General features: G+C 45.7%; 46 protein-coding genes and 1 pseudogene. 25 read left to right on the forward strand and 22 right to left on the reverse strand.

Translation table 11 applies throughout. The annotated features are described in order from the left end of the window. Positions 1-132: 132 nt before the first annotated feature. From QUB56_RS14345 to QUB56_RS14375, 7 genes are all read left to right on the forward strand, one after another. On the forward strand, positions 133-648 hold the full coding sequence (locus QUB56_RS14345; protein WP_332955952.1) for an isoprenylcysteine carboxylmethyltransferase family protein: 516 nt from the start codon (positions 133-135) through the stop codon (positions 646-648). A 60-nt stretch (positions 649-708) separates the two neighbouring features. Continuing rightward, complete coding sequence (locus tag QUB56_RS14350; protein WP_332955954.1) at positions 709-2,145, forward strand: hypothetical protein; 1,437 nt, start codon at positions 709-711, stop codon at positions 2,143-2,145. Between the two features lie 495 nt (positions 2,146-2,640). Next, entirely contained in the window at positions 2,641-4,224 is a 1,584-nt protein-coding gene (locus QUB56_RS14355) for a chloride channel protein (RefSeq protein ID WP_332955957.1), read from the forward strand. Between the two features lie 61 nt (positions 4,225-4,285). Next, a complete protein-coding gene (locus QUB56_RS14360) occupies positions 4,286-5,185 on the forward strand; it encodes an Rpn family recombination-promoting nuclease/putative transposase (protein ID WP_332955958.1) in 900 nt (299 codons plus the stop codon). Between the two features lie 58 nt (positions 5,186-5,243). After that, entirely contained in the window at positions 5,244-5,843 is a 600-nt protein-coding gene (locus QUB56_RS14365; RefSeq protein WP_332955959.1) for an HAD family hydrolase, read from the forward strand. A gap of 158 nt (positions 5,844-6,001) precedes the next feature. Continuing rightward, complete coding sequence (locus QUB56_RS14370; RefSeq protein WP_332955960.1) at positions 6,002-6,481, forward strand: J domain-containing protein; 480 nt, start codon at positions 6,002-6,004, stop codon at positions 6,479-6,481. Between the two features lie 118 nt (positions 6,482-6,599). Then, positions 6,600-6,872, forward strand: a complete 273-nt coding sequence (locus tag QUB56_RS14375) for a DUF3143 domain-containing protein (RefSeq protein ID WP_332955961.1) — start codon at positions 6,600-6,602, stop codon at positions 6,870-6,872. A 320-nt stretch (positions 6,873-7,192) separates the two neighbouring features. On the opposite strand, the gene QUB56_RS14380 is transcribed toward QUB56_RS14375, so the two are convergent. The 3 genes from QUB56_RS14380 to lysA all read right to left on the reverse strand — a co-directional run bounded on the left by QUB56_RS14380 (position 7,193) and on the right by lysA (position 10,502). Then, positions 7,193-7,939 (reverse strand): isoprenyl transferase, encoded by a 747-nt coding sequence (locus tag QUB56_RS14380; protein ID WP_332955962.1) that lies wholly within the window; start codon positions 7,937-7,939, stop codon positions 7,193-7,195. Between the two features lie 20 nt (positions 7,940-7,959). Beyond that, on the reverse strand, positions 7,960-8,853 hold the full coding sequence (gene cdaA / locus QUB56_RS14385) for a diadenylate cyclase CdaA (RefSeq protein WP_332955963.1): 894 nt from the start codon (positions 8,851-8,853) through the stop codon (positions 7,960-7,962). 215 nt (positions 8,854-9,068) lie between these two features. Continuing rightward, a complete protein-coding gene (gene lysA, locus QUB56_RS14390) occupies positions 9,069-10,502 on the reverse strand; it encodes a diaminopimelate decarboxylase (protein ID WP_332955964.1) in 1,434 nt (477 codons plus the stop codon). A 185-nt stretch (positions 10,503-10,687) separates the two neighbouring features. On the opposite strand from lysA, the gene rimI reads away from it, so the two are divergent. From rimI to QUB56_RS37215, 5 genes are all read left to right on the forward strand, one after another. Next, complete coding sequence (gene rimI, locus QUB56_RS14395; protein ID WP_332955965.1) at positions 10,688-11,365, forward strand: ribosomal protein S18-alanine N-acetyltransferase; 678 nt, start codon at positions 10,688-10,690, stop codon at positions 11,363-11,365. Between the two features lie 203 nt (positions 11,366-11,568). After that, complete coding sequence (locus QUB56_RS14400; protein WP_332955966.1) at positions 11,569-11,760, forward strand: hypothetical protein; 192 nt, start codon at positions 11,569-11,571, stop codon at positions 11,758-11,760. Positions 11,761-11,834: 74 nt separating this feature from the next. Next, positions 11,835-12,140, forward strand: coding sequence for a helix-turn-helix domain-containing protein (locus QUB56_RS37205; RefSeq protein WP_445243344.1), 306 nt, complete (start codon positions 11,835-11,837; stop codon positions 12,138-12,140). 16 nt (positions 12,141-12,156) lie between these two features. Beyond that, entirely contained in the window at positions 12,157-12,609 is a 453-nt protein-coding gene (locus tag QUB56_RS37210; RefSeq protein ID WP_445243345.1) for an RNA-guided endonuclease InsQ/TnpB family protein, read from the forward strand. A gap of 4 nt (positions 12,610-12,613) precedes the next feature. Further along, positions 12,614-13,003 (forward strand): RNA-guided endonuclease InsQ/TnpB family protein, encoded by a 390-nt coding sequence (locus tag QUB56_RS37215; RefSeq protein ID WP_445243348.1) that lies wholly within the window; start codon positions 12,614-12,616, stop codon positions 13,001-13,003. A 195-nt stretch (positions 13,004-13,198) separates the two neighbouring features. On the opposite strand, the gene QUB56_RS14410 is transcribed toward QUB56_RS37215, so the two are convergent. After that, positions 13,199-13,741, reverse strand: a complete 543-nt coding sequence (locus tag QUB56_RS14410; protein ID WP_332955967.1) for a transposase — start codon at positions 13,739-13,741, stop codon at positions 13,199-13,201. Continuing rightward, entirely contained in the window at positions 13,738-14,046 is a 309-nt protein-coding gene (locus QUB56_RS37220) for a transposase (RefSeq protein WP_445243346.1), read from the reverse strand. The genes QUB56_RS14410 and QUB56_RS37220 overlap by 4 nt, the downstream gene beginning before the upstream one ends. A gap of 352 nt (positions 14,047-14,398) precedes the next feature. Here QUB56_RS37220 and QUB56_RS14415 point away from each other — a divergent pair, with 352 nt between their 5' ends. After that, entirely contained in the window at positions 14,399-14,581 is a 183-nt protein-coding gene (locus QUB56_RS14415; RefSeq protein WP_332955968.1) for a hypothetical protein, read from the forward strand. A 35-nt stretch (positions 14,582-14,616) separates the two neighbouring features. Beyond that, positions 14,617-16,332: a hypothetical protein gene (locus tag QUB56_RS14420; RefSeq protein WP_332955969.1), complete on the forward strand. Its 1,716-nt coding sequence runs from the start codon at positions 14,617-14,619 to the stop codon at positions 16,330-16,332. Positions 16,333-17,122: 790 nt separating this feature from the next. Here QUB56_RS14420 and QUB56_RS14425 read toward each other — a convergent pair. The 6 genes from QUB56_RS14425 to QUB56_RS14450 form a co-directional block, all read right to left on the reverse strand. Continuing rightward, complete coding sequence (locus QUB56_RS14425; RefSeq protein ID WP_332955971.1) at positions 17,123-17,620, reverse strand: hypothetical protein; 498 nt, start codon at positions 17,618-17,620, stop codon at positions 17,123-17,125. Continuing rightward, positions 17,610-18,449, reverse strand: coding sequence for a nucleoside hydrolase (locus QUB56_RS14430; RefSeq protein WP_332955972.1), 840 nt, complete (start codon positions 18,447-18,449; stop codon positions 17,610-17,612). Before QUB56_RS14430 ends, QUB56_RS14425 begins: the two co-directional genes overlap by 11 nt. A 72-nt stretch (positions 18,450-18,521) precedes the next feature. Next, positions 18,522-19,577 (reverse strand): nucleoside hydrolase, encoded by a 1,056-nt coding sequence (locus tag QUB56_RS14435; RefSeq protein ID WP_332955973.1) that lies wholly within the window; start codon positions 19,575-19,577, stop codon positions 18,522-18,524. Positions 19,578-19,694: 117 nt separating this feature from the next. After that, positions 19,695-21,167: a bifunctional UDP-sugar hydrolase/5'-nucleotidase gene (locus QUB56_RS14440; RefSeq protein ID WP_332955974.1), complete on the reverse strand. Its 1,473-nt coding sequence runs from the start codon at positions 21,165-21,167 to the stop codon at positions 19,695-19,697. A 174-nt stretch (positions 21,168-21,341) separates the two neighbouring features. Next, complete coding sequence (locus QUB56_RS14445; RefSeq protein ID WP_332955975.1) at positions 21,342-21,929, reverse strand: EF-hand domain-containing protein; 588 nt, start codon at positions 21,927-21,929, stop codon at positions 21,342-21,344. Between the two features lie 117 nt (positions 21,930-22,046). After that, positions 22,047-26,909, reverse strand: coding sequence for an nSTAND1 domain-containing NTPase (locus tag QUB56_RS14450; RefSeq protein ID WP_332955977.1), 4,863 nt, complete (start codon positions 26,907-26,909; stop codon positions 22,047-22,049). A 979-nt stretch (positions 26,910-27,888) separates the two neighbouring features. Between QUB56_RS14450 and QUB56_RS37225 the strand changes: the two are divergent. Continuing rightward, a pseudogene (locus tag QUB56_RS37225) lies at positions 27,889-28,041 on the forward strand (DesA/ISL3 alpha bundle tail domain-containing protein); the annotation flags it as partial. A gap of 423 nt (positions 28,042-28,464) precedes the next feature. On the opposite strand, the gene QUB56_RS14455 reads toward QUB56_RS37225, so the two are convergent. The 5 genes from QUB56_RS14455 to QUB56_RS14475 all read right to left on the reverse strand — a co-directional run bounded on the left by QUB56_RS14455 (position 28,465) and on the right by QUB56_RS14475 (position 34,553). Continuing rightward, the gene (locus QUB56_RS14455) at positions 28,465-29,952 is read right to left on the reverse strand and encodes a hypothetical protein (RefSeq protein WP_332955978.1); all 1,488 of its coding nucleotides are present in this window, start codon (positions 29,950-29,952) and stop codon (positions 28,465-28,467) included. Between the two features lie 580 nt (positions 29,953-30,532). Beyond that, positions 30,533-30,763: a hypothetical protein gene (locus QUB56_RS14460; protein ID WP_332955980.1), complete on the reverse strand. Its 231-nt coding sequence runs from the start codon at positions 30,761-30,763 to the stop codon at positions 30,533-30,535. A 285-nt stretch (positions 30,764-31,048) separates the two neighbouring features. Continuing rightward, positions 31,049-31,225: a hypothetical protein gene (locus QUB56_RS14465; RefSeq protein WP_332955981.1), complete on the reverse strand. Its 177-nt coding sequence runs from the start codon at positions 31,223-31,225 to the stop codon at positions 31,049-31,051. A 211-nt stretch (positions 31,226-31,436) separates the two neighbouring features. Beyond that, positions 31,437-34,187, reverse strand: coding sequence for a diguanylate cyclase (locus tag QUB56_RS14470; RefSeq protein WP_332955983.1), 2,751 nt, complete (start codon positions 34,185-34,187; stop codon positions 31,437-31,439). A gap of 219 nt (positions 34,188-34,406) precedes the next feature. Continuing rightward, on the reverse strand, positions 34,407-34,553 hold the full coding sequence (locus QUB56_RS14475) for a hypothetical protein (RefSeq protein ID WP_332955985.1): 147 nt from the start codon (positions 34,551-34,553) through the stop codon (positions 34,407-34,409). Between the two features lie 243 nt (positions 34,554-34,796). On the opposite strand from QUB56_RS14475, the gene QUB56_RS14480 reads away from it, so the two are divergent. From QUB56_RS14480 to QUB56_RS14505, 6 genes are all read left to right on the forward strand, one after another. Then, complete coding sequence (locus tag QUB56_RS14480) at positions 34,797-35,480, forward strand: class I SAM-dependent methyltransferase (protein WP_332955986.1); 684 nt, start codon at positions 34,797-34,799, stop codon at positions 35,478-35,480. Positions 35,481-35,805: 325 nt separating this feature from the next. After that, on the forward strand, positions 35,806-36,351 hold the full coding sequence (locus tag QUB56_RS14485; RefSeq protein WP_332955987.1) for an RNA 2'-phosphotransferase: 546 nt from the start codon (positions 35,806-35,808) through the stop codon (positions 36,349-36,351). Between the two features lie 71 nt (positions 36,352-36,422). After that, positions 36,423-37,631, forward strand: a complete 1,209-nt coding sequence (locus tag QUB56_RS14490; RefSeq protein WP_332955988.1) for an AAA family ATPase — start codon at positions 36,423-36,425, stop codon at positions 37,629-37,631. A gap of 95 nt (positions 37,632-37,726) precedes the next feature. Beyond that, positions 37,727-37,849, forward strand: a complete 123-nt coding sequence (locus QUB56_RS14495; protein ID WP_332955989.1) for a hypothetical protein — start codon at positions 37,727-37,729, stop codon at positions 37,847-37,849. A 373-nt stretch (positions 37,850-38,222) separates the two neighbouring features. After that, positions 38,223-40,433, forward strand: coding sequence for a PAS domain S-box protein (locus QUB56_RS14500; protein WP_332955990.1), 2,211 nt, complete (start codon positions 38,223-38,225; stop codon positions 40,431-40,433). A 378-nt stretch (positions 40,434-40,811) separates the two neighbouring features. Continuing rightward, positions 40,812-41,105, forward strand: coding sequence for a TIGR03792 family protein (locus QUB56_RS14505; protein WP_332955992.1), 294 nt, complete (start codon positions 40,812-40,814; stop codon positions 41,103-41,105). A gap of 129 nt (positions 41,106-41,234) precedes the next feature. Here the strand turns inward: QUB56_RS14505 and QUB56_RS14510 are convergent, their stop codons facing one another. The 3 genes from QUB56_RS14510 to QUB56_RS14520 all read right to left on the reverse strand — a co-directional run bounded on the left by QUB56_RS14510 (position 41,235) and on the right by QUB56_RS14520 (position 45,205). Further along, the gene (locus tag QUB56_RS14510; RefSeq protein ID WP_332955993.1) at positions 41,235-41,477 is read right to left on the reverse strand and encodes a hypothetical protein; all 243 of its coding nucleotides are present in this window, start codon (positions 41,475-41,477) and stop codon (positions 41,235-41,237) included. 204 nt (positions 41,478-41,681) lie between these two features. Further along, a complete protein-coding gene (locus QUB56_RS14515) occupies positions 41,682-44,831 on the reverse strand; it encodes a helicase-related protein (protein WP_332955994.1) in 3,150 nt (1,049 codons plus the stop codon). 62 nt (positions 44,832-44,893) lie between these two features. Next, positions 44,894-45,205 (reverse strand): hypothetical protein, encoded by a 312-nt coding sequence (locus QUB56_RS14520; RefSeq protein WP_332955995.1) that lies wholly within the window; start codon positions 45,203-45,205, stop codon positions 44,894-44,896. A gap of 224 nt (positions 45,206-45,429) precedes the next feature. Between QUB56_RS14520 and QUB56_RS14525 the strand changes: the two genes are divergently transcribed. Then, positions 45,430-46,803 carry an ATP-binding protein gene (locus QUB56_RS14525; RefSeq protein WP_332955996.1) on the forward strand — a complete coding sequence of 458 codons (1,374 nt, stop codon included), beginning with the start codon at positions 45,430-45,432 and terminating at the stop codon, positions 46,801-46,803. Between the two features lie 121 nt (positions 46,804-46,924). Here QUB56_RS14525 and QUB56_RS14530 read toward each other — a convergent pair whose 3' ends face one another. Then, a complete protein-coding gene (locus QUB56_RS14530; protein ID WP_332955997.1) occupies positions 46,925-47,059 on the reverse strand; it encodes a hypothetical protein in 135 nt (44 codons plus the stop codon). Between the two features lie 453 nt (positions 47,060-47,512). On the opposite strand from QUB56_RS14530, the gene QUB56_RS14535 reads away from it, so the two are divergent. Beyond that, a complete protein-coding gene (locus QUB56_RS14535) occupies positions 47,513-48,349 on the forward strand; it encodes a hypothetical protein (protein ID WP_332955998.1) in 837 nt (278 codons plus the stop codon). A gap of 265 nt (positions 48,350-48,614) precedes the next feature. Next, the gene (locus QUB56_RS14540; protein ID WP_332955999.1) at positions 48,615-50,717 is read left to right on the forward strand and encodes a M3 family metallopeptidase; all 2,103 of its coding nucleotides are present in this window, start codon (positions 48,615-48,617) and stop codon (positions 50,715-50,717) included. A 570-nt stretch (positions 50,718-51,287) separates the two neighbouring features. On the opposite strand, the gene QUB56_RS14545 is transcribed toward QUB56_RS14540, so the two are convergent. Beyond that, the gene (locus QUB56_RS14545; RefSeq protein ID WP_332956001.1) at positions 51,288-53,846 is read right to left on the reverse strand and encodes a substrate-binding domain-containing protein; all 2,559 of its coding nucleotides are present in this window, start codon (positions 53,844-53,846) and stop codon (positions 51,288-51,290) included. Between QUB56_RS14545 and QUB56_RS14550 the strand changes: the two genes are divergently transcribed. Next, a complete protein-coding gene (locus QUB56_RS14550; RefSeq protein ID WP_332956002.1) occupies positions 53,836-54,243 on the forward strand; it encodes a hypothetical protein in 408 nt (135 codons plus the stop codon). The genes QUB56_RS14545 and QUB56_RS14550 overlap by 11 nt on opposite strands. A gap of 184 nt (positions 54,244-54,427) precedes the next feature. Here QUB56_RS14550 and QUB56_RS14555 read toward each other — a convergent pair. Continuing rightward, a partial coding sequence (locus QUB56_RS14555) for a hypothetical protein (RefSeq protein WP_332956003.1) occupies positions 54,428-55,173 on the reverse strand: 746 nt, incomplete at its 5' end.

The following is a 55,173-nucleotide window of genomic DNA, read 5'->3' on the forward strand; positions in this document are numbered from 1 at the left end:
CCTTCTTCCTTTTCTTCCTTCTTCCTTCTTCCTTCTTCCTTATTCCTTCTTCCTTCTCCCTCCTTCCTTCTTCCTTTTCTTCCTTCTTCCTTCTTCCTTCTTCCTCCTTCCTTCTTCCTTCTTTGTCTTACTATGAAAATCTTAACTGACTGGGGCTTCACCCGCGAAGGCTGGCGCAATAACAGCCGCGGCGAATATTTAGTTTTGCTTCAAGGAGCATTGCTCGCAGGATTTGCAATCTTACCAGTTTATCAACTGCCAGGATTAAAAATTGAATCACCTCAATTACTTGCTCTTACTTGGAGTGTAGCAAGTATTCTCGGCTTAGGCGGATTAATTTTAATCATCAAAGGATTGATAGACTTAGGAAAAAACCTCACACCTTTACCCTATCCCATAGAAAACGGAGAATTAGTCCAAACAGGCATTTACGGAATAGTGCGGCATCCATTATACAGTGGCTTAATTTTAGCCGCCCTCGGCTGGACAATTTTTCAAATGAGCATATCCCACTTAATAGCCAGCGCCATATTAATAATATTTTTCGAGATCAAAGCCAACCGAGAAGAAGCCTGGTTAACAAAAAAATATCCAGACTATTCAGAATACAGCCAGCGAGTCAAAAAGCTAATTCCCGGAATCTATTAACAGATCTCCTCTGCATCTGCGTTAATCCGTGTTAATCAGCTTCAATCTGCGGTAAAAAAAATGAATTGTCCCAAAAAAATACAAATTAAACTCCTAGCATTAATACTATTTTTATGCTTATCACAGCAATTAACAGCGTGCAGCTTAGTCACAAAACCATTTCAACTTCCAGTCTCAGCCAAACAAGAACCCTGGCCAATTCAAACAGGCCTTCGAGCAGCCATCGTCCGCTCCAAGATACCAACAGTCAACCGCATAGTTTTAGTACCAGACGAAGCCACATTCTTAACAGCAATCCAAAAATGGAATCTCAAAGGAAACTGGCCTATTCTCATTGAAGACAAAAAATATGCGCCCATGTTTTTGCAGCGCTTTAAAGCCGAAGAAATAGTCCGTTTGCCAAGCATCAAACAGCAACTGCCAAAAGGTAAAAAACTCCAAGAATTAATGCTGAAGGCCTCAGCAACAGCCTGGAATGCCACGGATACTCAAACCTTAAAAGCAAAATGGACCCAACTCGGTTGGGAACCCCCAGGAGTAGTAATCACATCAGAAAACGACCCCGCCCGCTCAGCAGCAGTTGCCTTAGCAGCGGCTCACGGTCAACCTTTAGTATTTGTAGAAGGCAACTTCGGAAAACCCAACCAGACCCTCAATAACACACAGTGGGAAAATCTGCAAAGAGCAATTACAAAAGCCGTCGAATCTACCGGATTTTTTTATTCTCAACTCGCAGACCCGATCGACACAATAACCATTGTACGCGAACTAGCAGTAAAATATCAATCCCCTCAAAAGAAAGACGAACAATTAGCTGTTACCGACGGTTTGGGACGGCACTTCAACGGCGAACGCTGGGCGGTTGTAGGCTGGATTTTCGGCTCGGAGGTGCGATCGATCTATCAAGCCATGTGTGCCATATTTCTAGACAGCCAAACAGCGATGCTTTATGACAGTTACCCCAAGGAAGGAAATTGGGCAAAATATGAAATGGAGGAAGCAGCTAGCGGACTAAAAACTATAGGTTTGAATGTCGATTTAGTGCAGCAACCAGAATCGAGCCTAAAAAAGTGGCGGAGTTTAGCCTCAAAACCGTGGGCATTTGACTTAATATTAATGAATTCCAAAGGCTATCCAACATCATTCCAAGTCGGCAACGGCGACGCTTCTGTTGAAGACCTACCAAAACTTCAATTTCCCACAGCAATCCACATGATTCACAGTTGGTCAGCCTCAGATCCAGAGGACACAAACACCGTTAGCGGAAGGTGGTTAGTAAATGGTGCTTACGCCTATGTCGGCAGCGTCAACGAACCTTTTTTATCGGCTTTTATTCCACCTAAATTAATGATCGATCGCCTGAAGCGAGGATCACCATTTTTAATAGCAGCACGCCAGCTAGAATCCCCTCCCTGGAAAGTCGCCACCATCGGCGATCCGCTAATGTCGATCGCCAAACCCAGACAAAGGATTCCGCCCACTCAACAACCGCTATAGGATGATTTTAAATTTTATATCTAAGATTGCTGTTTTTAATAGATAAGATTGGAAGCATTCGCTATCCAATCTTGAAATACATCTGCGTTCCGAAGCGTTGCTCTGCGGTTTCCCTATCAATCAAAAGTTGATGCAATCAGTCTAAGGCAAAATATCGAATCGCTAATCATTTAATCAGAATGTTTGTTTCACTAATTTCTCCCCAATCTACAGCTCATTGATCCGCTTAGGCGATCGCCCTAAGTGCCAAAACTATAAATATAGTTAATTAGGACGATCGCGCGAGTGTATCTAAGTTTGAATGTAAGTGAGTATACAATCACGCCAAATCCGCCGGTTCTCAGAATCCGTCATTCCACCCCAGCCGCCCGCCCCAAAAATCCGCCCTAAAATACCGCTTAATTAACTTGTCAATTCCCCTAAAATAACACAAAATTAAAATAAGAAATAAAATGTAATATTTATCTAACTTCTCACAGAAGAATTAACCGCTAAATGAGAGCCACCCCTCCTGTGGATCTGTCGCCAACCGGCCCAACCGCAGCAACTCCCCAAGCCTCCCGCCTAAGCCCGCTGTTCACCCGCCTGCACCCAAGCCCAGAAACCCTCCTGCTCATCCTTTCCCTAGTAATCGGGGGAGTTACGGGTGCAGGGGTCGTCACCTTTCACTACCTGATCAACTTCATCCACAGCGTGATGCTGCAAGACTTCATGGGGGCGATCGCCTCCAAAGGCTCTTGGACCCTAGCCTGCATTCCCACCCTCGGCGGAGTCATCATCGGGCTGATGCGCTGGCGATTTCGGGACTTTGGCCCGAATATGTCTTCCTTAATTGCAGCCACCCGCGGGCTGCAAGAACTCTCCCCCCTCAAACCCATCACCAAAATGATGGCAGCCTCAGTTTCCCTAGGCACCGGCGCCTCCCTGGGCCCGGAAGCCCCCAGCGTGGAAATCGGTGCTAATTTTGGAATGCTGCTGGCTCAAGTTTTGCAGCTCTCGCCAGAACGGCAGCGCTTGCTCTTGGGCGCCGGAGCTGCTGCTGGTTTATCTGCCGGGTTTAACTCTCCCATCGCCGGAGTGTTCTTTGCCTTAGAAGTCGTGCTCGGCAGCACCTTCGCCACTTCCTCAGTCAGCGTTGTCTTGCTCTCGGCCGTAGTTTCGGCGCTCATCGCTCAAATCTGCTTGGGAGCTCAGCCTGCCTTTTCTTTGCCGATCTACGATGTCCGCAGCCCCCTAGAACTGCCTCTGTACATGGGATTGGGGGTTTTGGCGAGCGGAGTGTCTCTAGCCTACACAGAAGCAATTCAATTAGCCGAGGGCTGTTTTCAAGGAAAAGTCCGAGGATTTGCTTGGCTCGGACGACTGCCCCGGCCGCTTCACCCGATCGTCGGCGGGGCCGCAGTCGGCTTAGTCGCCCTGCAATTGCCTCAAATTTTGGGTGTGGGCTACGAAACAGTCCAAGCAATGCTCCAAGATGTTAAATTTTCCTTGCCTTTGCTGCTGCAGCTGCTGTTTGTCAAACTGGCGATGACAGCAATCAGCCTCGGCAGCGGTTTAGTGGGCGGCATCTTTGCTCCGGCGATGTTTTTGGGAGCTTCCCTGGGTTCGGCTTACGGCCTGTTTTTGGAAATGCTGCCGGCAATGAGCGATCGAGTCGCCGGCCCTGCCGCCTACGCAATGGTGGGAATGGCCGCCGTCCTCGCCGGCAGCGCCAGAGCACCGCTGACAGCCATCCTATTGATGTTTGAATTAACCCGCGATTACCGGATTGTCTTGCCTTTGATGGCAGCAGTCGGATTGAGCGTTTGGCTGGTGGAGTGTGTCAACCGCCGATCGACAGCCCACAGCCTCAACCTTCAGCAAATGGGCGTAGACGTGGCTGTCAATACACCGATCAAAGCCAGAGAACAGTTGCAAGATTGGGAAGATGTTCTGGGCGATCGCATCGTCACAGAACTGATTTCGTGCCAAATTCCCATGGATGAGGAACACAGGGACGATGAGCCCGTGCTGGCGATCGCTAAGGCACATTTGCCGGAAAATGTCAAACCATTACCTGAAACAAAATCAGCAGTTTGACCCGGATCCAATCCCTTGGTTCGTCACAAAACCCATAACCTCAAAGCTAAATCTGACAACCATGATATTTATCAACCCGAAAACCGATTACGCCTTCAAAAAAATTTTCGGTTCCTCAGAAAGCAAAGAGATTCTAATTAGCTTTCTCAACGCTCTAATTTATGAAGGCAATCCCACGATTGAAGACTTAGAAATTATCAACCCGAATCTGCCGCCCAAACTAGAAGGCTTAAAAGATAGTTATCTGGATGTGAAAGCAAAACTCAGCGATGGCACTTTAGTAATTATTGAAATGCAAGTGCTCAACGTCCAGTCTTTTGGCAAGCGAGTTTTGTACAATGCAGCGAAGACTTACGCTTTTCAATTGGAAGCAGCCCAAGGATATCGAATGCTGAAGCCAGTAATTGCTCTGACAATTACTGATTTTGAAATGTTTCCTAACAGCCCAGAATTTATTTCCAGATTTGTGTTCAAAGAAGTCAAAACAAATTTGACTTATCCCGAAAATGAGCTGGATTTAGTGTTTGTAGAGCTGCCCAAGTTTACCAAAGAACAGGAGGAACTTGAAACTTTAGCAGACAAATGGATTTATTTTATGAAAAATGCGAGAATTCTGACATCGGTTCCAGAAACAATGGATAGCATACCAGAAATACATCAAGCTTTTAATATTGCTAATCAAGCCAGTTTGAGCCGAGAGGAAGTGGAAGATTTGGACAGAAGAGAACAGTTTATTTATGACCAACAGGGAGCAATTATTAAGGCTGTTCAGGACGGCATAGAACAAGGCATAGAACAAGGCATAGAACAAGGCATAGAACAAGGCATAGAACAAGGAAAGCGACAAGAGAAGTTGGCGATCGCCAGACAATTAATTTCACAGCTAGATAATGCAATGATTAGTCAAGTTACAGGGCTTAGCCTTGAGGACGTGCAAAATTTGCGCTCGGGCGATTCATAGTTGAAAGTAATTGGGTACAGGGAGTAGATCGAGACATAGCGATGAACGATTTTTGATTGTGGATTCTATAAAAAAACTATTGATCCTCGATATTGATGAAACTTTAATTTATGCTGCCGAAGCATCTCTACCTCGGCAAGCTGACTTTTTAGTGGGGCAATATCACATTTACAAACGACCGTTTCTTAATGTATTTTTGAAAAATTGCCTAGACTGGTTTGAGGTGGCAGTTTGGACATCTTCTACGGCGTCTTATGCGATCGCAATTGTCTCAGCCGTCTTTGAAAATCCTAAAAGTTTATCGTTTGTGTGGGCAAGCGAGCGCTGCACAGTTGCTTACGATCTTGAATGCTTGGAATATTACAATCGCAAAAATATAAAAAAGGTCAAGCGCAAAGGGTATCGTCTAGAGTCAATCATTGCAGTGGATGATACACCTCAAAAGTGGGAGCACAGCTATGGCAATCTGGTGCGAGTAAACCCCTTTGAGGGGGAGGAGACGGATGATGAATTGAAGTATTTGCTGCTTTACTTGGATACACTCAGATATGAAGAAAATATCCGCAGTGTCGAGAAAAGATTCTGGCGACATCAGCTTACCCGATCCCTCGGTGAGTCAGATATGTCCAACACTTCGTCAAGTCGCACAACTAATTGATGAAGCCGACGGCTTGAATATCTTGGTGCTGAGTTTGAGGTTACTTGCCGTCGCCTTACGCCCACCCTCAACCCCTCGACATCGCAGACAGTGGCGCTAGCCTCAAATCTGCTCTAAAATAATCAAAAATTATCAACAACAAGCCCAGAGGCGCTGAGGTGACTCCTAACGAGGGAACGGCAAACAGCAAAAGTCAGAAAATACCCGGCAAAACCCCCTTGGGTTCTAGCTACTACGGCTTGTTAGGGCTGCATCCTTCCGCATCGCCGCTCGAAATTCGGCGATCGTATCGGGAACTGAGCAAACTCTACCATCCCGATACCACCGATCTGCCGCCCTCCGTCGCCACCGCCAAATTTCAGCAGCTTAACAACGCCTACGCCACCCTCAGCAACCCAGAACGCCGCCTAGCCTACGACCTAAAAATAGGCTATTCTCGCCTGAACGTGATTCAGTCGCCCCCAGGCTTCAATACTCCGGTTTCGGGCTCGGGCAAAAAAACTTCCAACTCCGCTTACCTAGACCCCACGGATCGACCTCTTTCCCCCGGAGAAATGTTCGCCCTGTTTATCATGGGAGCTAGTTTAATCGGATGTTTGGTACTGGCGATCGCGATCGGCTTAATTCGCGGCAATTAAAGCCTCAAATCCCAAATCCCCAATCCTCAATCCTCAATCCCAAATCCCAAATCCCAAATCCCAAATCCTTAATCCCAAATCCCCAATCTAAAATCTAAAATCTAAAATCTAAAATCCCATGACTCTTCCTTCCGCTGACACTCCTTTGTACAACCATCCGCTGCCGTCCATCGAGCAGTGGCTAATCAGCCGTGGCTGCCAGCAAGACCGGCGAGAACTCCACTGCTGGCAGATCGATCGACCTACCTGGAAAGCAGAACTATCCCTCGATATCGACCAACTCACCATCCGTTACATCCATGCTGGAGCCGACGGCGAAGATATTCAGCGAGCCTTCAAATACTCCCTCTCGCGTCAGGACATTGAAGCTGCCGTTTTCTCCGGCCCCTAATTTGATTTGAGATTTAAGATTTGAGATTTGAGATTTTTACTCCAATCTAAACTCTCAAATCCTTATGTTGAGCAGGAGAGAATTGAAAGTGGTATGAGATTTTAGATTGGGAATCCAGGTGAGAATCAGGAGCACCCAGCCTGCCAGCATTGACAGGGGAGTTCGAGGGTCCGGCTTGCTGTATTGTGCTGTGCGGGACGCTCTCGGGTAGTAAAAACGTTTTTTACTTTCATGGAGATCCTCCCTCAGAATCGACACCTACTTGGAAACAGAAAAATCAACCAAAAAATCTCAAATCTAAAATCCCAAATCCCAAATCGTTACACTTTGCCAAATCGGCGGCTGCGCTGCTGATAATCAGATAAAGCGCGGTGAAACTCCGATCGATCAAAATCCGGCCACAGCGTCTGAGTAATGTAAATTTCCGAATAAGCCATTTGCCATAGCAGAAAATTGCTCAACCGCATTTCCCCGCTCGTCCGGATCAGCAAATCCGGGTCACAAATATCAGCAGTATACAAATAGCGTTTAAATAAAACCTCATCAATCTCCTCCGGCTGCAACTTGCCCTCTTGCACCTGAGTGGCGATCGCCCGACAAGCTTGTACAATCTCCTGACGCCCTCCGTAATTCGTCGCCACCGTAAACAAAATCCCCTGATTGTGCTGAGTTGCCGTCACAGAACGCTCGATTTCCGCCTGCAAAGACTTCGGCAAAGCTTGCAAATTCCCCATAAATTGAATTTGCACGTCCTCGTCCACCATCTCCCGCAATTCTTGCCGCAGCTTACCCTCAAACAAACTCATTAAAAAATCCACCTCCCCGGCCGGCCGGCCCCAATTCTCCGTCGAAAAAGCATAGGCGGTTAAAGCTGGAATCCCCCAATCTTTGCAGCAGCGCAGCAGTTCCTTCAGAGTGCTAGCTCCTCGGCGGTGTCCCGCAATCCGCGGCAACCCCTTCTTCTTAGCCCAGCGCCCGTTCCCATCCATAATCACTGCTATGTGCTTAGGCAGTAGTTCTTGTTGCAGATCCTCCGGCAACTTTTCCAAGCAAATTCCTTGACTCATGGTTTCTCCCGATTACCCGACTAACGGCGCAGTATCCGTTTTAACAGCGTCACTCCCTTCAATCCTATCTGGCGTCCGAGATTGCCGATCGGAATTGGAGCCACAGCTCTTTCTCCGTCCGACGGAAACAGCTTTGCTTCCAGCAATTCCTTAAGTTTGCTGCTAGTCAAAGGTCGATTTAAAGTTCCCATCTGCGCCAGAGAAATAGAACCCGTTTCCTCCGACACCACCACGCACACGCAAGCTTGTACCCGTTCCGTAATCCCCATCGCCGCCCGGTGGCGGGTTCCCAACTGCCGCGACGCGCTGCGATCGGACAAAGGCAAAATTACCCCCGCCGACACGATCCGCGAACCTCGAATCAACACAGCTCCGTCGTGCAGCAAAGTTTGCGGCTGAAAGATAGTCTGCAACAATTCTTTAGAAACTTCAGCATTTAGCTTTAATCCCGGCACAGAAAAATCCCGATCGTCGATCGGAGAATCTGTTTCTATAATTAGTAAAGCGCCCGTGCGGTTTTGCGAAAGTTCTTTTACTGCGTCCACAATTTCATCTATTACGCTGTCCGGTTCGGGAGTTGGTCGGCGATCGCGTCCAAACAATTGCCGAAATTCCCCTCGACCCAATTGTTCCAGAAATCGGCGAAACTCCGACTGCAATATTACCGCCATTGCCACAGCCGAACCAGTCACCAAGCTGTTGAGGGCAACGTGCAACAGCCTCAATCCAGCCCAGTTGCTCAGCGCCGCCGCCAGCATCAAAATAATAAATCCCCGTACCATCCACAGCGTTCTGCGCTCCCCAACAATGACGAGCACCAAATACGCAAGGGCAAAAACCAGTCCAATATCGAGGCATTGAATCAATAAGGACTGAACGAGGCCAAAGTCATAGCCAGATTGTTGATTGTTCATGGTTCATCGAACGCTACCGCCTGTGAACCGCGAACCGTGATGCACTCGAACCCGTGAACCATGAACAGTTGTTATAAGGAATATGCTGAAAATCCCCGTGTTTTTAGACCGAGGAGTGTCAATCCAATCGCGTGACTGAACAAGGCAAAAGTTAAAAGTGAAAAAGCAATCATCACGAAGTAAACATGGATTGTCTTTCTTTTAACTTTTAACTTTTAACTTTTAACTTTTAACTTTTGAGATCCGAGTCGTTCAGGAAGGCGGTCAAGCCTCAGCAAATCCTGGTAAGTTTCCCGCTGTATAATCGTGTTAACTTCCCCATTTCTCACTAAAACCGCTGCCGGTCGAGGTACTCGGTTGTAGTTAGAAGCCATGCTGTAATTGTATGCCCCTGTAGCCGTAACCACTAGGACATCTCCGGCCTGACACTCTGGCAAGAAGGCATCTTTAATCAGAACATCGCCTGACTCGCAGTGTTTCCCAGCAATTGTCACTGTTTCCGTTAACGGTGCAGACATTTTACCGGCTGCGATCGCTCGATAAACTGATTGATAGGTAATAGGACGCGGATTGTCCGACATACCTCCATCCACAGCTAAATAAGTCCGCATTCCCGGAATGACTTTTTGAGAGCCAACCGTATAAGCAGTGACGCAGGCTGTACCGACGAGCGATCGACCCGGTTCGCAAAGCAATTTCGGTAATGGCAATTGCTGCCGCTCGCAAGCTGCTACCACCGCGGAGCAAATTGTACGAGCCCAATCTTCAATGCTGGGAGGATCGTCCGCTTCAGTATAGCGAATGCCCAACCCCCCGCCAATATTAATTTCTGTCGCTGGCAATCCATAACTAAGTGCTTTTGTCAAGGCCTCAACTATGACATCGGCTAAATCGTCATGGGGTTGCAGTTCAAAAATCTGAGAGCCGATGTGAGCGTGTACTCCCACGCAAAATAAGGACGGGTGTTGGCTGATGAAAGTAAATACTCGATCGAGCGAGTTGGGATCGAAGCCAAATTTACTGTCGATTTGACCCGTCTGAATGTACTCGTGGGTGTGACACTCAATTCCAGGAGTAAACCGCACCATAATTCGTGTCGGCCCACCTGTGAGGCTGCTGACACCCAATTTTCCCAACTCTGCTAGAGTCTCTAAATCCCGCCAATTGTCGGCTACGGTAATGCAGTCGCTTTCGACAGCTAGCTGGAGTTCCTCGCGGGACTTGTTGTTACCGTGGAAGTAGATTTTGTCGGGTTCCACACCGGCTTGCAGTGCAGTGTGGATTTCGCCTGCTGATACGACATCTATTCCTAAACCTTCCTCCGCGGCGATCGCGCAAACTGCCAAACAACTCCAAGCTTTAGAAGCATAGAGCACTTGAGAAGAGCCCGGATAGTAACGCCCGAAAGCATCCCGGTACTGGGCGCAAGCCGCCCGCAGCGTTTCTTCGTCTAAAATGTACAACGGCGAGCCAAATTGCTCAACCAAGGCTGTCACCTCGCAGCCTCCGATTTCCAACCGATCGCTGCTGTTAACACTGGCTGTCAGCGGTAACAGTTCTTGATTGGGCGATCGATTTTGCAGGGTCGGCTTCGAGTCAGACAGATACTTAAGTCCCGATTCCACCCCGAAAGATTGAGTTGATACCATCGCGCAATAACTATCCTAGGTTATTAGTCAGCAGTCATTAATCAGCAGTCAGCAGTCGGCAGTCATTAATCAGCAGTCAGCAGTCGTTGGCAGTAGACTAATGTCTGGAGACTTGTGAGTCATGACTCAAAACTAGCCACAAACAGCTAATCGCTACTGTGTTTTCCAGTGTACAATTTACAGCCGTGCGTTTTCTACAAATTAAACATCTCGCCGCAGAACACCTCAACAGTGCAGTCGAACTCGATCGGCTCTGTTTTGGCGGACTGTGGACTTTAGAAGGCTACAGGCGTGAGTTAGGCAGTCCTAACACCGATTTACTGGGTTTGTGGGCATCGTCCACCGGTTCGGACCAATCAGAAAGATGCGACAGCGAACTCGAGTCGATCGAACCCAACAGCATTCTCAACACAAAACCGCTCAGTGTTGAGACTTCCTCGCCAGCCACTCCCAACTCAAAACTTACCCCAACCCCGATCGGCTTGGGTTGTCTGTGGGCAATTTTAGAAGAAGCTCATATTACAATTTTGGCAATTCATCCTCGCTTTCAAGGTCAGGGTTTAGGACAAGCTCTGCTTTGGGCTTTACTAACCAAGGCTCACTCTAGACAATTAGAACGGGCAACTTTAGAAGTGCGGGAGTCTAATTTAGCCGCAGTGTCTCTGTACAATAAATTTGGTTTTAAAGAGGCAGGACGGCGGAAACGATACTACCAAGACACCGGAGAAGATGCTCTGGTAATGTGGCGCAGCGGCATAGAAAAACCCGAATTTAAGCTTTATTTGGCCGTTGAGAAAGTGCAAATTTGCGATCGGCTCCATCTGAAAAACTGGCATTTGGCGAGCGAGACTTTTGAAAAATGAAAGTAAATTGTTGCGAATTTAATCAGGCTTAGCATGGGGATCCAGAAACCTGGTTTTTTACCAAAATGCGCGACAGCTTATCGTGGGAACATACAGCATATTCCACATTGATGAAGTACACCAGTCAAGCGTTCAATAGCTGTAGGGAAACGGCACGGCGCCGTGTCCTCTATCGAAAGCTATGTACCTCACTTACCTAAAAAATGCTGTATTTAATATCCACATTAGCAGGAAAGCCTGTTATGGCAGCCACAATAGGAGGCACAATCAAAGTCAACGTCATCAAAGTCACAGAGTCCAACTTCGCTGGTGTCTACACCGGGGACTTTTCCTACGACGATACACATCTGACCAAAAACGTGGGTACAAGCCCCGCCCTTCCAGGGCGACTTTAATTAAGAATCGTGAATAATCGCTTTAACCTTTGGTCGCAGCCCTATCTATAATTAAGGTTAGGAGGACAAAACAAGTGTTTAACTTAACCTACGAGTTCAAACTGAAACCAACGACAGCACAGACAGTTATCTTTGAAGACTGGTTGGAACAATGTCGCCGTGTTTACAACTACGCATTGGCAGAGCGCAAGCATTGGTTTGGGTCTCGTAGTTGTCAGGTTAACGCTTGTTCTATCCGTTCCGAGTTCATCATCCCAGCCGAAACGAAACGACCAACTTATGCCAGTCAGTGTAAAAACTTAACAACAGCAAGGGCAAGCATACCCGCTTTAGGGACTGTTCAAGTACACGTCTTGCAGCAAACGCGCTTGACGGCTTGAAAAAGCATTTGTCAATATGTGGGAACAGAAACACGGATTTCCTCGCTTTAAAAAAGTAGGAGCAATGCGGTCTTTTGTGTTCCCACAACTGGGTGTCAATCCTGTCAAAAATGGAACACTGAAACTACCCAAAATTGGGTTAGTAAGGTTTCACCAATCGCGTCCTATCCCAGATGGCGCAACAATTAAACAGGCGAGAATAGTCAAGAGAGCTAGTGGCTGGTACGTTATGCTAACCCTGCAATGGGATGTTTCAGTACCGTCAGTTATGCCGCACGGCGAAGGCGTAGGAATTGATCTCGGACTAACTAATTTCATCGCAACCTCCAATGGTCTTCTAGTCAAACGCCAAAATTTTTTCCTTGATGCAGAACGCAAGCTTAAATTGCTGCAACAACGTGTCAGTCGCAAAAAACTAGGCTCCCATAACTGGAAGAAGGCGAGCGAAGAAAGTTGCCAAACTGCATGAGTACATCGCTAACTGCCGTAAAGATTGGCATTGGAAGTTAGCTCACCAGCTCTGTAAAGATGCGGGGATGATTTTCGTTGAGGATTTAAACTTAGTCGGTTTGTCCAGAGCGATGTTAGGCAAACACTGCTTAGATGCCTTTTGGGGTCAGTTCTTTACGATATTGGAGCAAGCTTGTTTTAAGCATGGCGTGTATTTTCAAAAAGTAAGCGCTCACAAAACAAGTCAGATTTGCCCTAGCTGTGGCTTAGAAACAGGCAAAAAAGAATTGTCGGAGCGCACTCACTCTTGTTCAAGTTGTGGCTACACAACAGATAGAGATGTTGCAGCCGCGCAAGTAGTTCTTATTCGAGGAATTGCAGCCGTAGGGCATACCGCCTGTGATGCTTTCTGAGGGTAAATTCATTGGAATCCCTTTGAAGGAAGAATCCTCGCACCTTGATAGTCGAGGAGTGTCAACAAGGTCGGCACGGAATCGATGACTGTCAATGGTGGAAATGGAGATCGACCGGGACTGCTATCTCTGAACTTTAGATTTTTGGACTTTGCGGGGGCTTAACTCCTGTCACCTATAGAACCCATTTGAGATCTAGGAAGCTAGCCTCTTAATCATCAACCTAATAAAACAAAGATTCATCTTGGCAGTTGCATTATCTAAGGTTCTCTCGAAGTTTTTGATGAGAATTTTACACCTTTCCATCCAAGAATTGGAGCGCTCGATGACCCACCTCGCTTTAACTGGCACAAATCCCGATTGTCCTTGAGCTTCTTTTTGTTTTTTTGAAGGTTTTTCCGAGAGTTCAAACTTAATTTTGGTGAGAATTTGTGGGTAAATCTTCTTTAACTCAGCAGTCAAGTGGTCGGGGTGATATCCGTGGTCTAGCAAGATAGTGATTTTGGGAACATTAACGGGTTTAGACTTGAAATAATTGATGTTTTTGCTTAACATTTCAATTAAACCTGCATCATCTGATAAGCTAGCTTTCGTGCAGTGAGTAAAAAATGGAAACGATCGCGTGTCAACCGCTAGATGTCTTTTAATACCATTGGTTGATTTGTAAAAACAATAACCTTTCGATGCAATACTGGCATTACAGGTATTTTTAACTGCCTGTGAATCGATGAGGATCAATGTAGTCCACTTCGGTTTTTTTTTACTTGCATTCGGACTTGAGAATGTAAGACCCTCATCAACTCTTCAAGCACACCTTGAGAGCGCCACTGTTTGTAATGCCAATATACGGTTGAGTAGGGAGGTAAATCTTTGGGTAGGTCTGCCCAATTGCAACCATTCTTGAGTTGATAGAAGATGCCATTTAAAATTTCTCTTTGAGTCCAGTTAGGGGGTCTAGTTTTCTTTTTTAGCGGCAAAATTTGAGAGAGTAAGGGTGACAAAAATTCCCATTCAGCATCTGTGAGATTAGTAGAGTACGGCATCGCCCGAGAGAGTGTTTTGATGGTAATTTTACATCAACGAGCCTCAGCGGGGACAACCAACTTGAAAATCTTTCCAGGCGTTCGCTTTAAACCCCAAAATCTCAACTCACCGCGGGCGAGCAGGCAATCGACTGCTGTGAGCCGCTCGCCCGCTGTGATTCGCTCGCCCTCTGTGAGTCGATCACCTGCTGCGGTGCTCATCAAAAGATCTCAAATGGGTTCTATACGGCAAGTGATGATTTCAACTTCCCAGATCATCCTGTTTTAGCTTTTGAGAACGGACTTCCAATTCAATTTGGCTTTCAAGTTGCTCCGGGAAACGGTCAGAGTTTGGGGCGGAAATAACGGATTTATGTTTGTAGATCCTGGAATATTTAAGTTCGTCTTGCGAAATGGAACTATTGGAGGTGAGGGGCTAGTGACCTTAGAAATTAACGAATCTCCTCCTCTCGTAGCGGAGAACGCCTCCCCATTTGCCTGGTTTGCCTTTTTGGGCTTGGGTGCAGCTCACTTGTCGAGAAAGTCCAACAATTAATAATCTTTAACAACCTAACTGGAGAGGAATAGACAATGGCAGTAATAAATACTCCGTTTTTGGTAACAGGTGGCGAAACTAACAGACCACCTAGCAATGCTTTTAGTCCAAGTCAGCGTCAAATAAATATCCGTGCCCCCTTCTCGGTTCCCTCTGCGGATCGATGGACCAATCAAAAAGTATGGTTGCTGATTCCTGGTTTCACAGCACCCAGCAATTCTTTTGATGCAACTCTGGCGACAGCCATCAAAGATGCTAACCCAAACGATACAGTTTTAGCCCTTGACTGGACGCAAGTGAGCGGCACCCCAACAAATAATGCAACAGCAGGGATCGCTATAGGAGACCTTTACAGATCTGGTTCGTGGATTACTCCAGTGGCAACAGCAGTCCGAAACAAACTTGTGGAGTGGGGAATGCCAGCCACAGCACTCAATATTGTTGGTCACAGTCTTGGTGCTCACCTTGCCAGCGAACTTGCCGCCAGTTTCAATACTACCTATGGCAGTCAAGTTGGTTCGGTTGCAGCCCTTGACCCAGCATCAAATAGTGCAAGACTTGTCAGTCCCTACGATATTATTAATGGCTTCGATACTGACCTATCAAATGGATACCTAAACCATCTAGGAATTCCAGACCCAATCGAACGCTTAGACTTTGGTGCTACGGCTTCAAGAAGAAGTTTTAATGGCATCAGTAGTATAGCAGGAAATGAAGCTCAAGCTGGAACTGCCAAAGAATCTTTCCTTTTTGACTTCGGCACCAATCCGCTTAATCCCTTCGACCAAGTTGCTCAACACAACCGTGTCGTGACCGCCTACACAAATTTGGTTAGAACTGATGCAGCCCACAATTCTCGTTTAGCCACAAATATTCTGGGTCTGACTGACACGCAGCCCGATCATCAATTTCGACCAAACTTCTATAGAGGGGATTTTCTTAACTCTCTTCAAGTGCATGAAGGAGTGATTCCCGTCGATGCTCAAGATAATCCTTTGTTTCTGGTTGGTGCTAAGCTTAATGGCGGAACCAACGATCGCTTCATCTATGGGACTAACAGCAACGACGTATTAACAGGAACTGGCATTTTTGGGAAATATTACAACAACAACGGCAACCATACTTATTATTGTGGGGATGGGAACGATATTGTCTCTGCTGGCACAGGTAATGACATCATCTTTGGCGGGGCTGGAGTTGATGCCCTTAGCGGATCAGATGGGAATAATCTGATCTTTGGTGACGCTGGTAGTGATTTGATCGCTGCCGGTACAGGCAATGACACCATTAATGGCGGGGCTGGAGATGACAACATTAATGCCGGAAATGGCAACAATACCCTTCGCGGTGACGAGGGTAATGATGTTCTCACTGGCGGAAACGGCATTAATATCTTGTTTGGTGGTTTGGGAAACGATACTCTCGGAGGTGGTGCGGGTCAGAACATATTAACAGGTTCAGAAAGCAACGGGCCGTCTGGTGTTGAGGTAGATACTTTAATTGGCAACAGCGGTAACTCGGTTAACGCATTTTATATTGGTGATAACACAACAAATTGGTACTCAGTCGGTGGTGGAAATGATTACGCCCAAATTGTTAACTTTAATGCAGCAACTGACGTAATTTTAGGTGGCGTCAATATTGAGGCACAAAATCTCATCACTCAAACCTTTCTCTGGTCGGGAAGTGAATTGATTGCAAAGATTGACGGTCTCTGGGCTTCGCAACTACAGTTCCCTGTAAGGATTTAGAATTGATATTTCCCCGGTCTGGCAGAGGCGGCTGTGATTCGTTATACTTTGCACGGTCTATGACCGTGCTTTTTCACCAGTCCCAATAATGGTAAAAGTGCCACAAGCCGAAAAGAAAAGTAGTGCCGATCCCTAGCCGCCTAATCTGCCTGCCCGGCCATACTTACGGCTTTGCTTCGCGCCTCTATAATTTGACCGATCTCGCGTCCCAAGCTTGGTTGACGTTCAATCATCGTATTTACCTCCAACTCTAGCGGTTTTGCTCTCTGGTTCTGGTTCCGCTAATATTCCTTGTGCTGATTTGTATTAAAGATTCCTAATCTAGTTTCTTATTGGCCAGGCATCTTGCCTGCCCAATAATGACAATCAGTGAGAATTAGCTCAGAACTATCTATTTGTATGTCAATCGTCCCTCGATATGGCTATTAAGATTTTGATGATGGCTAAAGTATTCTTCAAGGACATCCTGGCAGGAGGTGGAAACCACCTTTTGAGTCCCTAATTCGGTCAATTATTCAGTTATCTAACCTAGACTTATCAGGGAATTTTTCTAATGAAATTTCTCTAAACACATAGTGTATTGAGCATCGGCTTGTACTGTTTTTTCATTAATGCTCAAAGATTCAAGTTTCTTGTGATCCTCACTGTAAACTGCCTGAATAGCCTTGTTGGCCTGAAAACAACAACTTTCTCCTGGTAGTCTGTTTTCCGGTCTCATGAAATGTGCAAATATCTTAGTGATATGTTCACCAGTCACTCTAACCTTATAAAGTACATCGTCGTCGTAAGGCTAAACAGTTTTAAGGTCGCTAAATGTAACTAGAGAACCTAATTTTGTGCCACGAATTGAACCACTTCCTATCAGAACGACATCAAACTTATCGAGTTGGGCAACAATATCAGCAATTAAGTTACCCACATCAGTTTCTTGTTCGCTATGAGGATGAGTCAGTTTACGTGCTACGCGACCAATCAGCCGGTTATATTTGCGATCGACCTCTTCTTGGAAAGTCGCAATCAGCTTTTCGATTTCTGGATCGGGCCCGGCTAGATTATTATCAACAGGCAGGAGTTGCCACTGCCATTCAACAATGCTGTTAGTATCGTCATCTACTACAACATCGAAATGTCCAATCTGCTCGGTGCCTACTCCGGCTTGTGCAATCAGAATGTCGTTAACTTTGGCTGGTTGTTCTAGGATTGTATGGGAGTGCCCGCCCACGATCATATCCACACCCCATTCTGGATTTAGCATTGCCGCTAGTTTTTTATCCTCTTCAAAACCCATCTCGAACTTTTGCCCTTTTCAACATCAAAGTTTCCGGATAAAACAGGTATCCCAAGGTGGCTGCATCATGGACAAGAAGACCTGGAATTCCTGCTGTTTCTCGATAACCCAAGGCTGTGTCAATCATGAACTCACAAAGAGCTATCAAGAATTGGGAAAGTTTACTCTCTGGATTCGCCTGAGTGACTGCCTGAGTCATATCTCGTGTGAAAATTAAGTGTCTGGTGACGTCCAACGGCATCACGACAATATCATCTCGGCTGTCAAATACTGTCTGAGGAGCTTCAGCATTAAACCAAATATTGAATTCGGCATGGGGAGTCACATTACCCGAACAGGAAAAAGCACCTCCCATAATGACAATTTCTTTGGCTTTTTTGAGGATGCCAGGACTTTTTGTTTCCGCCGCAGCGAGGTTTGTCAGGGGACCGATCGCGACAATGGTAATCTCCCCTGGATTTGCGTTGAGCTCGTCGATGATGATTTCGTCGGAGTAGGGAGCATCCTCAAATTTATGGGTGGCTGGGGGTAAAGTATGAGACAGATTGCCCATCCCATCCGCCCCATGAATATGTCCGGCATCTTCTACAACTTGTTTGATGGGGACACCGCGACCTACTTTAATCTCTGGGAATCCTGCTAAATTTAAAATCTGCGACGCACTAGAAAATGTGCGTTTAGCAGCGACATTGCCATCTGCGGAAGTAACGGCGACAAGTTCAGCTAGTCCTGATTTGACCGAGCTCAGAAGCCACAGAAAGGCATAGATATCGTCTGGGCCCGGATCGGTGTCGAGAATGATTCTGGGATGAGTGAGTTGAGTTGTCATGGGATCAGGTTCCTCAAGTCAGGGATGATTGTAGAAAAGTCCGATCGCGCATTGTCCAACCTGTGTCACCCGTCAGACAAGTCGATCGAATAGCTGCATAAACCGTTCAGTATCCACATCTAAGCAAGCCTCTACATTGGGGGGGTTAGTTTCCTCATCTCTGCGATCGCGGCGATCGGCTAGTGACATTCCCGTCGTGAATCTTCCTTCGGTTTCAACCATCATATGTAGCGATTCTGTCCTTACCAAACTGGGATCTATTGCAACCGCCACCGCCAAGGGGTCGTGTAAATAACACCCATAAAAGCCTTCGTTATCACGGTAGAAAGCCATATAAATCCCCGTGCAGTCGGCAATAAATTGGATAAGTTTTGAAGGACGGCGCTGTAAATTATCTTCAACAACTTGGCGGGGTAAAGGGGCTTTCATCGCCACATCTAGACCAACTAAGGTGATGGGAATTCCTGACTCCATCACGACTTGAGCCGCATCGGGATCGACAAAAAAGTTAAATTCAGCCGCTGCTGAAATATTTCCCGGTACTGTAACCGCCCCACCCATAATGATAATCCGCCCGATTTTTTTCATCGTTGCGCTATCTTTCTGAATCGCTGTGGCTAGATTTGTGAGTGGTCCTAAAGCAATAATCGTCAGATTATCGTACTTTTTAGCTGCCGAAAGAAGCAGATCGATAGCATTCTCTGTAGATGGCTTAGTAGTAAGTTTGGGATAGCGAGGTGTACCATCAGCTTCCTTAAATTGATCCAACTCACCTAAACCATCTGCCCCATGAATTCCTGCGGCATTGAAGGGAGGTTTCAGCAGTGGCTTTTCACACCCTTTGGCAACAACGGGCGAAGTATCTGGCTCCACAATACTGATGACGCGCAACACATTATTAGCGGCCTGCTCGACGTTAATATTGCCAGCGACAACGGTGATGGCTTTCAGGTCTAATTGGGGTGAATTTAATGCCATAATCAGAGCCAAGGCATCATCTACACCACCGTCTGTATCTACTATTACTGGAACTGGCTGATTTGGAAGGGCTATCATGTTAATTATTGCTCCCTTAAATTTATCCGAAGCCGATACAAATTCTGGCGGCGCAGGTAAGCTGCTACGCATCTAAATTGAATGCAGAGACGGGCAGGATGCCCGTCCCACAAGAATTGTAGAAAAATTGACTTTCAAATTAGATGCACAGCAGCTTAAAACCTGCTGTGGCAAGTGTTTAAAAAGTCTCTACTTGTAGACCAATCTTCCTTCGATATGGCTGTCAAGATTTTGATGATGACTCAAGTATTCTTCAATGACATCCTGGCAAGATGTTGTGATTACCTTTGGGGTTCCTAATTCTTGATGTGTTATACCTAAATTCGACTCGGAATTGTGGTAACGATAGCCATCCATACAGATTGTGTATTGATTATCGTCTTGTATGGATTGTCCATTAATGCTTAAAGATTCCAGCCTGTGCAGGACATCACTGTAAACTGCCTTAATACCCTTGTTTACCTGAAAATACAGACTTTGACCAGCTATTCTGTTTTCCGGTCTCATGATATGTGTAAATATCTTGACCAGATGTACCCCAGTAACTCTAAATTTATAAAGAGTATCATCGTAAGGGAAAACAGTTTTCAGATCGTTCAATGTAACTAGAGGCCCTAATTCCTTTCCCCGGATTGCACCACTGGAAACAAAAACTACATCTAAGTTATCTAATTGGGCAAAAATATCGGCGAATAAGTTACCCAATTCCGTTTCTTCTTCACGCCTAGGATGGGTCAATTTATGGGCTAATCGTCCAATCAGTCGATTGTACTTACGATCTACGCCTTCTTTAAAGGTGGCGATCAGCTTTTCGATTTCTGGATCTGGGCTGGCGAGATTATTATCTACAGGTAAGAGCTGCCACTTCCATTCAACAATGCTATTAGTATCGTCATCCACTACAATATCGAAACGTCCAATTTGGTCTGTGCCAACTCCGGCTTGTGCGATCAGAATATTGTTAACTTCGGCAGGTTGTTCTAAAAACGTATGGGAGTGTCCCCCAATTATCATGTCCACACCCCATTCTGGGTCTAGCAACGCTGCTAGTTTTTTATCCTCTTCAAAACCGATGTGTGTCATGAGGACTGTCAGGTCAATGTCCTCATTTTTGTATGCGTTGCAAATTTTACCAACTTCTGAGGCGGCATCTTCAAGACTGATGAATGTACCAATACTTTGATCGCGTTTTAATGTCCTAAGAGCTTCCTCAGTAACAATCCCGATGAACATAATATCAAATCCATCTACATTGAGGATGATATATGGCTGCATCAAGCGTTTGTTATACTTTTTGATATACAAGTTGGCATTCACGATCGGAAAATTTGCCATCTTTTCTAAGAATAGTAAGTGAGGCAAGCCATAATCTAATTCGTGGTTGCCCAAAGTCACTACGTCAGGAGCTAGGTAATTCATGATTTCTATGGTTGAAAGACCTTTATGTTCCGAATCAATCGTAGAGCCTTGAAGCATATCACCAGAAATGACAAAAAGCACGTTTTTCTCCTCCTGGCGCACTTTATTGATGTATCCTGAAAGTAGCGACATTCCACCAATCACATGACCTTCTGCGAGGCCCGTAGCTTCTGCCAGAAAGTCTCCATGCATATCATTGGAATGTAAGATCGTGAAACTTTTAAACCGTTCTGTGAGCGTCATAGTCTTTTACCTCTGAAGAGAAGAGAATTGTTTAGCAATGTTGGTTGAAGTCAGCATCAGCACTTCAATAAACCGATTCCAGGTTAATGACTGGCTTCCTGTTTGCTCTTGTAAGAATGTGATTTCATCCTCAGATAGAGGTGGCTCTCTCAAACTGCGTAGTGCCGTATTCAACTAATGCAGACTGATAATATCATCTGCATCGACATCAATGGGTAAAAAATATGTGACAAATTCTGTATATCTCGACATTAACTGTTGATGGCGCAACATCAATTCGCCAAATTCCTCAAAGTCGATCGCACTACTGCCATTTCTATCCATGCAGTTGAACAGATAGGTAAGTTCACCCTCCGAGAGGACTTTTCCTGCCTGATGCAAGTGAGTGGCAAAGTCCTGGGTTGAAAGAAACCGACTGCGATCGCGATCGATTGCATCGAAGATGTAGCGCAAATCGCCTTTAATCGCAGGATTTGCCTGCTCAAACAAGATATTGCGTTGCTGCCCCTGAAGTGCGGCTCTAAGTTGTTGCCGGAAGCTAGCAATAGTTTCCTTGGCTAAACGGAACCGCTGTCGATGTTCCTCTGGACTCGCTACTGTATGCAGAACCACAGGTACAAGGGAAGGCAGCGATCGCACCTGAGCGAAGGGCTGCCGGGAGTTTTCCCGCGCAGCTTTCAGGTTGTTAGGGAGCGATCTGGGGCAGAGGACTTGTGTCCTCGTTTCGCTCTGACCAAGAATTTCAAAGGTGGTACCCGCCACGTGATTTATCCGTGGAATCAATCCAAAATCTCAAATCGAAAATCCTCAAGAAAGAGCATTTATCCGTGGGGTCAATCTAAAATCTAAAATCTCAAATCGAAAATCGATTGACGCTCCCTACTTTTTTGGTGAACTACTCGGAGTGCTAATATTCTTACAAATATCGGGATCGCTCTCACTGCCCTTGGTCTGGGGGTTATTCAGATAGTCGCGCAACCAATCACAGTTCATTGCTACGAGTTCATCCAGTTCTTGTTTAATCTGATACAGGCGAACATTGGTATCCGATCTATTGATAGCCAGTGTCTTGCCATCCGGACCGATCGCCACGTTTGCGACATAGCCTTGATGTCCCGGGAATGCGGCTAACGGCTGACTTTTGCGATCTTTGATGCTCCACAGACGGGCAGTGCCGTCTCTTCCACCAGTAACTAGACGTTCATCATTTTGGCTGAACGCTACGCTATATACTGCGCTTTTATGGTCCGCCAGTTTTTTGTTCAAGGGCTCACCTTGATTGTTCCACAATCGGATGATGCCGTCTTTTCCACCAGTGATTAGGCGCTGACTATCGTGGCTGAACACCATGGTATAAACCTCTTTTGCGTTCAGTGGGCGCAACTGCTTATCTGTGGTGTTCCCTAGCCAGATGCTGTTATCATCTCCAATAACAGCCAAGAGCTGATTATCGGGGCTGATCTGCACGCTATAGACCGAGCCTTGATGTTTGGGAAGTTGTTTATTCAACGGCTTGCCTTTCTTGTCCCACAACCGGATGGTGCCGTCTTTTCCACCCGTGACTAGGCGCTGACTATCGGGGCTGAACGCCATGCTAGAAAAGTCTTTTGCCTGTAGTTTGCCCAACTGCCGATCGGTCGTGTTCCCCAGCCAGATGCTGTTATCCTTTCCAATAACAGTCAAAAGCTGACCGTCGGGGCTGAACGCCACCTCATCGATCTCCGCTTTTTTTTCTTGATTTCCTTGGAGTTTGATTTGCCGCTCCTTGCCTTTGGTGTCGATGGGCCAGACGCTGCCATCCTTTTTGCTAACTCTCAAAAGCTGATTGTGCTGGTTGAATGCTATTGCATCGACTGGTCGATCGGTCGGGGTTACCTTCAACTGCCCCCGATCGGAGATGGCCCACAGACGCATGGTTCTATCATCAGTAGTGACCAAAAGCTGACGATCCCGGCTGAACGCCAGGCTGCTGAGACTGTCTTGTCCTTGGAGTTTATGCAACGTTCGGCCTTTGATGTCCCGCAACCAGATCGTGCCGTTTGCTTCCCTGAAGGCCAGGAGCTGGCTATCTGGACTGAATTTCACGCTATCAAAGTCGTAGCGCCATAATGGATCGATTTGTGGGAGCCACTTCCTAGTTTTGGTGTCCCAGAGGGCAAAAGTGTTCCTGTTTTCCAATTTGACGGCTAATATCTGGCTGTTCGGGCCGATCTGCACGCTCGCAACCTTAGTTTTCTCCGGAGGGTTGTACAGGAGTGTGTCCGGCTTTTTGGTTTTTGTATTCTCCAAATAGAAAGTGTTGTCATCTCGAATGATGACCGAGAACTGGCCATTTGGGCTAAACAGTGCCTCCTTTTCCCCGGCTCGATTAGGCTCCCGGGAAATTTTAAAGTCCTTGGTTTTGGTATCCCACAGGTAGGCAACGCCTTCGGAGCTAGAGGCGCTCAGGAGCTGGCTATCTGCGCTGAACGTCGCTTTCGAGAAAATCTTACCCTCGCTCCGCGGGAGTTTCTTGAGGTTATTGGTTTTTTTTGTATCCGACAGGTAAATTCCGTTTTTATAATCAATGAGGGCCAGCTTCTGTCCATCGGGGCTGAGCTGTACGGACAAATAGCCTGAAGTGGATTTCTCCTTAGGCTTTTCTCTAGAAGTCTCCTTCTGTATATATTCCAACTTCTGGGTTTTGGTATCCCACAAGCCGACGGTGCCTTTATCATCAGCAATAGCCAGCCGACCATCCGGGGTAAACACTATACTCTCGATCGAATATTGATTGGTTTTTAAGCGGTTAATTTCCTGTCCTGCATAAAATGTGCCGATCGACTTACCTAACACTTGATTGCTTAACTCAGCATCTGGCCACCAGCGTTGCCACTTTGAGTCCTTGAGTTCTTTGGCAGCTCGTAAACTGCCTATCCTGGCCTCTATTGGTTGATGAGTGACCAAGCTGGTCTCAGCGGATTGTAGAAGAGCCAGAATTTGGTGAATTTCTGCTTCCCTCCACTTAATTCCAGCAAAAATAGCAAATCCACCCAACATAAAAGCGGCGATCGCAGCCGCCATGAGTTGACGCTTTCTGCGCTGTTCCTCAAGCTGGCGTCGTCGCTCGCGCAACTGAACACAAGCCAAAACATATTCCGCCTCAAGTTGATTGAGTTGCACAAATTTGGGGTGCTTCCACAACACCTCTGCATCTTCTAATCGTCCCCCGTGATGGATAAGATAAGTGTCTTGACCTGGTTGCTCTCGGTGCTGCTGCCAATCCTGAGCTGCCTGATTGATGGTTTCTCGCAATAGCAAGTCACTGCGGTTCTGATTCAACCAATTTTGTAAGGTCGGCCAGTAGCGGATTAAAGCTTCATGGGCGACTTCCACCTCTTCCTTCCCCGTAGCTTCGTTGCGACTGGTAACTACAAGCCGCACCCCTTCCCCTGCCAACTGCTGCACCAACTTCCTTGTCACTGCTAGATCGTCGCCTGTTGGGACCAAATCCTCTAACTCCACTCGCCGGCGCGTGTCCCGCCGCTTCTCTCCATGTATGGCACTGGCATCCAAGCGGGTTAAGCGCAAGAAGATATTCTGGAGTTGTTCTTGCTCGGGGGCTGACAAGCTATTGTAGAAATCATCGGCAGTCTTAGCTATTGCTTTTTGGACTCCACCGATCGCTTGGTACTCCTCATTGCACAGCCACCGCCCCCGCCGCCGCTTCCACAGTTCCTGCAAAGCATATTGCAACAGCGGCATCGCCCCAGGCTCCCCCTGCACATCATTGAGAATCGCGTGGCTCAAGCCAGCTTCAAAGCGCAGTCCCCCCCTGTCTGCTTGCATCTTCATTGCTGTAATCAGTTCTGCAGGTTCCATCGGCCCAACCAATTTTTGTCGGGTTTCAATCCGCTTTCTCAGTTCGGGGTAAAAGGTACACTCTCCCAAAAAGTCGGCGCGCATTGTAATTACGACTTTCCGCCGAGAGGCAAAGTTTAATAACTTTTCAATGAATTCGACGCGATCGGCTTTATCTTCACAGAGAGTGAATACTTCTTCAAATTGGTCTACCACCAATATTGAATGCTGCTCTGATACTTTCAATAATCTTTCTAATCGTCTTTTTAGTTGCCGAGCTGGCTCCTTTCCAGGCGTCATGTACGCCCACTGAAGGCTTAGCTGCTCCTCTTTGAGCTTAGGAATCAGCCCTGCTAGTACCACCGATGACTTGCCGCTGCCCGAAGTGCCGATTACGGCTAAGAAATTGTCCTTCGCCAGTTCATTTTGTAAATCTCTAATCAGTTCATCACGCCCAAAGAAGAACTTGTGGTATTTTTTCTCAGCGAAGGAAGATAGTCCAGGAAACGGACACTCAGCCTTGTATTGTGGTGGTTGCTTACCCAAGGCTGCTAAAGCGTCGAAACTGATTTCGATTACTTGTTCGCAGAGGTTGTTGAGTTCTGCTATTGCCTGATAACGATCTTCGCGGGCCGTGCGCGAGTCGGCTCCCCGTGTATTTTTCAGCGTCTTTACCTGGGTTTCAAACCTCTGCTTGAGTACGGAGGCATGAGGTGCCCGCTCTTGGAGGAGCTGTCGCAGCTTTTCAATACCATACTCGATTTCCTCGTCGGTTAAATCCCGATTGTCGAGGCGATCGCTAAATAAGGGACGCCCTCCCAAGCGGCTGAACAAAGCCGGGACAGCAATATCATGCCGCTTGGACAGTCCGGCTGTTGCCTCTTGTAGCGCCGTATCTACCTCTCCTGACTCTCTGAGTCGTCGATAAAAGCTCTGTCCTAGAGCCAAGCCTGTCTCTACGCTCACCTTGCGAGTCATCGCTATGACAGCGGGCATCCCCAGATTTCTGACCAATCTTTGACCTAATCCACCTAATCCTGCTTCGGCTCTGGGATCGGCACTTTCGCAAGTACACAGAAAGGTAAAGTGAGGTAAGCTCCTCTGATGATTGCCGATGTTCTTCAGTTCACTGAGCAAGTCTTCCCCAGTCACTGGCAGAACTTCGTTGTCGGCTTTTGCCCAATACAGAACAGTTTCTCCGTTATCCAGCAGCTTGCCGTGGGCGACAAAATGCAGCAAGGTGTATGGTTTCTTAGCGTTAGTCAGTTGCTTGGACAGTTCTTGTAGCGTTGGCGGTCCGATCGCACCGGCGACATTATTTGCCAAAATTTCGTAAGGAATTTCACCAAGCGCTTCTTTGACTCCAGATAAGACAGCTTCAACGTCAAAAGGTGCTAATTGAAACTTACCGATATTAGAGGGACTCGCTACCAGCACCAGTGCCCGCAAGTCACGTCGTCCAATGGGGGGAAAGCGGCGATCGATAATGGTGGGAATGTACAGGGAAAAGGGAACGCGCTGGTTGCGGGCTAAAAGATGCCACTCCCCGTCGGCATCAATCGGAGCACACAGCCTTTCCCAATGCAAGGTTTTGAGGGAGTCATTGTCAGCCGCTTCGATCGAGAGCAAAATTCGTAATAGCGAGTCCTGACTGCTCTTGGATAGGACACGAACAAAGGTGTCGTACACAGCCCCCCGAAACAATGCTTTGCCTAGTAAAGTGCCGTATTCCCTCTCGTTTTCTTGCTTTTGAGTGAGTTTGTTCAAGTCCTCCTGACTTAGCTGGAGAATCTCTTTTGAATGGATGGTTAGCCCATCTGGTTGCTTACACCTGACAACAATGGGCCAGCTACTATCGCCTGATTTGCTCTGAATGGTAATCTCGAACTCAAAGGCGTTCATGCGTCATGTCCTCTCATTATTTCTCGCTCTCTATAGTGTCAGCTCGCAAATAATCTGTTGTGCCTTTTAACTGTGATACAATTATTACCCGTATTTTTTTATTGTCGCTCCCATTTAATAATTAACCTTCCTTCATTTTAAAGTTTATGCCATAAAAATTATAGCTCTTCAATAATTGATTTAAACAGTCGCTCGGCCATATATTCTTTCGCCGCCTACCCTACCCATTCAATTAATTTATAGTGCTCGGCTCTTTTTTGGGAAAAATTCTAAATGAAGATTGGGCATTTCTGTTTCACTTTTATCCAGGCACTCTTTTTTTAGTAAAACTAGCACGCTCGAGAATAATCACAATTTTGGGTTTTTTCTCAGGAAAACCAGATGTTTGATTGCTAGCTTCTACCCTTCTCAAATTATCAGTTTATTAAAATATTAGGAGTTTATAAAAAAATAATTTATTTACATTATCTGATAAAACAAATCTTTTCTTGTCTGAATATCTTAGTGTTACCATTAGGTTAACTCTTCTTTTCCTTCGATCTATTCTGACATTTTTCTGGTTACTTTTCTCAGCCAATTCTTTCTGATGATGATTCTTAAACTCAATCCGCTCTCGTCCCAAAACCCTAGCTGTAAAAGTTCAGCACTTGATTTTTATGTTATTAAGTATTCTTATATATACCAATCCTAAATGATTCAGATACATCTGTAGGGGTAGTGCCTTTCTTTGCCTACCCCCTATCTATCGGGCAACCACGGGGGGATTGCCCCTACAATAATTATGCAAATGATGCGAGGATTGCTATAGCAATCCTCGCATCAGTTTCAATAACTGGTTAACTTCCAGGCTCTTCCTGGGAACCCATATCCAGAGGCTCTGCCTCGGCGCAGACTGTGGAGGCTCTTCCTCCGGATCGGCGTTACCAGGCTCTTCCTGGTAACGAGTAGAATCATTTAGGATTGCTATAGAGGCAGGAAATATTTATTATTGACTAATAGGAGCAACCTAAATCCCGGGCAAATTCAAAGGTTGGCAGCGACCTTAAAAAAATCAGAATGCTTGAGAATTGTGTATGAGATGAAGGAAGAGTTTCGAGAAATATATGAGACTAATAAGCTGCTGCGCATCTAAATTGAATAGAGAGACGGGCAGGATGGCATCCCACAAAAATTGTAGAAAAATTTACTGTCAAATTAGATGCACAGCAGCTTATGGCTGTCAATATGGCGCACAAAAAGTTCAATAATTAACTGACTTTGCAGAGATTTTTTAAATAAGCTGCTCTGACAATTATTAATCATTTTGATGGAATTTGTAACTACTTTCTTGCTCGCAAAACCAGAGTTATGGAAAAAATTAACAATCGAATTAAGTTGATTAGGCGACGATGATATGGCTTTTATAATGCAAGATAACTTTCGATATTGCCTATTAGCTTGATTTTCAAGTTAGGTTAGGTAAAAATTTTACCGTCAGTTCCAGAGAGAGTGTAAAATTAACAAAAACAAACTAAATAATCGAAAATAAATTCCCTTGATACAAAGGAGTTTAACATCACTTTAATCCAGGCAAACCCCCCCCCTGCGCTACCTTGGTAACAGCATCTCTGGTAGCCTCTGCTCCAAAACCCCAAGCCATCAGTGCAAAATAATCCTTCCAAGGATTATCTCCAAAAGTAGGTTTATCAAGATAAAGTTGACTAAAACCTGCTCCGGCTAAAAACACGATCGCAATTATATAGCTACTCACAGTAAAAACTTTCAAACGTAGATTCGCACTCGAGGCTTGCTCTTCCCAACTCAATAAGCGAGCAGAGGGTGGCGGTCCCAGTAAGCTTATGATTTTATCCCGGAATTCGACTCCTTTGGCGATCGCCCCCGTCACGTTTACTCCGAAATCGACTTCTGTCGGATCTAGCATATCTTCTTGCTGCGAAAGCAGTTCTGTAATTTCCGCGATCGCCCCTTCTACCTCAGCCCCCAAATTGGCATCTTTTGCCAAATCACCAGGCTGTAAACTTCCCATCCGCTGTTCTAAATTCTGTACTTTAGGCTGCCAAGATTTCGCCTCTTTTACTGACAACTGAGCGTTCAAGCTAATCAGTTGTTTCATCTTAGCTTCGAGTGGAATGTAAGAATTCACTTGTTCAGCTATTTCTTGGAGGCGATCGCGCAATTTCACAGGACTTTCTAAATCAGGAGCATCTCTTAGTGCATCTTCCAAGCTGCGAACCACCGCCTGCACAAAAGGAAGGCGGTCATCCATATCTTGTAATCGCTGCTTTATTTCTTCATAATAATCTAATTGTGCCAACCAATCACCACGACCTTTTAGCCATCTATTGATAACTAATTCTGCTTGCTTAACCGCATTTTGAGCTTCATCCCAGAGTTCTCCTTGAAGCGCCATTTTTACATCAATTAACTGTGAATCCACCCTCGATTGAAATACCTTAAACTTTGACAAATCGGCATCATCTTGCGTTTGAACGCGAAGCTGACTTACTCGCACTAAAATTTCATCGCGCGGCCTCCCTTGAGCGCGGTAAAGTGAAACACTTACCCCTAACCCTGCACCAATTAATAGTATGAATAAGGGTAAAAACCAATGCTCCTTAACTTTTACAGTTACAGGGATAGCCCACTCCCCATCTTTGTAACTTAGTCTCAATTTACCATTAAATTCACCACTATTAACTTTCCGAAGATCGAATTTTACCTGAGATATTATTGCATTTGGTTGGGTTAAATTCCCTAAAGATTTTTCTAAACTAATTGCTTGAGCTGACAAAACAGCGCCTCCGTCATCGCTATTCAAATCCAATGGAATTAACTCTAATTGAGTAACGGGTGTCGCAGTTCGTAGAAATATATTACGAGTGACAACAGTTCCGCGCATCCCCACCACTGTGATTTGAGCTGGCTCGGTTATTACTTCAGTTTGAGCATTAACACTGGGAGCTGCAAATAGTCCTAGTGCTAATAATAACAATCCCAGTGTCGCTAATTTTATACTCAATTTTAGGAGTTTGAAAATTTTCATGAATCTTGATTTAACCTCTTTCTAAATAGCATTAAATTTTGACAATTTTAATTTTCTAACTAATTTATCTCACTCTTCCTAGACCTCCACTAAGTTAATACTTTCATTGTGGTTAATAACTTTAGCATTTTGTGGGACAACTATAGTGAAAGTCACTTCTTTTGCCATGCAATCTTCATTTTATCCCGCCTCGACTGGTATTTTCACGACGAAGGGACTTTCCCTGTATTAAACTGTTGAAGTTACCTGGATATATTTTTGCCTCTTGTGAACCAGCCACCATATCAAGTCTATCTTGTTCTAGCAAAGTTGCATCAAATTATGCTGTGCTGACCATCACCCCTGAAAGGAAAAGAAGGCTGATTACAGGCGATGCTGAGAGGAGTTTTTGAGAGGCGATCGCACCAATTTAAACTACGAGCCTGCAGCCTGCTTTCATCACTCTCACAAATCCCTCAGACCGAGTTACAACCATTACTACTTTGCTCTCACCATAGCTTACCATTTTGGGAATAGATATCACCGCCACTCTAGCTTTATCAAGTCAAAACGACGCATAATAGCTTGTGGTCCATGTTTTTTAAGCTATAATGATATCACGATCGCAGCAAATTAGGCCGATGTTCGTAGTTAACTTTTTGTCGAGAAAAGGATGGTCGGGAAAGACAACGGTTGCTCTCCACTGGGGAGGCGTTCCCTCTAAGTGCGGTTTGAGTGTCGTGTTGGCGGACATGGGTTCCCAGAATTCATCAGCATCTTGGTCTAAAAATAGCGAAGCTGTCACCAGCGGCAAAGTAGCACATAAAACCAATATATAACAATGGTTTCAGCTTTGATTTTCTAAGTCGTTCAAGACCACCTGGTCAATCGATTTTAGATTTTAGATTTTAGATTTTAGATTGACCCCACGGATAAATGCTCTTTCTTGAGGATTTTCGAAAAGGGATTGATTCCACGGATAAATCACGTGGCGGGTACCATCAAGAAATGCTTGGTCAATCAACAGTCGGGCGTTGCTGAATCAGGGTATGAAAATGGATAACTTGAAAATTCAAAAGATTGACTGACTCGCTTGTTTCATTTTTTGCAGGTTGAGTCATTCATACCGTAAATCCGCAACGCCGACTAGCCTTTGGTCTTGGGGTTGATTTAATGTTACTGTCATCATACGACATCCTATAATATCAAATCCGTTAGCATCGGAATAGTAAATTCGAGTTGACGGTTGACGGTTGACTGTTGACGGTTGACTGTTCACGGCGTCAACCGTCAACAGTCAACATCATTCCGGTGTAACCGGAAATGATATAACTCTTCTAGTGCTAGTGGAAAGAATTTAAGTTTTTAGTCAGAACTTTAATTTTTATTAAGTCGGTGTTAAAGACAGAAGTCCTTACTACGAACCTATTTTTGTAAGATATTTAGTTTTTCCTATTCGATCGCAGTGAACTGACAAAAAACTCATAACTAAGGGCTAATAACTATTATCCGTGAAATGTGGCAACCGAAACCCGATCGCGCCCTGATGCTTTCGCCTGATAAAGCGACTCGTCGGCGAGGGCAATGAGCGCCCCGGGTTCCGACTTCGGCGCGGGAATGCAGCAAGCTACACCCAAACTCAGCGTCACGTATTCGCTGACAGCAGACTTAGCGTGAACTATTTGCAAAGCCCGCACCTGTTGTGCGATCATTTGAGCTACGCAAGTGGCACCTTCAATATCCGTATTTGGCAAAACTACTACAAATTCTTCTCCACCGTAACGCGCTACTAAATCGGCAGCTCGCTTTACCGAATGCTGGATAACCGCCGCCACTTGCCGCAAACATTCATCTCCCGCTTGGTGACCGTAAGTGTCGTTGAAAAGTTTGAAATAATCGATGTCGCACATAATCAAAGACAGGGGTGCTTCTTCCCTCGCCAAACGTCGCCATTCCGTATCGAGGTATTGATTAAAAGAGTGGCGGTTCCTTACCTCAGTCAAACTGTCGTAAGTTGCCAAATACTGCAAGGCTCGATTCACACTTTCTAACTGCTGTTTCTGCTGCTGCAACTGACGGTTGAGAAGCGCCAACTGCTGTTCGGCTGAGTGCGACCGCAACAAATTTCTCACTCTCGCGAGCAATTCCCTCTCGTCAAAAGGCTTTGAAATATAATCGTCAGCACCCGCATCCAAACTTTCGATCCGAGCTTCCATCCCCGATCGCGCTGTCAAAAAGATTACCGGAGTCGAACTCAATTCTGGCGTACTCCGAATCTCCTTGAGCAAATCCAGTCCGTTTTGTCTGGGCATAACTTGGTCGCTCACAATCAAATTTGGTCGCAAAGTTTTGGCTTTTTCTAAACCTTCAACCCCGTCACTCGCGACGGCAACTCGATAGTACGGAGTTAATAAAGTTTGGAGGTAAGCCAACAGAAAATTGTTATCTTCTACTAGCAGCAACAGCGGTAATTCTCTGCTGTCAGTTGTTAATTGTTCCCGATTATTTTTATCGTCAAAACTGTTATCTTCCGGCAGCGAGGCCCCTGGTGCGATCGCCCGGATATTTCCCGATTCCCACTCTCCGGAGCCGAATCCAGTCAGTCCAGCCAATTGGGCGATCGCGCTCACCAACTGAGTCGCTTCCACCGGCTTCGACAAATGCCTCTGAAACCCCGCCTCCAGCGCTTCGGCCGAATCTTCTTCCTGGATGCCTCCCGTCAGCGCCACGGCCGGCAGCAGTTCCCTGTGCTCGAACCTTTCCATGGCTCTGATGCGGCGGATCAAATCGCAGCCGTCAGCTCCGGAAACCGTCATATCGCTCACCAACACGTCGGGCCGCGACTGTTGCAACTCGGCCATCGCTTCGCCGGCGCTACCCACCGCTATTACCTTGGCTCCAAATGCTTCGAGACCAGTTTTGAGAAATTGCCGGATCTCGACGCTGCTTTCCACTACCAGGACTTGCTTTCCCGCTAGGGGTTTGGAAACGGATCCGGGTCTGCTTTCCATTTGGGCGAGATCCTCGGTGCGATCGTCCTGGGCATTTTCCTTGGCAATCGGTAGCAGCACCCCAAAGGTCGCCCCCATACCGACGCCGGGACTCGAAGCCCAAACACTTCCCCCGTGCAGTTCCACCAAATGCCGCACAATTGAGAGCCCGAGCCCAAGCCGGTGCTGTTCCTTTGTCTGGAAGCTCTCGGCAGGGCGGAAGTAGTCAAAGATGTGGGGCAGAAATTTGGGGTCGATCCCGCAACCGCTGTCGCTGACCCGAATCAAGACGCCCGACGCAGTAGGCTCAGTCCGCACTTGAACTGGGTTTGATGCCGATTCAGGGGTGAATTTGATGGCGTTGGTAAGCAGGTTCCAGACTATTTGCTGCAGGCGTTCTGCATCTGCCAAAATGTAGCTGACGGCAGGGTCAAAATGTGTGTCTACGCGGATGTTTTTGGCCGAAGCGTCGGGGATCAGGGTGGCGATCGCAGACTCTATGATAGACGGGAGGTGAACTCGGCCAATGTTGAGGCACACTTTCCCCCGCAGCAGCCGTGAAAGGTCGAGGAGATTGTCTATTTGCCGGTTTTGTATTTTGGCGTTGCGCTCGATGATTTCCAAAGCGCGGTTGGTGGTGGCTTCGTTGAAATTGCGCGATCGAGCTAGCTGCACCCATCCCAAAATCGCGCTCAGGGGCGATCGCAGTTCGTGGGAGGCGATCGCCAGAAATTCGTCTTTTGCCCGGTTGGCTTCGGCTTGGGCTGCTTCAACGGCTTTGCGATCGGTGATGTCGAATCCGATCGCCAAATACTCACAGGGTTTTCCGTTGCAGTCCAACACCGGAACTACTGCGGAGTACACCCAATAATCACTTCCATTCTTGGCTTTATTCTTAATATCTCCTTGCCAAACTTCACCTTTGGCAACAGTTGACAGCATATTTTTGATTAATTCCGAAGACTTATATTCCGAATGGAGGATGCCAAAGTGGCAGCCGATCAGTTCGGCGCGCGAATAGTTGGACATGGAGCAAACTCGATCGCTGACGTAGTTGATAATTCCTCGCGCGTCAGTCCTCACCGCAAGTACGGATCTGTTGATCGCTCCTTGAAAATCTAAACATTCTTGCAGCGACGAATCTAGTTCTTTTTTCATAGAAATTTTGCCTCGGCGATCGGGCTTATCCTTGCTCCGCTCTTGGATTTCCATTGCTTCTATTTTCCCCTGACGGCTGACACCTAATCTACTCGCATCCTGATTCATTATCACTATTTTCTTTCCCGCGTCGGCGGGTGCAATATTTTGTATCTCTTCATCGTTCCTGAAAAATTGGCAGCACATCCACTCGGGAGTCACCTCAATTTTTATTTATAGTTGGCTAAAATTTGTCAATCTGAGGACAGATTTTCTCCTATCTAGCCGATGATCCGCTGCTAGCTAATACGCTTTTATGTTTTATATTTTATCTTCTACTATGGGGAATTACTGAGAAATGTAGGGTGTGGATCGCACGCCTACAGTTGCATTCTTCTTTTCAACGGGTATCATAACCGTCAACTTTTTTCTCACAATTACTCCTCGGATCTGGCACAAAGTCTCCTCAAGGGCAGGCTTTCGGGTCTGTGGCATTCTGCCTGAGATCCACTCCAGCAGATATATGTCTAGGGCTAGACAGTTCCCCAATCATTGGCGGGTTTGGGCGAATAAAGTCCGTGTCTTGCGATCGTCGGCAACTTCTGTTAAATTATTTTCTTCTACATCTTGACAGGTCTGTATATCTTTTGTATTATAAAATGTATTATAACTTCAAACGAGAGAGCCTCCCAACTCCATTGACGCACTCAACTATTCACAATTTGAGGAAAATAGTCTGTGAATTTAGACGCTGTACGCGAGCAATTTGAACAAAGAGCATTTGAGTATGACGGCTTAATTCCTCGCCTCATTCCGCGGTATCGCGAGCAACACGATGTAATATTGCAGTTAATCCCTTTTGAAACTAATGCTAACATAAAAGTTCTGGATTTAGGCGCGGGAACTGGCATACTGTCGGCAATGATATTGTCAGCATTTCCTCAAGCAAAAGTCCTAGCCTTTGACCTGGCCAAAAATATGCTGAAAACTTGCAAAACTAACTTGTCCGCTTTCCGAGAAAGGCTGACATTGCAGCAAGGGAACTTTGCCGAAGATGATTTCGGCAGCGGTTACGATTTGGTAGTTTCTGGGTTGGCAATCCACCACCTCGACAGCGCAGGTAAAAAACAGCTATTTCACAAACTTTTCCACTCGATGAATCCAGGGGGAATCTTGCTAATTCGAGATATTGTCACAGGTGCTACTCCCCGGCTGACTGAGCAATACGAACAGTTGTGGCGGCAGTACATGAAAGCTAACGCAGAAGATGATGCAGCCTGGTTTCAAAAATATTTAGAAGAAGATATTCCCTCCTCTGTGGAAGAGCAGACAAAGTGGCTTGCAGAAGCTGGTTTTGCAGACGCAGGATGTCACTGGCGCTATCTAAATTTTGCTATTTTTGGCGGAGTTATCCCCAGGTAGAAGGCAAAAGGCAGAATGCAGAGTTTTTGATAATTATCAAAAGATAAAGCTGGTGAAAACTCGCACCCAGAAAACTTTTTTATTCCCGGACGCAGGACCGACTTATGTAGGTTTTTAAATCCGCACCTTACCGCGAAAATTCGCGCGTAAAACCATTTATTTTTGGCGATATGAATAATTTTCAATAAACCCGTAGGGACGGGTTCGCTCAAGCGCTCTCTGGCAGTGCAAACAGATTCAATCAACCCGCCCCCAACCCACGAGATCGCCCGCGAGTGACATTTTGTAAAAGGTGATTTAAAAGCTCAATAAATAAAGTAAAATCATGAAGGATTCTCGATTAATAAAAATCAGCAGATATCTCAGCAGACACCTGCGCCACGCGCCCTCGCGCATCGGCATTGAACTCGCTCCAGGTGGCTGGGTTCCTGTTAGCGAGCTCCTCGATGCGTGCCAAAAAAATAACTTTCCTGTTCAGCTTGCAGAACTCAAAAAAGTAGTCGCGCAAAACGACAAGCAGCGCTTTTCATTCGACTCCACAGGCACTCTAATTCGTGCCAACCAAGGACACAGTGTAGAGGTAGACTTGCAGTTAGAACCCGCTATTCCCCCGAATATTTTATATCACGGCACAGGTAGCACTGCGGTCGAGTCTATTCTCAGTCAAGGAATTAGGAAAATGTCGCGGCATCATGTTCATTTGTCGGTGAATATCCAGACCGCGCGCCAAGTAGGTGCAAGACATGGCATCCCGGCCGTCTTTACTGTAGATGCCGCAGCAATGCACAGCGACGGCCATACATTTTACTGCTCGGATAACAAAGTTTGGCTAGTGGATTTTGTACCACCCAATTATCTCAAAATAAATTGAGAAATTGGCGGTTTTTTTTATGATTTACCCCCAAATGTTTTAAAATTAAGAGCAAGTAGGAGTTTGGCAAAATGAGTGCAGAAGATATGGGCGAGCGTTCTAACAATTTCAATCAAAACCATCCTCAAAATCGAGGGCTGCTCGGCTCGGGATGGCGACCTCTTTACCGTCAATTTGAGTGGGATTACCTGCTACACTTAGCGTCTAGCGACCCCTTAGAACTAGCTCAAAAAACTTTAGGTGCAGCTAGCGACATTGCCGACGCCATGGGACGACACCAATATACGTGGTGGGCCAATATTTTAAATGTATTTTCGGAAAATACTCGCTACGAAATGGATGAGTTTTGGGATTACATTACTCCGCAGCCAGTTTACCCGGATTACCGCTACAAAGACATTTTAGCTACCGAAACCCCGGTGGTACAATTGGTCAGCCGCGCTAGCATTCCCATCGATTACGTTCTCAACAAACTCCAAGAGATTACTGTTTTCAAAGTTCTGGATTTACTGGGAAAACCGGATGCGATTACCCAGTGTTTTATGGAGCGACATTTTTCTTATGCGCCGGAGCGATTTATTAGCTGGGAACGCTTGGAAGTTGTGGGTACTGTTTATGCTTATTGGGCCCGATTAGGGTGCTGGCTGCAAATTGACAGCTACGACAGGGGAAGACGCTGCTACACTCTGATTTCCCAAGATATGGCGCCGCTCGTTAGAAAGGCAACTTACAATTTAGCGGTGATTCTGGGCGGGTACAAAAGCCGCGTCGGACAGGTTCACAGCCAGTTCCCAATTCGGACTTTTTCTGCGGAGGTTCAAAGTTTTACCGATACAGTTCAGCAGGCAATTCTGGATCAAAATCAGTTGGCTGTTTTGGTCAGTGGCGAACCGGGGACTGGCAAAACTGCTTGGACGCAAGCGGTAGCAAAGGAAATTTTAGTGCCGCTGGGTTATGTGATTTTTATCTTAGACCACGATGCTGTGGAAAATTTTGTGCCACCGAGTTATTTAGAGCGGATTTGTATTATTATCAATGAGGCTGATAATTTGGCTCAAGATCGATCGACCGCAGAGGGCCAACGCACTAACAAAACTGAACACATTTTGAGTTTGCTGGATGGCACTTTGTATCAAAGCGTGATTGACGAGAACGGGATTCAATTTGGACAAAAGCTCGTAGTTTTGATGACTTGCAACACTACTGAAAGATTAGATCCTGCAATGTTACGCAAAGGGAGAGTGGATTTTACCAGTGAATTTACGCACAAATTTGTTTGAGCCATCTCTTGAATTCTCAAGCTATCTGCGCGATCGCACGGACTACACGATCTCATACCATGTTGGATTGTTGATTTTCAATTAAAGAAGTGGGAATGACTGAGGAAGCTCAAGGTTTGAATCGCAAGCCTACAGTTGCATTCTTTTTGGAAGTATCAAATACCGAACCATCACCAGGAAATCTTCTGAATGTCAAAGTTTGGAGAAAAATTGCTTGAGTACCTATAGACCATTGGTGTCAATAATCGCCTAAAATCCTTTCTATCTCTCGTGTTTTGCCGAGTTTCGCTCCCCCTCCCCGGCCCCTCAATAGTCGGAGAACAGGACAGAGCACTCGAGTCCCATCCGACTATTGGGGGATCGCCCGGGCGATCTGTGCCTAATCGTCATAACAGCAGTCGGGCACTAGATTTGGTCTTAATTTGACACCAATACCTCTAGACAGATAGACATATAGACATCAAAAATGATATCACTGAGGGGTAACGCCCTCTAAGGGTCTCGTCCGAGAGGAGAAATCAGGGGAACACAGCATTTTTAGTCTCAAACAGAATTTTTTAAACTTGACAGCTATGGAGGAAATCCCAAACCGTGCAAACTAAGCCAGTTCAGCAAAAAAGTCAGGGACTGGGAAGGTACGCCGACGGGACAGTCGCGATCGCCCAACAACCCGCACAAGCAGCCGTGTCCGAGAGTAAAGACCGACTTCGGCGGTTTGTGGAGCGCTCCGCCGAGGCCGTGGCAATAGTAGATTGTGAAATGCGCTATCTGTCGGTTTCTCGTCGCTGGGAAATAAATAGCGGGCTCGGCGACGGCGAGGCGATGGGCCGGTCTCATTGGGAACTGTTCCCGAATCTCCCGGAATATTGGGAGCAAAATGCCCAGGCTTGTTTAGCCGGAGTTTTGGAATACAGCGAGTTTGTGGAAGGGCCATCGATCGCATCTGTGTCAGGACAAATCGCAGGTGGCTATGAGGGCGAGTCGGTAAAATGGATATTTCAGCCTTGGAAAAATAGCGAAGGTGCGATCGGCGGTTTGATCCTGTTTGCCTCTAAGATAGCCTCCGATCTGGCTCAAACAAGTGGCTATAATAAATTTCAGTCCGAGGTTAGAAGCAAGCAGTTAGAAACAATACCGCAACTAACTCAAATTGCCCTCGAAAATGCTGCTGATACAATCTTTTTTACTACCTCCGACGGTCAAATTTGCTACGCCAACAAAGCCGCTTGCCATCTTTTCGGCTACTCGGAATCGGAACTGCTAAACCTGAGGGTTAGCGACATCGATTCGCAGTTACCAGCATCGGATTGGTTCGAGCACTGGGAGCAACTAAAGCAGCAAAGCAACCTCACTTTTGAAACGAGTTACAAAACCAAAGACGGCGCCAGTTTTCCCGTCGAAGTTAAAGTCAATTATTTAGAATACGGCGGCGGCGAATACCGCTGCGCGATCGCGCGCGACATTTCGGCTCGCCAAGTAGCAGAATCAGCGCTGTTAGAGGCGAAAGAGCAACTTCAAGCAGTTTTGGACGCCGTGCCGGGATTAGTTTCTTGGGTAAGTTCCGATTTGCGCTACTTGGGAGTAAACCGACATTTAGCTAGCGCTTACAAAATGCCTGCCGAAGTATTTACCGGTCAAAAAGTAGGTTTTTTAGATACAAGTCCCAAATTTAACGATTTAGTATACGGTTTCTTTGCCAGCAATAAAAAGAAGACATCTCAAGAAGTAACAGCGAGCATCAGAGGAGAAGATAAAACTTATCTAATTGTTGCTCAAAAATACCATAACAATACGGCGGCGGTATTTGTGGGATTGGACATTACAGAAAGCAAACAGTCTCTTGTGGCTTTGCAAGAATCCGAAGAACGCCTGCGGCAGCAAGCGGCTAGATTAGAGCAGACGCTGTTAATTTTGCAGCGAACTCAAACTCAACTGATTCAAACAGAAAAAATGTCATCCCTGGGGCAGTTGGTAGCAGGAATAGCGCACGAAATTAATAATCCAGTTAGTTTTATTTCCGGCAATGTCAGCCACGCCACCGGCTACATTCAAGAACTAATGCGATTGATCGACCTTTACCAAAAGTATTATCCCAATCCAGTGCAGGAAATTGAATATGCGATCGAGGAATTAGACTTAGAATTTATCAGACAAGACTTGCCAAAACTGCTAAATTCAATGAAAGTCGGTTCGGAAAGGATTCGGGATGTCGTGCGATCGCTCCGCTTGTTCTCGCGTACCGACGAAGCCCAAATGAAGCCTGCAGATATCCACGAAGGTTTGGACAGCACTTTGCTGATCTTGCAAAATCGCCTGCAGGCTAAAGGGGGACGGCCGGGAATTTCTCTAGTTAAAGAATATGGGGATTTGCCGCTAGTCCGCTGCTATCCGGGACACTTAAACCAAGTGTTCATGCACTTGTTGACAAATGCGATCGACGCTTTGGAAGAAGGGGGGAGAAATCCGGAAAAAAATGGTAAAATGCAAAATCAGTCTTTGTTGTCTGGGGGCAGCTCGGGCTCTGGAATATTAAATCCCGAAATTCGGATTCGGACCTCCCTGGTAGAGGACAACGAAGTTGCGATCGCCATTAGCGACAATGGCCCTGGGATGACTGAAGAAGTCCTCGGCTGCATCTTTGACCCTTTATTTACCACTAAATCTCCGGAAACGAGCACAGGTTTGGGTTTAGCCATATCCCAGCATTTAGTAGTAGAAAAGCACGGCGGTAAGTTGGAGTGTGTTTCGCGTCCAGGAGAGGGAACTGAGTTGATAATTAAAATTGCGATCGGCAATGATTAATTGACTTCACCCAACGCTGGAGACAAGCTGCCGCCAAAAGTCGCCCACAGCAAAAAAGTTGAGATTTTAGTTGAGCAGCCTTGGAGGCAGAACTTATATATGTAGGGCCCTCTTCGGCGCACCTTACCGCTATAATTCGCGCGTCCAGCTATTGTGTGCGTCCAGGATTGTTTAAGCCCCCAGAGTGTGGCTGTACAATCAATGCTAAAATCTAAAATCTAAAATCGGCTGATTTATATCATGTCCGGTCGATTACCCGACCTCAGGTAGGGGCGGGTTCACCAACAATATCTGCCAATAATTGACTATCTCAAAAACCCGCCCGGCCGGGAGATTATGGTCAATCGATCGGACATGATATTACAGAGGGAAAATAATATGGTAATTGAGTGGCTGAGATTTAAAGTACCTCCGGAAAAGTGGGAGGCGTTTATTCGGCGAGATGAAGAAGTTTGGACTGCCGGACTAAAAAATATTCCCGGTTTTTTGGGGAAAGAAATTTGGGTGGATGCGGTGGAAAATGAGGTGGTGATGTTGATTCGCTGGGAAAGTAGGGAGAAGTGGAAGTCGGTTCCGCAAAGCACAATAGATGAGTTGGATGGCAAAATGGGGGATTTGCAAATTGCGATCGCCGAAAGTCGCGAATATCAAGTTCCCAAGTTTTTGCGTTAGTTAGTCAGCAGTCAGTCGATCGTGTTAATTTTTGAAAGATTCATCATGAGTTTTACGTTGATTGTACCGCAGACATCGATTTGGTATTTGGAGGGCATAACAGAGCGTGGTTGGTCTGGAGGAGAAATATTATTCAAAGGGATTGGGGCTGTAGTCAAATTCGGTTTCGCCGCGTGAGGTTTGGACGGCTTCTAGACATTCTTGGAAGTCGTCGCCTGACCAAGTGCCGATTGTCTTGAGGTGAGCGAGGAAGGATTTAGCAGATGTGATAGAAGGTTTGGTGGAGAGAGATTTCATGAAGGTGAGGGCTTCGGCAAGTCTTCTACTGGGCAAAGCTTCGATTGCTTGGAGGAGTTGTTCTTTGATTGTCATAGGGTGTGCCGGGGTTCTTAACTTATGGCGATCGCTCTTTTATTTTAGGCGATCGGTCATCTGAAAAAACTCATAGCGATCGCTCTTTATGCGCGATCGGGCGATCGCCACTCCTAGAATCATCGCAGTGTTTGGTATTTGGTGCGAGGGGCGAGCGATCTTTCATTTTAGGCTATCGCTCATCAGAAAAAATCACTTGCGATGTTATGGGATGTTATTTTCTTTAACTTCTGCGATCGGATCAACAATAGCTACCAAAGCAACAGGAATCGGCACGAAATAACTTGACTCTTCATCTAAGAAATCATCACCACCCATGCTGAAAGAATCTTGCACCCATTTAGAGATATCCCGCCCTGCTGATTTTGCCATATCGATTACTTCGGATGATAGACAGACTACACCTTGAACAATTTGCGCCTCCAAGAAAGTAATCATGTCATGTACTTCAATAGCAGAAGCACCATCGGGATTGACTGGCTGACTAAAATCAGTTGTAAAAGTGTAGTAGGTCAAGTATTTAGCTGAGTCTGATGATTTGTTTTTCTCCAATTCTCGTAATGGATGGGTTGCAAACAGCAAGTAAGAGCAGCCTTTAAGATTGGGAAAATGTTCGCAGAGCTTTTGTGCAGAAACAGCCATAAAATCCGCTTCTCTTTGTCTAGCAAGAGACTGGGTTAAGGCTCCAATTGGATCGATGTCAAAAAAAGGTTGATGTTGTTTTGTACCTTCCTCACTTTCTTTCGGGTTCCAAGGCAGCAACCCTGCTAATCGATCGGGAGTTTTTTCTTGGCTAAAAAGAGCAAATTCTGGGTCAAAGTTAAATTTTCTATCTTTTTTGTTTTTCTGCTTGATTACGAGAACTTCAGAAACTGCTGACTCCATCTCTGTTTTCTCTTCTCCAAAAATAGGACGTTGCCATTCTTTTGATTCAAAAACTAATTTATGCTTGTAAGTATCGTATTGAGTAACTTCCAAATTATGCCAAGTTTTGAGGCGTTTAAGTAGCTTATCGCGATCGAGAACCTCAATGGGCTTTAGCTGTTCATTTAACTTACGAAGCTCTGTCTCCATGAGATCACTGCTTTCCTTTGCTACTTGTAGAATTTTGTCTACAGTTTGTCCATCACCACTGTCATCTTCAATAGCACTTGCAATTTTGCCCTCTTGCTTATTATCAAGCTGTCCCAAAATTTTCAATTGCATACGCGGATCTGTAACTCCTGCTGTTTCGAGACGCTTTAGTAAGGCTGTATCTCTTTTTTCAGCTAATGTACCCTCTAAAATGAGATAGTAGGCAGTGACATCAGAAATTTGACCTAATCGAGCAACCCTCCCATTACGTTGCATTAAAACAGCAGGATCGGGACTGAGATCCCAATGCACAACTTTATTGGCTACTTGAAAATCTAATCCTTCGTCCGCTGCAGAAGTTGCGACAAGGATGCGGTATTTTTGGTTGCGATCGTAAAAGTCCTTAACTACATTCTTTCGATCATCAGCACTCATCTCCCCAGTAAGAGCCTGACTTTGTTTATCGAAAGTTGCTTTAATAATAGCAGTAGTTTGTAAGACCTCAGTAAAAACGAGAAAACGAGAATCTGGATGTGCTTCAAGCATAGCTCTTAGCCAGTTTAGCTTGGCATTTTCAACACTTCTACCTGATGCCAACAAGTTTAAGGCTAATTCTGTCAGTTCTAATATTTCCTCTATCGTTGCTTCTAAATCTGTATCATCATCATCGTCATCATCTCGATCATTTTTTTTGACTTTCTCTAGTAGTTTTTTCTGAAACTCCCAAATAGTAGGTATGCTGCCTTCTCCTAAATTTCTCGATGTAAAACTAAAGTTACCGTCAGAGGGAAAGATTACCTCTTTGGCATATTCTATATCTCTCTTTTCATCAAATTCCGCTAGACGTTTGGAAATCTCGCGGATTAATTTTCTTAATTGTTTAGTATCATCTGATGTGTCTGCCCTATACATTTTTTCATTTTGCCATTTTGGATGATGGCGGACACACCAACGAAATAGCCAACAAGCACCTGCCAGGGAACTACTCGTTAAACGTGTTTCAAGATGTGCAGTAGCAAACCCTCCAAAACTACCCTTATGATCTCGATAAATACGCTGTACTGTCCTTTTGATTTTTTCTAGCGTTGACAGATACTCTTCATCAGTTTTTTCGAGACTTGGCTCACCTTCGCGGTGGGGACGAACTATCATTAATTTCGGAAATAATCTCTGGTCAGACCAATTACGAATCTCATCCTGTTGTCGCCAAATGACTGCTACGGGTGAATCATCTTTTGATATTGCTGCTAGAAGTTGTTCCTTGCCAATATCATTAGCATAGGCATTTTCCAAAGCAGTTTGGTGTACCAGTAATCGCAATAAATTTGTAAATTGATTGTCAGAGCGAAAAGGTGTAGCACTCATCAAGATAACTAGCTCTGGCGCTTCGGAGTTTTTCCAAAACTCACCTGCGATTATCTGATATGCAGTTTTATAAGCTTGTGTTGTATCAATTGCCGATTTTACAGGTGACTCTTCATTGAGGTTAGCATTGCTGGCACAGTGATGACATTCATCAATGATGATGATATTTGGTTTAACTCCTTTAGGTAGCTTTTTATTATCATTGTGATATCGTCTAGCAGCGTGCATACTAGCAATCCGAATACCTTTTTGGCTAATGCTATCGCCATATTCTCTAAAAGAATCTACAACGCTAATAATGCTTCCATCACCAGAATCTTTAATCACACTACGCAGTTTATCTCTAACATCTTCTGTTAAGCCACCAGAAGTTAGATAAAGACAACGCAAATCATCTTTTTGTGCAATCAGCTTATCTCTTAATATTAAACCTACTTCAATTGTTTTACCTAAACCTACTTCGTCGGCGATCAGAATTCGCTTAATGCGAGACTCATGATTCTTAACATACTGTTGTAATGCTAGTTGATGAGGAAAAGGATCTTTGTCACTAGCGGTAATCCGCCCCGAATAGATATTTGCGAGTAGCTCTAATGCACCCAACCTTAGAACTGTTTTAATATGATGCTGATGCTTTAGCTCATTTTTTTCGAGGACGCTTTCACCTGCATAGTATGTAGGGTTGTCCTTGAGACTTAACAATAAGTCAGGGAATTTTTCCTTGATTTTTTTCCAGTGGCGTAAGTTCTTGAAGCGGATACCTCGCCCATCTAGTACGCTGTTTTCGCTGTCAGTTGTTTCGATTGTATAGGCTAAATGGGTATAGGCATTGCGATCGCCACTACTGGGATCAGCCCAGACAACATCTGCATGATTACCGCTATCAGATGGGATTTCAAACAGCCTATACGTCATGCCTCTGTCCTCAGAATTTTTTGATTATGCCCAAGTTCCCAATGCCTTTTAAAGAAGTAAGCTTATTTTGGAAAGCAGTAACTACATTTATTGAGGGCATACCTTCCAATCATTTCGCCAGTATCAATATCATAAACGGGAAGTATTTTCCCATCACGAAAAACGTCCACTGGTATAATCCCAATATTATTAAGACCAATGAAAATGCTTAGGTCTGCATCTGCGAGATTGTGAGAACCCCAAAAATTATCCAGACCAACACGATGTAGTTCGCCAGTGTCGGGGTTGAGGATATACTCAAAGCCAATTTGTTGCGCTTTCTGATAAAGGGAAAGATTTTTAAGTCTCTTGCCCAAAAGCTTTAAATTTGACATAATTAATATTTTTTGAATATAAATAACTTTTTCACTAATTTAATACTTGTCCCATCATCGTTACAAATCAAAGATTTGTCTAGCCCTAAAATGTTCAATTTTGTGAGTTGCTTGTCAGCCATTTCCATCTCTTTAATCTAGTTTTGTACAAAAATGTGGAAAAATGTACTAAACTGTTCCTAAATGTGAGCTATAATACAAAAAAAATAACATTTCGTGAGCTCATGAACCTAAAAGAAGTGTTAACCCTCGCCGATCACATAGTCTTCGAGAAAACGGGTCAACACCTTGACGATTTACAAGCAGCGGTACTGAAAGGAACTCTACAACGTGAGACATACAAGCACATAGCCAAAGACTTTGATTGTTCGGAAAGTAGCGTTCGGAAAGTGGGAGCAGAATTATGGGAGATACTTTCAAAAGAGTTGGGAGAAGATATCAGTAAATCAAATTTACGCTCGGCAATAGAGAGGTTGCAAGTCTCCTTGTTCTCATCAAATGTTGCACAAGACTCTGTACAAATTAGGAATATTAATTTGTGTGGAGAACCTAGACAGCCACCAGATATATCAAACTCACATAATGACGAAGCATCTAACTCAAAACCAACTAAAACTCTACATCAAGATTTAAGCGAAATGCCGGAGTTGGGTAATTTCTTCGATCGCACCCCCTCTCTTAACACCCTCACTACCTGGATTTTACAACAAAACTGCCGCCTCATCACCCTCACCGGTATCAGCGGCATCGGCAAAACATCCCTAGCAGTAAAACTCGTACAACAAATCAAAGACGAGTTTGAATACGCAGCTTGGTACACACTAGACGAATTCCCCACCATCGATAAATTTCAATCTAACCTAACACAGCTTTTTTCCCAGTCAGAAAACTTAGATTCATCCCCAACAAACCAGAAACGCTTACCGCTGATTAAGTATTTGCAAAAGCATCGCTGTTTAATAGTCTTAGATGACATTCACAACCTTTTCTGTAGCGGCGAATTAGCCGGAAAATATAAACCAGACTACGAAGAATATCGCTCCCTATTCAAACAGATAGAAAAATTATCTCATCCCTGTTGCTTTCTGCTAGTCGGTTGGGAACCGCCGAAAGAAGTGCCTCAACTCACCAGCGAAAATACTCCCATTCGTACCTTACAACTCACTGGTTTAGACACCGCAGCCGCCGGAGAAATTCTCAGAGATAAAGGATTAACAGAAATCGACAACTGCGAAGCACTCATTCACCGCTACCAAGGCAACCCCTTATGGTTAAAAAGCGTGGCGACTTTGATTCAAGAGTTGGGCATCGGCGCGAATGACTTATTAATAGATGATACCATATTGTTACCCGAAGATTTAAAAGATGTTTTACAGCAGCAGTACGATCGCACTTCCGAACTAGAAAAACAAGTCATGTCATTGTTGGCGACCGAAAACCAGCCAATCAACGTCGCCAACTTGCTACAAAACCGACAAATATCATCATCAGATTTGCTAAACGCCTTGCAATCTCTATCGCGGCGCTGCTGGATCGAAAAACAAGAAAGTCTTTACACTTTGCCACCTGTACTGAAGCAATATATCAAAGGGTTATAACCAAAATAGTCCTGGACGCATAAATACCAAAGAAACCGGGTTTTTTACCGATTCTGCGGGCTGCAACGCCTCTTACCGTAAAAAAACCCGGTTTCTGGACCCGATGCGTCCCGGACTAATTTTAAGAAAATTTTGCATAGAGAGCTAAAATAAAATTAACGCTTAAAAAGCCTACTCCTAGAACGAGAATGATAAAGATGGCGATACTGAAAATAGACTTTAGCCGATCGGCAATTCCGGGTTTTTCTGAGTTCATTGGTCAATTTTCGCAGTAAACTTGATTCGGGCAATTCAGAAAGAGTAAATTATACCAATGGGGGAACAAAAATGCAACTCCCGACAAGATCCAAACCATGATTGCCATCAGTAGGTCGCATTTTTTAAATTTTTAATCTCAAATCTCAAATCTCAAATGGTATTAGGCATGGTTCGGTTGGGCACAGCAGCGGCGAAAGTCGATCGCCCGAACCCGATCGCGCCCGCATCCTGTAAAATAGAGGGCGCGTTGGGGCGAACCTTTTAACAGCCGGAATTATGGGCGATCGCAGCGGACTCCCAAATACATAATAATATGTCAGTGATTCTTAACTTGCTGACTAAGGTAAAAATAGAAGAGTGCCAAGAAATAATCTAAAACATATAACTGAAAAAAGGATACAAATCGATGCTCCACCCAGTCTCGCAACCTTACCAAAAACGAGAAAATACTATGACCCAAAGAGCCGTGCGGAAGCCAAAACCCTCTGTTGGAAACCAGTTGAGGCCAAGTTTTCCTCAAAGGCACTGGCTGGAGGTGGCAGAGTACGCCTCTCTGGCGGCCTCTGGTGTGGGTTCCCTGGCGGTGGCTGTGTCGGGTCAAGCTTTTTACGGGGTGGCTCCCCTGACTTTGGCTTTGTCGCTGAATGTTGCTAACCGCTATCGGTTCGAGCAGCAAGTGCGGGTTCATCAAAATTCGGAAATCGCCCAAGTGCAAAAGTCTGTAAATAAGGTCGAAAAAACGGCGGTGACGGTAATTGTTAAATTGCGCAAGCAGTTGTCTGCAGATATTGCAGCGCTGCGCGAGCAAATGGCTGCACTGCCTAAGACAGAAGGCATTGAGGATTCTCTCGACATCCAGCGGCAATTGCTGAGTTTAGGAGAGTCGGTAGCTTCTTTGCAAGAAATCGTGGCGTCTGCTGTGATAGATGTTCGCCAGCAGGTGAGCGAACAAGTGCAAGATTTATCCGTTGGCCAATCGGCGACTATCGAAGCTGTGGAACAGGCTATAGAGAAACTGCAAAGCGCGACGAAAGGCTTGACAGAAACTTCTATCACCCGAGACGACTGGGAAGCAGTAAATACTCGATTTTTGGAAATCCAGAAAGTCATGGCCAATTTGCAAAGCCAACTGCAAGCTCCCGCGCACCAATCGACTGCAGATTTGTCCCTCGTTCAAGCTCAAATCCACCGTTTGGAACACGAGCAGCAAGAAGTTGTCAAACCTCACCTCAAGCGCTTAATCACGGTTGTCAAAGAGTTGCAGCACACACAAGAGACCCGTCAGTAGTTATTAGTCATCAGTCATTAGTCATCAGTCATTAGTCATTAGTCAACAGTCATCAGTCATTAGTCAACAGTCATCAGTCATTAGTCATCAGTCATTAGTCATTAGTCATCAGTCAGAAGGAAGATTTTTCCCGTCGGACACGCTCGACACTCTCCGACTCTCCGAGTGTCGCGCGATCGAGTCCAAATTTTTGGACAACTGTGTTACAAAATGAAAAGCTAATCAGTCTAGTTCAACTGTTTTCAACCTGTTACAAAAAAATTAAATGACTGCAACTGTCACTCTTTCTGATAACCCGTTACTAATCGGTCAAGGATTGCCGACCTTTGACGCGATCGAACCACAACACGTAGTCCCCGCCATCACCCAACTGCTGACCGAACTAGAAGCCTCGCTAGCTGCCTTAGAATCGTCGGTCGAGCCGACTTGGAGCGGCTTAGTAGAACCCTTGCAGCGACTCGGAGAGCGTTTAAATTGGAGCTGGAGCATTGTCGGACATTTGATGGGCGTGAAAAATAGCCCGGAACTGCGATCGGCTCAGGAAACAGTGCAGCCGGAAGTAGTAAAATTTTGGAGCAAGCTCAGTCAAAGCAAACCGCTTTACGAAGCTTTTAAAGCGCTGCGGGCCAGCGAAAATTGGGACAGCTTAGAGTCAGCTCAACAGCGAATTGTCGAAGCCGCTCTTCGAGACGCCCAACTCTCCGGCGTCGGTTTAGAAGGAGAGCAAAAAGAGCGTTTTAATGCCATTCAATTAGAATTGGCCGAAATTACTACCCAATTTTCCAATCACGTCCTCGACGCTACCAAAGCATTCAGCCTCACCCTCACAAACAAAGACGAAATTGACGGTTTGCCGCCGAGTTTGTTGAGTTTAGCAGCTCAAGCCGCTCGCAGCGCCGGCGAAGAAAATGCGGATGCCGAAAACGGCCCTTGGCGGATCACTTTAGACTTTCCCAGTTACGGCCCTTTCATGCAGCACAGCACCCGCCGCGATTTGCGCGAAAAGTTGTACAAAGCTTTTATCGGTCGAGCAAGTAGCGGAGAATTCAATAACTGGCCGTTGACCGATCGCATTTTAGCTTTGCGCCAGGAAAAAGCTGCTTTGCTCGGGTTTAGCAGTTATGCCGAATTGAGCTTGGCGAGCAAAATGGCTCCCGACGTTGCAGCAGTCGAAGCTTTGTTAGAAGAATTGCGCTTAGCTAGTTACAGTGCTGCTGTCAAAGATTTAGAAGATTTGAAAGCTTTTGCTGCCGAAAAAGGCGCGCCGGAAGCAGGGGATTTGAAGCACTGGGATGTAGGTTTTTGGTCGGAACGGCGGCGGGAAGAAAAGTTTGCTTTTAGTGCCGAAGAATTGCGCCCATACTTTGCTTTGCCGCAGGTATTAGAGGGATTATTTGGATTAGTAAAGCGGCTGTTCGGCGTGACAGTAACTGCGGCCGACGGTCAAACTCCAGTCTGGCACAAAGATGTACGCTATTTCCAAATAGATGATGAAGCAGGAAATGCGATCGCCAATTTCTATTTAGACCCCTACAGCCGCCCCGAAGAAAAGCGCGGCGGTGCTTGGATGGACGAGTGCGTGGTGCGCGCTAAATTTGTGGAAGGATCCAAGACAACCACGCGGTTGCCGGTGGCTTATTTGGTGTGCAACCAAAGTCCTCCTGTTGACGGCAAACCGAGTTTAATGACTTTTGGGGAAGTCGAAACTTTGTTTCACGAATTCGGTCACGGTTTGCAGCATATGCTGACAACGGTAGACTATCCGGGGGCTTCCGGCATCAATAATGTTGAGTGGGATGCGGTGGAATTGCCCAGTCAATTTATGGAAAATTGGTGTTACGATCGCGCAACTTTGTTCGGGATGGCAAAGCATTACGAAACCGGGGAAACTTTGCCGGAACACTATTACCAAAAACTGCTAGCAGCGCGCCACTACATGAGCGGCACCGCCATGCTCAGGCAAGTACATTTTAGCAGCGTTGACATCGAATTGCACCACCGCTATCGATCGGGCGGCAGCGAAACTGTGGCCGATGTCCGCAACCGCATTGCTAAAACTACCACCGTTTTGCCTCCTCTGGAAGAAGACGCATTTTTGTGCGCTTTCGGACACATTTTTGCGGGCGGCTATGCGGCGGGGTATTACAGTTATAAATGGGCGGAAGTGCTCAGCGCTGATGCTTTTGCGGCTTTTGAGGAAGCGGGTTTGGAAGATGAAAGCGCGATCGCATCTACAGGCCAGCGCTTCCGAGATACAGTGTTAGGACTGGGCGGGAGTTTGCACCCGATGGAAGTGTTTAAAACTTTCCGGGGACGCGAACCGAGCACTAAAGCTTTGTTGAGACACAGCGGTTTAGTTGCCGCTTAATTAAGTGTGGAATAACTGCGGATTAATGCGGGTGAATTTATCTGCATTAATCCCGGTTTTTTGTTGAACAAGATTTACGCATATCCTGTATGTGTAGGGTGCGGTGTGCATAGAGTCTTACCGCTATCCAGCAGATTCAACGCTTATGAAGTACACCACATATCGTTCGATACCCGTAGGGACACGGCGAAAGCCTTTCTGATTGCAAGACAGGAGTTTATAATCTAAAAGGGAGTGGTTTAAGGGGACACAGGCTGATTAAAATGATTCTGTTAATGGCGATCGTCTACACTTCGGCCATATTTCTAGGCACTGAAATTCAGAAAAAGCAGGTACAAAAATATGTATATCGCCACTCCCAAGCGATAAAAAAATACCGAAGACGGAGTACATTTGGCCTTGGTAAAGATGGAGAGCAGTGGGTTGATTATCTCGATCGGCATTCATTAGAAATTCAAGATTTAATGAAGTTAACTCGAAATAAACGTCGCTTTTATCAAAAGGGTATACCGGCTGCAACCCTTATACTGCCTCCCCCATGCCCAATGCCCAATGCCCAATTCCCAATTACTAAGGTTGCTGCTTGTCATCTATCGAGATAGGTTTGAACGGCTTGAATGTGTCGATGTCCACGCAAGCGGTACCCTCCAGCTTAGTTCTGAGTTCAGCGCTGAAAGTGACTAGCTGCTCGACAAGAACCTCACGATCGCTTAAACAACCTTTGAGTACCATGAGTTCTCCCAGAGTCCACTCGTAGAGATTTCTGTCTGCATGGTTCATGAGCCCAGCCAGTTCGTTCTTGGTTCTTATGAGTTCGTTGATATAAGTGTTGTCGATTTCCTGCCTACTATTCTGCGTAATCACAGAGATATAATTTTGTATTTTTTCGTCATAGTTGTCGATTTGCTGGCTGACGTAGCGATCGAGTTCAGCATTATTATTGACCAGGTTTTGAGTAATCAGTCTGTTGAATGTCTCTCGGCTACCTATTGTGTTGCTCAGTTCATCGACGTGCTGTATAACCAGACTCATAAAATTCTGATTCCAATCGTTGCGGAGGTTCTCAATTTTGTTGTTATTTTCAGTACAGTTGGCAACTAAGTTCAGAAGCTGGTTGTTCATTTCAGTGTTGCTGGTTACACAGTGCTGTAAGCCCTGGTCGATGTACTGCTTTAATTCCTCATTATTCTGGACAAGGTTCCGAGCAATCACATGCAAGTGATTCTGTATTTTTTGCTCAAAAATGTCGTCGATTTGCTGACTGATGTAGCGGTGAAATTCAGCATTATTATTGACAAGCTTCTGAGTAATTACTCTGTTGAATGAGTCTCGACTACCTATTGTGTTGATTACTTCATCTCCGTGCACTGTAACCAGACTCATAAAAGTCCGATTCCAATCGTTGCGGAGGTTCTCAATCTTATTGTTAATTTCAGTTCTTCTGTCTCGACGTTCCTTAAGTAACAACAAAAGTAATACTAGGAAAGGAATTCCTGCTAGCAAGAGAAGCCACCACCAGGGAAATCCTTGCTCAGTTGCCTCACCAGTAGATGTAGGTACAAGCGCAACTTGACCATTAGGTGCAGGAGTGGCAGAAGAACCAGTGCCTACTACTGGCGTTCCTGAAGTTGAAGCACTCGCTATAGATTGACTCACTGCTTCAGCTTCCTGCTGTTTGGCAGCTGCTAAAATGTCCTGTCCCGATGGTGAAGTTACAAAGCCCACAAAGGCAAGCATTCCTGGAGTGGCAGTTTCCTTTCGATAGACATAGCTCCGAGGTTGCGAGTAGGGATAACCGGGATCCGAGGGCAGGGTATTGTAAATGGGAATGACCCGGACATTCGGCAAGTTGAGTACTTGATCTGCGATCGCATAACTGATTCCATCCTTGCCGAGTGCCTGCACAATGCTTGCAGTGTCGTCTTGGGACAGCCTGGTTGTGTTAGCTCCATTCTTAAACGGCGCTTTTTTGAAGACATCGTAGGTGCCGAGCGATCGCCGCGTGTCCCCCCACTTGGGATGGTCAATAAATCGAATCTTACCAGGAGCGCCTCCTAACTGTGACCAGTCTGTGATCTCCCCTCGAAACATCTTCGCGAACTCAACGAAGGTGAGGTTTTTCTTAAATGGATTGTCAGAACCTACGATAATCGCGATCTTCTCCCGACTAACAGGAGTGGCAACGAGTCCCTGAGCCTTCTCCTTATCCGTGAGTGGGCGTCCCACCGCTGCCATATTGATGTCACCTCGCAGCACTGCTGCTAATGCTTCATCCGTTCCATCTGATGCCAGTTCAACTTTGGTGCCCGGAAACTTCTCTTCAAACCCATTTCTCAATGCTTCGTTAATGACCCTCATGCTGGGGGAGCCATCCACTTTCACTGTTGCCCCACTTGGTAGTGATTTAGGAAATTGACGCACTGCTTGAGCTTCCTGCTGTTTGGCAGCTGCTAAAATTTCCTGTCCCGATGGTGAAGTTGCAAAGCCCACAAAGGCAAGCATTCCTGGAGTGGCAGTGTCCTTTCGATAGACATAGCTCTGAGGTTGGGAGTAGGAATAACGGGGGTTTGAGGGCAGGGTTTTGTGCAGGGGAATGACCCGGACATTCGGCAAGTTCAGTACTTGATCTGCGATCGCATAACTGATTCCGTCCTTGCCGAGTGCCTGCACAATGCTTGCAGTGTCGTCTTGGGACAGCCTGGTTGTGTTAGCTCCATTCTTAAACGGCGCTTTTTTGAAGACATCGTAGGTGCCGAGCGATCGCCGCGTGTCCCCCCACTCTGGATGGTCAATAAATCGAATCTTACCAGGAGCGCCTCCTAACTGTGACCAGTTTGCGATCTCCCCTCGAAACATCTTCGCGAACTCAACGAAGGTGAGGTTTTTCTTAATCTTAAATGGATTGTCAGAACCTACGATAATCGCGATCTTCTCCCGACTAACAGGAATGGCAACGAGTCCCTGAGCCTTCTCCTTATCCGTGAGCGGGCGTCCAACCGCTGCCATATCGATGTCACCTCGCAGCAGTGCTGCTAATGCTCCATCCGTTCCACCTGATGCCACTTCAACTTTGGTGCCCGGAAACTTCTGTTCAAACCCTTTTCTCAATGCTTCGTTAATGACCCTCATGCTGTTAGAGCCATCCACTTTCACTGTTGTCCCACTTGGTAGTGATTTAGGAACTGGGAAAGAAGGACTTGGACTGTTAGATTGGGCTTTGGTGGCCGGCAACTTCTCTTCAGACCGTTTTCTCAATGGTTCGTTAATGACCCTCATGTTGCCGGAGCCATCCGCTTTCAATATTGTCCCACTTGGTAGTGATTTAGAAAGTGGGAAAGAGGGACTTGGACTGTTAGATTGGGCAACGACAGGAGAAAGCATCAATGGGAAAAATGCCACTAGCGAGTTAGTAGCTGTCAGACCTAGCACTACCACCGCAATCTGCACGAACTTTTTCTTAGAGGATTTTTTAGAGCGAAACATCTTAAATGACCTCATTCTTGGGATTAGTATGACGTTGCATTAGTTTTATTTTTAAGTTCTCCTTTTTTAGTAAAGGACGGGCAAAATGCCCGTCCCACAATCAAATCATGTAATTTTCGTTATTAACCTCCTGGCTACTATTGCGGTTGCACGGGTGACAGTTTGATGTAGTTCTCCAAAGTGGCAATTACATTGCCTTGCTCAGACAAAGCGCAGTTAGGAACCGATTACTGCTTCGGCTCAATCATAGGTTTGAACGGCTTGAATGTGTTAATGTCCACGCAGGCTGTTCCATCCAGCTTGGTTCTGAGTTGAGCGCTGAAGGTGACTAGCGTCTCCACAAGAACCTCACGGTCGGTTAAGCAGCCTTTGATTGCCATGAGCTCTCCCAGAGTCCACTCATAGAGATGTCTGTCTGCGTTATTGATGATTGCAGTCAGTTCGTTCTTGGTTCTCAAGATTTGGTTGAGAAGCTCGTCCACCTTGATGTTGATCAAATTCGCGACCCGGATGTTGAACGTGTCTCTGTCCCCTATTATGTTGATCAGTTCATCGACGTGCTGTGTAACCAGACTTATGAATGTCTGATTCCACTCGTTGCGCACATTCTCAATCTTGATGTCAACATCTCTGTAGACGTTATTAATCTTGTTGTTAATTTCCGTACTATTGGCAACCAAGTTGACAATCGAGTTGTTAACTTCACTGTTGTTGATTACATTTTGGTGTAAGCGTTGGTCGATGTACTGATTTAATCCCTCATTGTTATTGACAATGTTCTGGGTAATCACAGAGATGTAATTTCGTACCTTTTGCTCATAGGTGCTGTCGATTTGCTGGCTGACGTATTTATTAAGCTCAGTATTGTTATTGACAAGCTTCTGAGTAATTACTCGGTTGAATGTGTCTGTGCCACCGATAATGTTGCTCAGTTCATCGACATGCTGTGTAGCCAGATTGAGGAATGTCCGAT

Source organism: Microcoleus sp. AR_TQ3_B6 (assembly GCF_036702785.1).
GTDB lineage: Bacteria > Cyanobacteriota > Cyanobacteriia > Cyanobacteriales > Microcoleaceae > Microcoleus.

Coding starts and splice junctions, on each gene's coding strand:
- QUB56_RS14345 (WP_332955952.1), top strand. CDS start 133: ATGAAAATCTTAACTGACTGGGGCTTCACCCGCGAAGGCTGGCGCAAT.
- QUB56_RS14350 (WP_332955954.1), top strand. CDS start 709: ATGAATTGTCCCAAAAAAATACAAATTAAACTCCTAGCATTAATACTA.
- QUB56_RS14355 (WP_332955957.1), top strand. CDS start 2,641: ATGAGAGCCACCCCTCCTGTGGATCTGTCGCCAACCGGCCCAACCGCA.
- QUB56_RS14360 (WP_332955958.1), top strand. CDS start 4,286: ATGATATTTATCAACCCGAAAACCGATTACGCCTTCAAAAAAATTTTC.
- QUB56_RS14375 (WP_332955961.1), top strand. CDS start 6,600: ATGACTCTTCCTTCCGCTGACACTCCTTTGTACAACCATCCGCTGCCG.
- QUB56_RS14380 (WP_332955962.1), bottom strand. CDS start 7,939: ATGAGTCAAGGAATTTGCTTGGAAAAGTTGCCGGAGGATCTGCAACAA.
- cdaA (WP_332955963.1), bottom strand. CDS start 8,853: ATGAACAATCAACAATCTGGCTATGACTTTGGCCTCGTTCAGTCCTTA.
- lysA (WP_332955964.1), bottom strand. CDS start 10,502: ATGGTATCAACTCAATCTTTCGGGGTGGAATCGGGACTTAAGTATCTG.
- QUB56_RS14400 (WP_332955966.1), top strand. CDS start 11,569: ATGCTGTATTTAATATCCACATTAGCAGGAAAGCCTGTTATGGCAGCC.
- QUB56_RS37210 (WP_445243345.1), top strand. CDS start 12,157: ATGTGGGAACAGAAACACGGATTTCCTCGCTTTAAAAAAGTAGGAGCA.
- QUB56_RS37220 (WP_445243346.1), bottom strand. CDS start 14,046: ATGCCGTACTCTACTAATCTCACAGATGCTGAATGGGAATTTTTGTCA.
- QUB56_RS14415 (WP_332955968.1), top strand. CDS start 14,399: ATGTTTGTAGATCCTGGAATATTTAAGTTCGTCTTGCGAAATGGAACT.
- QUB56_RS14420 (WP_332955969.1), top strand. CDS start 14,617: ATGGCAGTAATAAATACTCCGTTTTTGGTAACAGGTGGCGAAACTAAC.
- QUB56_RS14425 (WP_332955971.1), bottom strand. CDS start 17,620: ATGGGTTTTGAAGAGGATAAAAAACTAGCGGCAATGCTAAATCCAGAA.
- QUB56_RS14430 (WP_332955972.1), bottom strand. CDS start 18,449: ATGACAACTCAACTCACTCATCCCAGAATCATTCTCGACACCGATCCG.
- QUB56_RS14435 (WP_332955973.1), bottom strand. CDS start 19,577: ATGCGTAGCAGCTTACCTGCGCCGCCAGAATTTGTATCGGCTTCGGAT.
- QUB56_RS14440 (WP_332955974.1), bottom strand. CDS start 21,167: ATGACGCTCACAGAACGGTTTAAAAGTTTCACGATCTTACATTCCAAT.
- QUB56_RS14450 (WP_332955977.1), bottom strand. CDS start 26,909: ATGAACGCCTTTGAGTTCGAGATTACCATTCAGAGCAAATCAGGCGAT.
- QUB56_RS14455 (WP_332955978.1), bottom strand. CDS start 29,952: ATGAAAATTTTCAAACTCCTAAAATTGAGTATAAAATTAGCGACACTG.
- QUB56_RS14470 (WP_332955983.1), bottom strand. CDS start 34,187: ATGAATCAGGATGCGAGTAGATTAGGTGTCAGCCGTCAGGGGAAAATA.
- QUB56_RS14475 (WP_332955985.1), bottom strand. CDS start 34,553: ATGCCACAGACCCGAAAGCCTGCCCTTGAGGAGACTTTGTGCCAGATC.
- QUB56_RS14485 (WP_332955987.1), top strand. CDS start 35,806: ATGAAGGATTCTCGATTAATAAAAATCAGCAGATATCTCAGCAGACAC.
- QUB56_RS14490 (WP_332955988.1), top strand. CDS start 36,423: ATGAGTGCAGAAGATATGGGCGAGCGTTCTAACAATTTCAATCAAAAC.
- QUB56_RS14495 (WP_332955989.1), top strand. CDS start 37,727: ATGACTGAGGAAGCTCAAGGTTTGAATCGCAAGCCTACAGTTGCATTC.
- QUB56_RS14505 (WP_332955992.1), top strand. CDS start 40,812: ATGGTAATTGAGTGGCTGAGATTTAAAGTACCTCCGGAAAAGTGGGAG.
- QUB56_RS14510 (WP_332955993.1), bottom strand. CDS start 41,477: ATGACAATCAAAGAACAACTCCTCCAAGCAATCGAAGCTTTGCCCAGT.
- QUB56_RS14515 (WP_332955994.1), bottom strand. CDS start 44,831: ATGACGTATAGGCTGTTTGAAATCCCATCTGATAGCGGTAATCATGCA.
- QUB56_RS14520 (WP_332955995.1), bottom strand. CDS start 45,205: ATGTCAAATTTAAAGCTTTTGGGCAAGAGACTTAAAAATCTTTCCCTT.
- QUB56_RS14525 (WP_332955996.1), top strand. CDS start 45,430: ATGAACCTAAAAGAAGTGTTAACCCTCGCCGATCACATAGTCTTCGAG.
- QUB56_RS14530 (WP_332955997.1), bottom strand. CDS start 47,059: ATGAACTCAGAAAAACCCGGAATTGCCGATCGGCTAAAGTCTATTTTC.
- QUB56_RS14535 (WP_332955998.1), top strand. CDS start 47,513: ATGACCCAAAGAGCCGTGCGGAAGCCAAAACCCTCTGTTGGAAACCAG.
- QUB56_RS14540 (WP_332955999.1), top strand. CDS start 48,615: ATGACTGCAACTGTCACTCTTTCTGATAACCCGTTACTAATCGGTCAA.
- QUB56_RS14550 (WP_332956002.1), top strand. CDS start 53,836: ATGACCCTCATGCTGTTAGAGCCATCCACTTTCACTGTTGTCCCACTT.
- QUB56_RS14545 (WP_332956001.1), bottom strand. CDS start 53,846: ATGAGGGTCATTAACGAAGCATTGAGAAAAGGGTTTGAACAGAAGTTT.